Annotated in this window: 46 protein-coding genes; 20 read left to right on the plus strand and 26 right to left on the minus strand. The window is 54.1% G+C overall.

The genetic code is table 11. The annotated features are described in order from the left end of the window. Positions 1-257: 257 nt before the first annotated feature. Positions 258-512 carry a helix-turn-helix transcriptional regulator gene (locus G7Y44_RS08235; protein ID WP_165248985.1) on the minus strand — a complete coding sequence of 85 codons (255 nt, stop codon included), beginning with the start codon at positions 510-512 and terminating at the stop codon, positions 258-260. A gap of 125 nt (positions 513-637) precedes the next feature. Between G7Y44_RS08235 and G7Y44_RS08240 the strand changes: the two genes are divergently transcribed. From G7Y44_RS08240 to G7Y44_RS08265, 6 genes are all read left to right on the plus strand, one after another. Then, positions 638-856 (plus strand): helix-turn-helix domain-containing protein, encoded by a 219-nt coding sequence (locus tag G7Y44_RS08240; protein WP_165248986.1) that lies wholly within the window; start codon positions 638-640, stop codon positions 854-856. A gap of 79 nt (positions 857-935) precedes the next feature. Then, on the plus strand, positions 936-1,820 hold the full coding sequence (locus tag G7Y44_RS08245; protein ID WP_165248987.1) for a DUF6591 domain-containing protein: 885 nt from the start codon (positions 936-938) through the stop codon (positions 1,818-1,820). A gap of 552 nt (positions 1,821-2,372) precedes the next feature. Next, entirely contained in the window at positions 2,373-2,552 is a 180-nt protein-coding gene (locus G7Y44_RS08250) for a hypothetical protein (protein ID WP_165248988.1), read from the plus strand. After that, positions 2,549-3,142 carry a DUF4230 domain-containing protein gene (locus G7Y44_RS08255; RefSeq protein WP_165248990.1) on the plus strand — a complete coding sequence of 198 codons (594 nt, stop codon included), beginning with the start codon at positions 2,549-2,551 and terminating at the stop codon, positions 3,140-3,142. The genes G7Y44_RS08250 and G7Y44_RS08255 overlap by 4 nt, the downstream gene beginning before the upstream one ends. Further along, positions 3,129-3,710, plus strand: coding sequence for a DUF4230 domain-containing protein (locus G7Y44_RS08260; protein WP_165248992.1), 582 nt, complete (start codon positions 3,129-3,131; stop codon positions 3,708-3,710). The genes G7Y44_RS08255 and G7Y44_RS08260 overlap by 14 nt, the downstream gene beginning before the upstream one ends. Positions 3,711-3,766: 56 nt before the next feature. Next, positions 3,767-4,981, plus strand: coding sequence for a hypothetical protein (locus G7Y44_RS08265; RefSeq protein WP_165248994.1), 1,215 nt, complete (start codon positions 3,767-3,769; stop codon positions 4,979-4,981). An 11-nt stretch (positions 4,982-4,992) separates the two neighbouring features. Here G7Y44_RS08265 and G7Y44_RS08270 read toward each other — a convergent pair whose 3' ends face one another. The 4 genes from G7Y44_RS08270 to G7Y44_RS08285 form a co-directional block, all read right to left on the minus strand. Next, the gene (locus tag G7Y44_RS08270) at positions 4,993-5,535 is read right to left on the minus strand and encodes a DUF1016 N-terminal domain-containing protein (protein WP_256367740.1); all 543 of its coding nucleotides are present in this window, start codon (positions 5,533-5,535) and stop codon (positions 4,993-4,995) included. Positions 5,536-5,752: 217 nt separating this feature from the next. Then, positions 5,753-6,415: a DNA-3-methyladenine glycosylase family protein gene (locus G7Y44_RS08275; RefSeq protein WP_165248998.1), complete on the minus strand. Its 663-nt coding sequence runs from the start codon at positions 6,413-6,415 to the stop codon at positions 5,753-5,755. Positions 6,416-6,644: 229 nt separating this feature from the next. Next, on the minus strand, positions 6,645-7,769 hold the full coding sequence (locus G7Y44_RS08280; RefSeq protein ID WP_165249000.1) for an aldo/keto reductase: 1,125 nt from the start codon (positions 7,767-7,769) through the stop codon (positions 6,645-6,647). Positions 7,770-7,933: 164 nt separating this feature from the next. Continuing rightward, positions 7,934-8,812 carry a LysR family transcriptional regulator gene (locus G7Y44_RS08285; RefSeq protein ID WP_165042903.1) on the minus strand — a complete coding sequence of 293 codons (879 nt, stop codon included), beginning with the start codon at positions 8,810-8,812 and terminating at the stop codon, positions 7,934-7,936. A 151-nt stretch (positions 8,813-8,963) separates the two neighbouring features. Between G7Y44_RS08285 and G7Y44_RS10515 the strand changes: the two genes are divergently transcribed. The 6 genes from G7Y44_RS10515 (at position 8,964) to G7Y44_RS08315 (ending at position 15,260) form a co-directional block, all read left to right on the plus strand. Further along, positions 8,964-9,530: a DapH/DapD/GlmU-related protein gene (locus G7Y44_RS10515; RefSeq protein WP_165249002.1), complete on the plus strand. Its 567-nt coding sequence runs from the start codon at positions 8,964-8,966 to the stop codon at positions 9,528-9,530. Positions 9,531-9,632: 102 nt separating this feature from the next. Next, positions 9,633-10,385: a carboxymuconolactone decarboxylase family protein gene (locus G7Y44_RS08295; protein WP_165249004.1), complete on the plus strand. Its 753-nt coding sequence runs from the start codon at positions 9,633-9,635 to the stop codon at positions 10,383-10,385. Between the two features lie 376 nt (positions 10,386-10,761). Then, positions 10,762-11,547: a ParA family protein gene (locus tag G7Y44_RS08300; protein ID WP_165249006.1), complete on the plus strand. Its 786-nt coding sequence runs from the start codon at positions 10,762-10,764 to the stop codon at positions 11,545-11,547. Next, positions 11,540-12,499, plus strand: a complete 960-nt coding sequence (locus G7Y44_RS08305; RefSeq protein ID WP_165249008.1) for a ParB/RepB/Spo0J family partition protein — start codon at positions 11,540-11,542, stop codon at positions 12,497-12,499. Before G7Y44_RS08300 ends, G7Y44_RS08305 begins: the two co-directional genes overlap by 8 nt. Continuing rightward, positions 12,489-13,682: a helix-turn-helix domain-containing protein gene (locus G7Y44_RS08310; RefSeq protein ID WP_165249010.1), complete on the plus strand. Its 1,194-nt coding sequence runs from the start codon at positions 12,489-12,491 to the stop codon at positions 13,680-13,682. Before G7Y44_RS08305 ends, G7Y44_RS08310 begins: the two co-directional genes overlap by 11 nt. Positions 13,683-14,102: 420 nt before the next feature. Beyond that, on the plus strand, positions 14,103-15,260 hold the full coding sequence (locus G7Y44_RS08315; protein ID WP_165249012.1) for a Fic family protein: 1,158 nt from the start codon (positions 14,103-14,105) through the stop codon (positions 15,258-15,260). Positions 15,261-15,635: 375 nt separating this feature from the next. Here the strand turns inward: G7Y44_RS08315 and G7Y44_RS08320 are convergent, their stop codons facing one another. After that, positions 15,636-16,256 (minus strand): ATP-binding protein, encoded by a 621-nt coding sequence (locus G7Y44_RS08320; protein ID WP_165249014.1) that lies wholly within the window; start codon positions 16,254-16,256, stop codon positions 15,636-15,638. Positions 16,257-16,686: 430 nt separating this feature from the next. Here G7Y44_RS08320 and G7Y44_RS08325 point away from each other — a divergent pair, with 430 nt between their 5' ends. After that, positions 16,687-17,394, plus strand: coding sequence for a hypothetical protein (locus G7Y44_RS08325; protein WP_165047545.1), 708 nt, complete (start codon positions 16,687-16,689; stop codon positions 17,392-17,394). A 268-nt stretch (positions 17,395-17,662) separates the two neighbouring features. On the opposite strand, the gene G7Y44_RS08330 is transcribed toward G7Y44_RS08325, so the two are convergent. Then, positions 17,663-18,079: a helix-turn-helix domain-containing protein gene (locus tag G7Y44_RS08330; RefSeq protein ID WP_165249016.1), complete on the minus strand. Its 417-nt coding sequence runs from the start codon at positions 18,077-18,079 to the stop codon at positions 17,663-17,665. Positions 18,080-18,501: 422 nt separating this feature from the next. Between G7Y44_RS08330 and G7Y44_RS08335 the strand changes: the two genes are divergently transcribed. From G7Y44_RS08335 to G7Y44_RS08365, 7 genes are all read left to right on the plus strand, one after another. Continuing rightward, positions 18,502-19,161, plus strand: coding sequence for a hypothetical protein (locus G7Y44_RS08335; RefSeq protein WP_165249018.1), 660 nt, complete (start codon positions 18,502-18,504; stop codon positions 19,159-19,161). A gap of 408 nt (positions 19,162-19,569) precedes the next feature. Then, positions 19,570-19,938, plus strand: coding sequence for a YraN family protein (locus G7Y44_RS08340; protein WP_165249020.1), 369 nt, complete (start codon positions 19,570-19,572; stop codon positions 19,936-19,938). Positions 19,939-20,512: 574 nt separating this feature from the next. Further along, the gene (locus G7Y44_RS08345) at positions 20,513-20,932 is read left to right on the plus strand and encodes a plasmid mobilization protein (protein WP_165249022.1); all 420 of its coding nucleotides are present in this window, start codon (positions 20,513-20,515) and stop codon (positions 20,930-20,932) included. Between the two features lie 2 nt (positions 20,933-20,934). Continuing rightward, positions 20,935-22,170 (plus strand): relaxase/mobilization nuclease domain-containing protein, encoded by a 1,236-nt coding sequence (locus G7Y44_RS08350; protein WP_165249024.1) that lies wholly within the window; start codon positions 20,935-20,937, stop codon positions 22,168-22,170. Next, positions 22,167-22,736, plus strand: coding sequence for a hypothetical protein (locus G7Y44_RS08355; RefSeq protein ID WP_165249026.1), 570 nt, complete (start codon positions 22,167-22,169; stop codon positions 22,734-22,736). Before G7Y44_RS08350 ends, G7Y44_RS08355 begins: the two co-directional genes overlap by 4 nt. Positions 22,737-22,812: 76 nt before the next feature. Further along, positions 22,813-23,481, plus strand: a complete 669-nt coding sequence (locus G7Y44_RS08360) for a hypothetical protein (RefSeq protein WP_165249028.1) — start codon at positions 22,813-22,815, stop codon at positions 23,479-23,481. Between the two features lie 116 nt (positions 23,482-23,597). After that, a complete protein-coding gene (locus tag G7Y44_RS08365) occupies positions 23,598-24,512 on the plus strand; it encodes an ORF6N domain-containing protein (protein ID WP_206214442.1) in 915 nt (304 codons plus the stop codon). Positions 24,513-24,691: 179 nt separating this feature from the next. Here the strand turns inward: G7Y44_RS08365 and G7Y44_RS08370 are convergent, their stop codons facing one another. The 19 genes from G7Y44_RS08370 to G7Y44_RS08460 all read right to left on the minus strand — a co-directional run. After that, complete coding sequence (locus G7Y44_RS08370; protein ID WP_165249030.1) at positions 24,692-25,435, minus strand: ATP-binding protein; 744 nt, start codon at positions 25,433-25,435, stop codon at positions 24,692-24,694. 2 nt (positions 25,436-25,437) lie between these two features. Next, positions 25,438-26,994, minus strand: a complete 1,557-nt coding sequence (istA, locus tag G7Y44_RS08375; RefSeq protein WP_165249032.1) for an IS21 family transposase — start codon at positions 26,992-26,994, stop codon at positions 25,438-25,440. A gap of 488 nt (positions 26,995-27,482) precedes the next feature. Further along, the gene (wecB, locus tag G7Y44_RS08380; protein WP_206214443.1) at positions 27,483-28,589 is read right to left on the minus strand and encodes a non-hydrolyzing UDP-N-acetylglucosamine 2-epimerase; all 1,107 of its coding nucleotides are present in this window, start codon (positions 28,587-28,589) and stop codon (positions 27,483-27,485) included. 18 nt (positions 28,590-28,607) lie between these two features. Continuing rightward, complete coding sequence (locus G7Y44_RS08385; protein WP_165249034.1) at positions 28,608-29,633, minus strand: hypothetical protein; 1,026 nt, start codon at positions 29,631-29,633, stop codon at positions 28,608-28,610. After that, on the minus strand, positions 29,612-30,418 hold the full coding sequence (locus G7Y44_RS08390) for an SDR family NAD(P)-dependent oxidoreductase (protein ID WP_165249036.1): 807 nt from the start codon (positions 30,416-30,418) through the stop codon (positions 29,612-29,614). The genes G7Y44_RS08385 and G7Y44_RS08390 overlap by 22 nt, the downstream gene beginning before the upstream one ends. Beyond that, the gene (locus G7Y44_RS08395; RefSeq protein WP_165249038.1) at positions 30,415-31,872 is read right to left on the minus strand and encodes an oligosaccharide flippase family protein; all 1,458 of its coding nucleotides are present in this window, start codon (positions 31,870-31,872) and stop codon (positions 30,415-30,417) included. The genes G7Y44_RS08390 and G7Y44_RS08395 overlap by 4 nt, the downstream gene beginning before the upstream one ends. Positions 31,873-31,876: 4 nt before the next feature. Beyond that, complete coding sequence (locus G7Y44_RS08400) at positions 31,877-33,061, minus strand: Coenzyme F420 hydrogenase/dehydrogenase, beta subunit C-terminal domain (RefSeq protein ID WP_165249040.1); 1,185 nt, start codon at positions 33,059-33,061, stop codon at positions 31,877-31,879. Next, a complete protein-coding gene (locus G7Y44_RS08405) occupies positions 33,052-33,684 on the minus strand; it encodes an acyltransferase (protein WP_206214444.1) in 633 nt (210 codons plus the stop codon). Before G7Y44_RS08405 ends, G7Y44_RS08400 begins: the two co-directional genes overlap by 10 nt. A 19-nt stretch (positions 33,685-33,703) precedes the next feature. Continuing rightward, a complete protein-coding gene (locus G7Y44_RS08410; RefSeq protein WP_165249042.1) occupies positions 33,704-34,966 on the minus strand; it encodes a polysaccharide pyruvyl transferase family protein in 1,263 nt (420 codons plus the stop codon). Positions 34,967-34,968: 2 nt separating this feature from the next. After that, a complete protein-coding gene (locus tag G7Y44_RS08415; RefSeq protein ID WP_165249044.1) occupies positions 34,969-35,415 on the minus strand; it encodes a glycosyltransferase family 4 protein in 447 nt (148 codons plus the stop codon). Between the two features lie 703 nt (positions 35,416-36,118). Then, positions 36,119-37,447, minus strand: coding sequence for a hypothetical protein (locus tag G7Y44_RS08420; RefSeq protein WP_165249046.1), 1,329 nt, complete (start codon positions 37,445-37,447; stop codon positions 36,119-36,121). After that, positions 37,440-38,543, minus strand: coding sequence for a glycosyltransferase family 2 protein (locus G7Y44_RS08425; protein ID WP_165249048.1), 1,104 nt, complete (start codon positions 38,541-38,543; stop codon positions 37,440-37,442). Before G7Y44_RS08425 ends, G7Y44_RS08420 begins: the two co-directional genes overlap by 8 nt. Further along, positions 38,540-39,310 carry a WecB/TagA/CpsF family glycosyltransferase gene (locus G7Y44_RS08430; protein ID WP_165249050.1) on the minus strand — a complete coding sequence of 257 codons (771 nt, stop codon included), beginning with the start codon at positions 39,308-39,310 and terminating at the stop codon, positions 38,540-38,542. The genes G7Y44_RS08425 and G7Y44_RS08430 overlap by 4 nt, the downstream gene beginning before the upstream one ends. Further along, positions 39,311-40,141: a sugar transferase gene (locus tag G7Y44_RS08435; RefSeq protein WP_241159232.1), complete on the minus strand. Its 831-nt coding sequence runs from the start codon at positions 40,139-40,141 to the stop codon at positions 39,311-39,313. It lies immediately after the preceding gene. 68 nt (positions 40,142-40,209) lie between these two features. Beyond that, positions 40,210-40,737 carry a transcription termination/antitermination protein NusG gene (gene nusG, locus G7Y44_RS08440; protein WP_165249052.1) on the minus strand — a complete coding sequence of 176 codons (528 nt, stop codon included), beginning with the start codon at positions 40,735-40,737 and terminating at the stop codon, positions 40,210-40,212. Positions 40,738-40,746: 9 nt separating this feature from the next. Beyond that, entirely contained in the window at positions 40,747-41,322 is a 576-nt protein-coding gene (locus G7Y44_RS08445) for a hypothetical protein (RefSeq protein WP_165249054.1), read from the minus strand. A 326-nt stretch (positions 41,323-41,648) separates the two neighbouring features. After that, positions 41,649-42,266: a recombinase family protein gene (locus tag G7Y44_RS08450; RefSeq protein ID WP_165249056.1), complete on the minus strand. Its 618-nt coding sequence runs from the start codon at positions 42,264-42,266 to the stop codon at positions 41,649-41,651. Between the two features lie 109 nt (positions 42,267-42,375). Continuing rightward, positions 42,376-43,137, minus strand: coding sequence for a class B sortase (locus tag G7Y44_RS08455; RefSeq protein WP_165249058.1), 762 nt, complete (start codon positions 43,135-43,137; stop codon positions 42,376-42,378). After that, positions 43,127-44,653: VaFE repeat-containing surface-anchored protein (locus tag G7Y44_RS08460; protein WP_165249060.1), on the minus strand; the 1,527-nt coding region annotated here is incomplete at its 5' end. The genes G7Y44_RS08460 and G7Y44_RS08455, both read right to left, overlap by 11 nt.

Raw genomic sequence — 44,653 nt, forward strand, 5'->3', positions numbered from 1 at the left:
TGCGATCTGGACCATCGCAGGCCCATCATAGGACAGGAAAGCCTTTTTCTGATTCTCATGTCAGCGGTACGGTTTAACCGTCTACCGCACCACAGGCATAGCCTGTGGGTTTCTCACATGGCGCTAAACGCACTCCTGGGGGATACGCTTACCCCCGCATACAATCTCGCGAAAATTACAACGCCCATAATGAGACAACGCAGCTGCCGATGCAGTGACACATCAGCATACTCTTCGGGTGTGCTTGGCAACCCTTCTCAGTGAAGATGCGATGGCCTATTCCTCTGTGTGAACGCGAAATCATCAGAAAGGCCCAGCAGAAAGTCTGACGAGCAATGGAGCGTCTTTGATAAGGCTACGACGTCGTTGGCGCTTGGTACGTAGCGCGCTGTCTCCCAGTTGGAAATGGTCTGACCAGAAACGCCGATTTCCCGGCCGAGCTCAGCCTGATTGAGCTGCGCTGCCTTGCGAGCAAATGCAATACGCGACCCGATGAGCCGTCTTTCATCCATGTCAACCCTTTCCAACGTGTCTAGAGAAAATCCTACTAGAAAGGAGAAAAAAGCAGCTTACTGCAAAGTGTATTTATAAGATTGTTTATAATCATCCTAAGAAAATACAGAAAGTGAGTTTGAGTATGGCTTCGGAAGGCTTTAAGCGCTGTCGTCAGCGAGCGAACATGTCTCTCCACGAGGCAGCAGAGAAGCTTGAGGTATCACCGTGTGACCTCGCTCGGTTTGAGGAAGGGGAAAAAGAACCTGATGCGCTTGTTGTCAGACAGATGGCGCTCGTATACAGCTGCACCTGCGACGAGCTGCTAGGGATCGAAAGCACACGGCATCAACCGGTCGAGTAGCTGAAGATCCGAATAAGAACGTAAGCATGCCATCGCTACGGAAAAAGGCGATGGTATGCGAAAAGAAAGGAGAATTGTCATGAGAACAAAAACTAGACAGCGTTTGATCGTCGTAAGCCTGTTTTTCGCGGCGTTGGTATCGCTTGCACTTGTTGGTTGTGGGGGCGACGGAAATACCACACCCTCTCAAAGCGATGACAAGACGGGAGACTCAACTCCTAGCAAGGATGCCATAAAAATAGATGACATACTCTGGTCCGTTGACGGCATAATCGAGGATGGCTACAGGCGCGTTGCCATGCAGTACGTTAACAATACCGACTATGTTATAGCCAATGTCCAAATGGAGTTCAGAGTCAAACCCGATGCTTCCGATGAGCAACTTGAGAGCGCATTTGCGAGCATGAAAGACGAGACATGGTGCCCAGACCCTGTTGGAGATGTGAAACAGGATGGTATGTGGTGTGAGTGCCCTATTCCTGTTGAGCCTGGCGGTAGCTCTGCTCCAGGTACATTGGAGGTTGGAATCACCTACATAAACGATATTGCTCAATATGAGTTGATGGATCTTGACATGATTCGAATTCAGTACATTAGCGAAGGGAAAATGTACGAGGAATACTACGATTTCAAATCGGACTCATACAGCTTGTCACAAACCGTTATCGACGTGAATCAATGGTCGGATAGCGAAATGAGCGCTCTAGTTCCGAGATTCAGCTCGGGTTACGTCGTGGACATCAACGACTTTACTGATCAATTTAGCTTTGATGCAATAGGCGTGACGCAGGAGGAATTCGAGGCGTACGTCGAGGAGTGTAAAGGAATGGGATTCACCACCGATCCCACCTTCACTGACTCGACGTATTATGCAGAGGATAGCGAGGGACTGTATGATTTCAGCTTGTTCTACTCTGCTGATCACCAGAAGATGAACCTGATCCTTAATCGCAACAACCAGTAAACCAAGCTCAAACCGCTAATGAAAAAGTAGCTTGGCTATCTGGCATGGATCTACCGATGAGCTGAAGCTCTGTTTTCTTTGACAAGAGAACCTTTGATAACGAGCGTTCCTAATGCTTCAAAACCCGCGCAATTAATTCACGGTGATAAGCAAGCGGATTCTCATAGTATTGAAAATGAGGTAGACCTGCCGCTTGATAAAGAAGCATACTGCGATCGTGCTGGAAATTGTTGACCCAGCTGACTTTGATGGTCAGCTGGGTTGCGTTATGAAGAGATTCGATCAAGCGATAGTTATACGGTAGGTTCGACCGCCGTAAGGCTGTCCGGAGACAAACGACCTTATAGCAGACGTATCGCTAGAGTCGAATATCGATGATGTCTAAAGAACTAGCTAGCAACACTACGACGATGATGGCGATTGCTATGCCAATAACTACAGGTAGAGCCTTCTTCATGAGAACCCCTTTAAGCCCAATTGATTATCGATAGCAATATAATATTGCGGATAGCTATTATTGCAATATGAATAGCTAGTTGTAAGGAGGCGAACTTGGAAGCCAACGACCGAAGGCAAAGAGAATTACCCGATACCGCAACGGAACAGCAGATCTACCTCGAAGAGGCGCATAAGGCCAGGATTGAAGCCGAAACTAAGCGCGATAAACAAATCGAAAGAAGAGCTTCGAGGAAGAGAGTTCGCAGTGCCATAAAAAGATACCCGCAAAAATGAAGCTTGTAATCATCTTGGTTTTTTTGATGGCAGTGCTTTTGTTTCTCGGATTCGCTCTGCCAGCCTTACTGGACGACGACGAGACCCTATACCTCTCTGAAACAACGCTGAAAGAAGCGGTGAACGTAGAAGACCTGACTGTAATCAAATACACGTATAAAGGCATTGCCGAAAAGGAGAGCGAGTTTCTTTGGCTTGAGACAGTGGATTATCGCGTAAAGTATGAAGCTCAGGTTCCCGTGAGCTACGATATGTCAGCCATAGGATTCTCTACAGACGAAGACAATAAAACCGTCACCGCTTATCTTCCAGATGCCGAGATAGGAACTCCCGTGCTCGACGAGACGAAGCTCGGGTATCTCCCAGAGAATCCTGACGCAAACATAGGTGATGTTTTGGCTCTCTGCAAAGAAGATGCCACCAATGAAATCAATCAAAAGGCGGATGCGATACGAAAAGAAGCGCTCAAGAGTCTGCAGAGTACCGTAGAGGCTCTTACAATGCCCCTCTTAAACGAAGAATACCAGCTGGAATTCAAGAGCTTGTCTGAGTATAACGAATCCGAAGGAGGATCAAATGAAGCTGAATAAGGTCATTTGCGTTTTGCTAATCGCTCTTGTCACTTCCTTTAGCTTGTCCTCCTGCGTCGAAGAGAAGAAACCAAATTTTTCCGGATGCAAGAAGGTTGCTGAATTGGCCACTTTAGAATGTACGTTTCATAACGTTGCTGAGATTTTCAATGATGGAACTGATATGCTCTTCGGCATCAACGTTGGCTACAAAAAAGCTTGGTTTGAGTATGACGGCAAGATTACTATCGGTATTGATGCATCGAAGGTGAGTATCGAGGCCCCCGATGCTAACGGGCTCGTGATCATCCATATCCCCAATGCGCAGGTTCTTGGACTTCCGGATGCAGATGAAACGACTTTTTCAGACATATACAGCGAAAAGGGATTACTCACTAAAATCGAAATGGTAGATCAAGAAAAAGCATACGAAGCTGCACAAGCGGAAATGAAACAGTCTGCCGAAAATAACCCAGACCTAATGTGGCAAGCGCGAAGCCATGCTGAAACGATTCTCGAGCAATATGTCATTAAAGTTGGTGAATCGCTTGGCCAAAGCTATAAGGTAGAGTTCGCAGACGCGGTGTAGTACGAGATTCGGTACTCAGTGGTGTCTGCACGCAGAACAAGAAGCTGGTGCGAAGAATGAGAGAAGTAGACAGCGGGAAGCAATCTGAGATCATCAAAGCCGTGGCTGAAATAACGCCCTTTTCAAAAAGATCGGAAATTGACATTAAGTCGAGCCGCATGACCGAGATTCCTCTTGCCCAAATTGCGATGGGAGTCGGGGCAGTGGCAAGTTTATCGGACGCATTCAGGATCGTTACCACAACGGTCGATGCAAGCGTTCTGGGTGCTGGTGGGCCTGGAATCTACAAACTGTCGTTTCCGAATGGCGTGACAGGCGCTCTTGCTCAATTCCGTGACGGATCAGGGTTTCTTGGCAGCATCATGGATAGGGGCGTTGTTGGCCAGGCACGACTCAACCCCATTGACAACTTACCTATGACGACGACGGTGCCTATAGACCCGATGATGATTGCTGTTGCGATTGCTGTTGCGAGCATCGACAAGAAACTCGATAAGATCATAGAGCTTCAGGATAAAATAATCGATTTCTTAGAACGGGATAAAAAAGCAGAACTCGAAGCGAGCCTCCATGCGCTCAACGACATTCGCTATTCGTATCAGCATAACTGGAACGACGAATCTTTCACTCGTGCCAGTCTTGTTCGGATCATGGATGAGAAGAAGTGCGCGAAAAGAAATGTTGTGTTCTATTCTGGTCGCGTGAAGGATCGGGCGGCCAAAAAGGATCTGATTCATTTCGACTTCAGCACGGATTCCAAACTCAAAGAGATGCAAGATGATTTCGATCAGTATCGCTTGGCTCTCTATTTGTACTCATATGCTTCATTTCTAGAGGTCATACTGCTTAGGCAGTTCTCTGAAGGATATATAAGCTCGGTGACCACTGACATCGAAGAGCACGTTCTTCAGTATCGGCTCGTCTATACCGATTGCTACAACTTGCTCGAGGCGTATTCAAAGCGTTCGGTGGAGACCTTCGCAAAGGGTGCCGCTGGTTTTGCCCTCAAAGGGCTGGGAAATGCTGTCAAGAGGATTCCCGTTATCGAAAAAGGTTCTGTCGATGAAGCCCTCTTGTCTGCGGGTGAAGCGGTTTCTAGCGCAAAGGAGTCACATGCTGAAAAGGCCTTGGGGCTTTTTGTGGAGAACAAGAATTGTGGAGCTCAACCATTTGTAGACACAGTGAAAACCATCGGTCGGTTGTGCAACGATCCTATTGAGTTTCTTATAGATGGCGACGAAATGTATCTTCTCGAAGAAACGAACGGCTGATCAAGCTTGGATCAAAAGCGACATTCCGAATGCAGATGATTACTGGGTTGGCTGTAAAGAGACGCTTTCCAATCGGGCGATGAGCTCCTGCTTTGCATGGATGTCGACTTTACAATTAATACTGCGGTGTGGGTGCGAGCAGTGGAATTGGATATACAAAGCTGATCCTCGACAACCGTAAGACTTTGGCCGCGAGCTAGCAACCGCAGCACATAGGGGTTGCGGACGGCGTCTTTGGGCTCCTGGTAGACCACGCCCTCATTGGCGAGCGCCAGGATGTCGGCGCTCCGCGCGTCGTCGCGCGCGTTGAGCGTCCTCTCAAACAGCATGCTGTTCATCGGGCGACGGAGCTCCCGCACGCTCCACCCGGAATTGGCCGCCTCGCGCTCGTAGAAGGAGCGTTTGAGGTCGTCGTCCACACCCAGTAGCTCACAGTAATGCGACCATGTCAATTTAACAGACAGCGTCTGTTGTTTCTGGTGAGTGAGATAGAAGCGACGCATGTACTGGAGGTTCATCACCGAAAAGCCCTTACCGAGTCGATCGGTGAGCAGCTAGGAGAGTCGCCGGAGCGTACCCTCTCCATATTCCGCCCTGCCACATTGGCTAGTCGCCGGGGGTGCGAGGGGTTATTACTCACCACATCCTCCCTACAATTACCGAGAACAAAGCGTGCGAATAATCAGCAGAAGCCAACCGCCTGGCTGGTAACTCACTTTGGTACCAACAGCCACTAAAATGTCCAATCTCCCCTTTGCCACTTCCCAATCGCTAGTGCTTCGAAGCGTAGTCGTGGTCGTATCCAGGAACGTCCATGTGTGATATCTGCCAGAAGTACAGGCTTGCAACGGTGCAATAGGGGGTAAAACGTCGGCGATACTTCTCGAACAATTCCCTACTTACGACCCTATGATGATATACCATGCGGATTCCGCGATGTATACCAACATCGTCGAAGGCGAACACGTTCATCCTGTTCATGCTGAAGATTAGAATCATTTCCGCAGTCCATCTTCCAACGCCCCTTAGCGATGTGAGGGCCTTGATAGCCGCTTCGTCATCCATGCCCTCCAGCTCGCCTATATCGAACTCACCCGATAGGACCGCATTGGCAAAGGACTTGATGTAGCCCGCCTTGCGAAACGTCATACCGCAACCCTGAAGGTCGTCGATGCTCAGGGCGCCAACAGCTTCGGGTGTTATGGGGTCACCAGTTTTTTCTGTAAGACGACCGAGAACGGTTTTGAGCGCCGATGTTGAAATCTGTTGGCCGACGATGCTCTTCACAACCGAGGTGAACACGTCCCCATCCATGGGACGGCGAATGCTGCCAACAGTCTCGATGACACGTGCCAGCTTTTTGTCCTTCGACATCAGATATTCGATTGCTTCGGCGTCGTATTGGAAGAAGCCAGGCTCGTTGCAGCTGTACATCACGTGCCTTTCGCTCGGGTCATCCACCAATTGTGTCATTAGACGTGACCCAATGTCGCCCAATCTCACCCAAAATAGGCAATATCACTACAACAAAATCTAACTACATAGGGGCCGTATCCGCTGGTCATTAGCGAATATAGCCTCTTACAACTGTCAAACTTGAATGAACACTGATTGATTGAACAACAAAGCCACAGCACGTGGCCTTGTTGTTCAGCCTTATAAGTTATTCGTACAGCGCAACGGCGCGCTCGAGCTGGTTTATGATGTCGATTTGCTGGGGACACATGGCCTCGCACTTGCCACATTTGATGCAGGCACTCGCTGTACCCTCGGCTGCTTGCCAGCTGTACAGGTCCTTAACGAAATCGTGATCACCCGTCATAGCCTCGAGGTTCAATAGCTCCATGATCTGGGGGATCTGGACATGCGACGGACAACCCTTCATGCAGTAATTGCATGCGGTGCAGGGAACGCCCGCAAGTGAACGCAACACACCAATCGCTTCGTTCAAAGCCGTCTCTTCAGCAGACGTAAACGGCACGTTTGCCGTGTAGCTCGCGACGTTTTCCCTCATCTGCTCAACCGTAGACATGCCCGAAAGCACGGCCAGCACGTTCGGCAAATTCCAGCAGAATCGGTAGGCCCACTCCGCTTGCGAGGCGCTCGGGTTATAAGCAGTCAGAACATCAGCGGCGGCCTGAGGCAGCTTGCACAGCCGCCCACCACGTGCGGGTTCCATAATGATGACGGGCTTGTCGTGACGCGCGGCCACCTCCATGAGTCGGCGTGCTTCGTTGTGTGGGTCATTCCAATCCAGATAGTTCACCTGCAACTGCACGAAGTCCATTTCCGGATGCGCCGCGAGCAGCTTTTCTAAACATGCAGCGTCGTCATGCATGGAAAAGCCAACAAAACGAATCTTGCCTGCCGCTTTCTGCTCTTGCGCCCATTCCCACATGCCATATTCGTCGAACTTCGCGGTGCGCTTGCCACCAACGTTGTGCAGCAAATAGTAATCAACGTAGTCGGTGCCCATACGTTCGAGAGACACGTCCAGGCAATTCTTCGCCGATTCTGCGTCGGGCATTGCCCACGCGAGGCACTTGGTAGCAAGCGTGAACGATTCGCGCGGATAGCGCGCAACAAGCACTTCTCCGATTGCAGTTTCAGACGCACCGTCATGGTAAACGAACGCAGTGTCGAAATAGGTGTTGCCTGCTTCCATGAAAACGTCCACCATCTGCTTGAACTGCTCAATGTTGATGCTTGTTTGATCGCCTTCGTCAAGCAGCGGTAACCTCATGCAGCCAAAGCCCATCTTTGATTCGGGAATAATCTGATTGCCCATGAACCGCCCTTTCTCGCTTTCTCGTTCAACAGTAGACTATCGTTCACCGTGTCGGAAGTAAAATACTCATGCGGCATACCAACCTATGCTTATGTGATATGAAAAGGGTAACCCATACCTACTACATTGTGTCCGGAAGAGTTGAGTTTTCAACCTTACACGAGCTACACAAGCGAGGTCACCCCATCTAGAAATGCCTTCGTTGCGCGAGATAGGCGCTGCTCGCGCTTCCACACCAGAAACAAGTCGGCTTCAAGACGCGGGACAAGAGGACGAAACGCCAGCCCACTTCCTGCGGTCGCATCCACAATACCTCCTAAGACGATTGCATACCCAAAGCCTTCCCGGGTGAATCGAGAAACATTGTAGGCTAGGTCGTAGGTCGCGACGATATCAAGCTTGTCCCTTTCCGAACCGAACCATGACATGAGATCGCTTCCCATGGCAGCACGGTACGGAAGAAGCAGTGGCCGCCCGACCAAATCCGTGCGATCAATACGCTCTTTGCAGGCGAGATCGTCATCTTCCCTCATCAACACGCCCCAGGTGTCTTTGGCGGGAATGCGCAGAAAGTTGAACTTCCCGCTATCAACGCTCGACACGACAAGAAGACCTAAGTCAGCAGCATTGTTCTCCAATTTTTCCAGAACGAAATCGCCGTCTCCACTGAGCAGGCGATACGTAACGGAAGGATGCACACGATGAATCCGCTCAGCGGCACGCGCGAGAAACGAAACTGCATCTGTCTCGCCGCATGCGATGCGCACCTCGCCCGTAACAGCCTCCGAGCCAGTAGCCATATCACAACGTATGGACTCCACGAGGTCCACCACCTCCTGAGCTCGCTCGCGAAATACGCGCCCGTCTTCGGTAAGCGCGACACGCTTGCCACTACGATCGAACAGCGCAACTCCCAACTCGGTCTCGAGCTCGATCATCTGGCGTGAGAGTGGAGGCTGGGTCATATGGAGCGATTCGGCTGCCTTCGTGATGCTCCCCTCGCGGGCGACAGCTAAGAAGTATTGCATCGTGCGTATATCCATACAGGGCTCCTTGGAATCCGATAGGCTGGAATCCCAACTGCATGTAGTATATCAACTCAGTATGGGAGTTTATATAAAATGCAACATTGATATATGTAAGCCCTCCGACTAATCTGTTCGGAACAACAGTTACACAAAAGGAGGCTAAAACGTGGAGCGTACCGAATACCTGAAGCGCCTTCTAGCAGGTGAGACGGTAGAAGCCGGCAGCGAGATGCATCTCATGATGCACGATATGAGTCAAGACGCTATCCGCATCTGCATGGACATCAACGGCACCTACCATGCACCCGGCGAGCTCGCGGCACTCATGTCGGAGTTAACCGGCAGGCCCGTTCCTGAGGGCTTCGCCCTGTTCCCGCCGTTCAACGCAGACTGCGGCAAGAATATCTTCCTCGGGAAAAACGTGTTTATCAACAGCGGCTGCAAGTTCCAGGACCAGGGCGGCATCTACCTGAGCGACGGCTGCCTCATAGGACACAACGTCGTACTGGCCACACTCAACCACCATCTGGATCCCGCGCAGCGCGGCAGCATGGTACCCAAGTCCATAAGGTTGGGCAGCGACGTTTGGGTAGGGTCGGGAGCCATTATCTTGCCCGGCATCACCATCGGAGACGGCGCGGTCGTTGCTGCAGGCGCGGTAGTCACGAAAGATGTGGCAGCGCGCACCGTCGTTGCAGGTAACCCGGCGCGTGTCATCAAGCGGATCGAATAAGACAAGTGGGAACAAGTTTCCGAAAAACGCAGCAGCGCGAGAACGAACCGCGCGCAAAATCGAACTACTGAGCAACAGAGAGTCTTACCATAGGAGGAACGTATGACAAAGGTAGTGCAAACAGCAGGACGCGACCAGCTGGGGGACTTTGCCCCGAAGTTCGCAGAACTCAACGATGACGTGCTATTTGGGAAGGTGTGGAGCGACGATGCGCTGTCGCTCAAGATGCGTTCGGTCCTTACAATTTCGACACTGGTGGCGAAGGGACTCGTGGATACGTCGTTCGAGTACCACCTTGCCACGGCCAAGCAAAACGGCATAACGGCGTCCGAGCTGGCGGCGATACTTACCCACGTCGCCTTCTATGCCGGTTGGCCGAACGCTTGGGCAGCGTTCCGCGTTGCCGTGAAGGTATACGCCGATGACCCGCAGGGGCTTGAGGAACCCAAGGCTCACGGTGGCGTGTTCGGCCTCGGGGCACCCAACGATGCCTACGCGCAGTACTTCACGGGAAGGTCGTACCTAAACCCCCTAACCGACCCGGCCAACACGCAGTTTATTGCCAACGTCACCTTCGAACCGGGATGCCGCAACCACTGGCACATTCACCATGCCAATGAGGGCGGCGGGCAGATTCTGCTAGTGACCGACGGACGCGGCTGGTACCAGGAGTGGGGAAAGGAAGCCCGTGCACTGCACCCCGGCGACTGCATCACCATACCTGCAAACGTGAAGCACTGGCATGGCGCCGCCAAAGACAGCTGGATGAGCCACGTGGCCTTCGAGGCAAGCGGCACGAACATGAGCAACGAATGGTGCGAGCCCGTAAGCGACGAGGACTACCTCACGCTTTAGCTTGTACGCGCTGGTACGCCGGTACGCGCTGGTACGCGCTCGTGATAATTTGCTGAAATGATCGACGAAACGAAGGAGCTCAGAGTATAATGCCTTCTACTGCGGGCGTCGCCAAGTGGTAAGGCCCAAGCTTCCCAAGCTGTTAGCGAGGTGGGCATCCGCGAAACACGCGAAATGTGCATTCGCTAAATCCCCAGTTCAGAGCATATTATTTTGAAACCTCTGAGCATCTTCGATTTCCTTCTCGATTTCTGCAACCCCGAATTTTCCAGTACGTTTCCAGTATTTTGTGAAACGTGCGGCCCATTCGCACATTTTTCGAATGGGCTGTCTGACCTCCACGATGTGGCTCATGCCACAGAAATGGAGGCGCACCATGACGTGCAAAACAATAGCAGTAGCGAATCAAAAAGGAGGGACGGGAAAGACTGCCACAACGCTCAGTCTTGGCATTGCTTTGTCCAAGCGCGATAAGCGCGTATTGCTGGTGGATACGGATCCTCAAGGCGATCTAACCAAATCGCTCGGCTGGTTCAACCCCGATTCTTTAGAGATCACCGTCGCCAATCATATCCAAGCAGTGATTGACGGCATAGACATGCAAGCTGATGAGGGAATCCTTAGCCACAAAGAAGGCGTCGATCTCATGCCTGCGAACATCGACCTTGCAAGCATGGAGATGAGCATCTTCATGGCGATGTCGCGTGAGCAGATTCTTAACTCCTGGCTTTCTGGCATCAAGAAAAACTACGATTATGTCCTTATTGATTGCGCGCCAACGCTGGGCATCTTGCCCGTGAACGCATTCGTCGCATCGGACAGTGTCCTTGTTCCCGTTTCTGCGGAATTCTTACCAGCATCTGCGATGACCGAACTCCTGAAGACCATCAATAGGGTTAAGCGACAGATCAATCCTGCTCTTGAGGTTGAGGGGATATTGATCACGCTCTTCGACACCAGAAACAACCTTGCTCGTGAGGTGGAACAGACTATTCGCAGCCAATACGGAAAGACCTATCGCGTATTCGATTCCATTATCCCTCGGGCTGTATCAGCTGCAGAAACACCTGCCGCAGGGATAAGCATTTTCGCCTATGACAAACGAGGTAAAGTTGCGTCCGCTTTTACCAGCCTCGCAGATGAGGTGATCTGCAATGGCTAAGAAGAAAGTGAACATAAGCCTTCCGTCGGTAGATGAGCTCTTCACTTCACAGGTTGAGCGAGACTCGAAGGGAAGCAGCGTCATCCAATTGCTACCGTTAGCTTCGATCGTCCCGTTTCCCAAACATCCCTTTGGTGTGCGTGACGATCAAGATATGGAGCAGCTCGTCGAGAGCATCCAAGAGCATGGCATCCTGTCACCCCTAGCCGTACGAACTGCAAACGATGGCGTATTCGAGCTCATAAGCGGCCATAGAAGAAAGCACGCAGCTGAGGTGGTAGGGCTGACCGATGTGCCATGCATCGTTAAAGACCTCACCGATGATGAAGCTGTTATCGCAATGGTGGATTCGAATCTTCAGAGGGAGACCATCCTGCCGAGCGAACGGGCATTCGCTTATTCGATGCGCCTTGAAGCTATGAAGCGACAAGGTTTCCGCAGCGACCTTGCTTGTGCGCAATTTGAGCACAAGTCGCGCGGCAGGAAGTCGAGAGATATCTTGGCTGAAGAGTTGGGTGTTAGCAAGGATATGATCCGACGCTATATTCGCCTTACGAATCTCATTCCGGAATTGCTGACTCTCGTGGATACAGGGCGCATGAAGATGCAGCCAGCGATAGCGATCAGCTATCTCGAAGAAGATGAGCAGCGATGGCTTCTCGAAGCGATTGGCTCTCAAGCCTGCACGCCGTCCCATGCCCAAGCGGTGAAGATGCGCCGCTACTCGGAAGAGGGTACGTTAACAGCGGCCCTTGTCAGTTCGATCATGGAAGAGAAAAAACCCAATCAGATCGAGCAATTCAAGATTCCTAAGAAGAACATCTCGCGCTTCTTCAAAGCGGGCATGAGCAATGAAGAGATGGGTGCGCGCATCATCAAAGCCTTGGAACTGCTTGAAGCAGCTGAGGCAAAACGCGACTGGCTGGCGAAGGAAGAGGTGCATGATGGGTAACATGATGCACCGTGGAAAAGGGTCGTTTACCCACGTCGAAAACACGGTCTTCTTCGATCACAGCTTAAGCCTTAAAGCAAAGGGAATCTACTGTCAGATTCGCTCGCTTGAAAACAACCCCGATTGGGTGTTCACCATCCGTGGCTTCGCAAAGCTTGTTAAAGATGGGGTGGATGCCGTGACAGCTGGGCTCAAGGAGCTAGAGAGCGCTGGGTACATAATCAGAGCGAGAAGGCGAAGCGAGAACGGGCGTTTCCTTAAAGCCGAAGAAGCCACGTGGGTCACGCTCGATGACCCAGCGATGTACGCGAGCGTTGCAGCCGAATTGAAGGAGGAGGGGTATGCGATTCTCTCCGAATTCAAGCGCGACCCTACCAGCAACGTTGAGTTCGATCTGAAGAGCGATATTCCCGCTACGGGAAAAGGTTGCCCTAAGAATGCCCAGGTCAGCACCAGAACGGGAAAATCCGTATCTGGAAATCCCGTATCTGGAAAAACCATATCTGGAAAACAAGACCCAATAAATTACTTATCTGATAAACGTACTAATGAAGATAAACTCCTCTCTTGTCTCCCCGAAACAGAACCAAAGGCAGACCGCAGAGAGGAGAAGGGCGATTTTGCAGCTTTCAGAAAAGGCGAGTTCACAGAGTCTTTCGAGAAGCTATGCGAGATGTCTATCAAGCCGGTCTCCTCGCTCAAGTTCAAACGCGATTGCTTCAAGGCATGGAAGCGAAAGGTCGCAGACGGATACACGCCAGAGCAGATAATCCATGCTTACGATGCCTATGCGAAGGCCTATTGGGTGAGAAACGCTGATGACAAGAAGCTCGCGAAGAACCTCATTCGCTGGCTTGAGGGAGAAGGCGGCCTTGAGACGTTCGCAGACGAGCCCATACCTCCGAACCTTCTTGAACATGACGGCAAGCCACTCACCATGGAGGAGCTGGCCGATGCTGATCCAGATTTCGCACCTCTTTGGAACAAGCTCAGGAGCGCTCGCTGCGTCGTGCTCTCGCTTATGATCGACAACACGGAAGAGCGACCTTCGCAAGAGGAGTTGGATAAGGCGTGCGACGAGGACAGACAATTCCAGCGATGCCTGGCAAGATGCAAGGAACGATACGACAGATACTTGAAGCTTTTCGAGCTATTCAACGGGGAGGGTGTGGATAGTGATTAGTTGACACTTTGGGCTTATATGCGAGCAACCCCGTCCCAGGTTCTCATTATTTGTATGGACTGCTCTTAACTGCTCTTAACTGCTCTTAACCAAGCAGCCTTTCGGATAATTCATAATACTGAGTGGGATCGGTTTTATTTCGTCCTCGCCAAGCCAAAACCTCAATGTCAGCCAAATGCTTACTTGAGAAGCTAATTTATCTGACGTTAACAGCCATCCGGCAAGACGCTTTGCGAGCTTGGTGCGAAAAGGCAGATGATATCTTCGATGCCGAAGACTATAGGAAGGGGCGTCGATACCGACTTTCGCTGATTGGTGGCACCAAAACAGGCATCAAAACCTCTTTATTTCAATTTTTTATAACATTTTGAAATAAAGAGGGTATACTGAGATTCATGTTTCAAAAAGAGGGAGGCAGGCATGGGGCGTTCGGGCGAATATGTGAGCAATTTATATGGCGAGATAGCATACCGTTCTTTTAGGCCGGCGCCGCTTCCTCCAGAACCTCAAATTTCATTGGATGGTGACGACCTCCGGCTTCTTCTTGCCGCTTCTCGTCGTTTGCAAGAGTTAGACACGATGGCTCAGTTCATTCCGAACGCGCAACTTTTCGTATCGCAGTATGTGCGCAAAGAGGCGCTTGTTTCGTCTCAGATCGAAGGTACTCAGTGTACGCTCGACGACCTGCTCGATCCTGAGGTCGAGAGCAACGCCGACTTGGATGTTGATGATGTAGTCTGCTACACGAAAAGCCTCTGGCATGCGATCGATCGTCTCGATGAGATGCCTCTTTGTAACCGTTTGCTCCGCGAGGCTCATGCTCAATTGCTCGGTAGCGGGCGGGGTTCCGAGCGCAATCCGGGTGAGTTTCGCCGCTCGCAGAATTGGATCGGTCCGTCGGGATGCACGCTGAAAGATGCACGTTACATCCCGCCTAATGTCGACGACATGATTGACGCGCTTGCCGACCTGGAGCGCTACATCAACGCTGATCCTGAAATCGATCCGCTTATTCGTGCGGCTCTTATACACTATCAGTTCGAGACGATCCACCCTTTCCTTGACGGCAACGGCAGGATCGGACGCATGCTCATCTTGCTTTACCTCATCGATCAGGGAATGTTGCACAGCCCGGTGCTCTACGTATCCTATTTTCTCAAGCGCAACCAAATTGAGTACTACGACCGCATGGGCGAAGTGCGGCGATCGGGCAACTACGAGCAATGGATTCGCTTCTTCCTAGAGGCCGTGAAGGCGGCCGCTCAAGATGCCCTTGAGTCGGCGCGTGCCCTTGATCATCTGCACCGGAAGAGCTGGGAGATCGTGGCAGCACAGCGTGCGGCAAAATCGCTTTCCAGTGTGCTCGAGTACGTGGAGAAGCGCCCCATCATGAGCATCGGGCGTTGCGCGGAGGAATTATCCTTGAGCTACAACACGGTTGCTTCGGCGGTACGCAAGCTGTGCGACCTTGGGATCTTAAGGGAAACCACTAACGCTTCGCGCAACCGTGTGTTCGCCTACGAGAGTTACCTAGCTGTTCTTCGACGGGGAACCGAGCCGCTCGGTGGTGGCCGATAATGAAGGTATGGCCCCGACCAAAGAGCTCGTCAACGTTGTGACCTATTCGTTGGAGAGGCCGGAAGGCACGGCGTTGCTCTTGACAACGCTCGAAGACAAGGCCGACATCAGCGGACGGCAGCCGATCTGGCTGCCGTCCGCTGCATCGTGGAAACCTGCGCCAGCGACCTTGATGCGGTCTTGGAACATGCCCAGATATAAATAGAGCCAGTCCCAGTAGGACCGGCCCTCGCAAAGCCTCGAAGGCTTTTTTACGTGCGATTATGTTCACACATGCCACCCATCGAGTCAACCGTCTTTCTGTGCTCTTGACGTGCGACAATCCACAGCCTACTCCGAAATTACTCCGAAAATCTTTCCGTAGTAGCGCCGCTATCAGTTCTTAGCTATTATCCAGCGTCCGCGAGTGCCACCCTCGCGGACCAAAACGCCTTCTTTGCGAAGACCCGCTATCACTCTCTCGATATGCCGCTTGCTCATTCCTAGGTTATCTGCGATGCTCTGTGTGCGTATTACGTTTTTTCCGGTGTGGTGTTCCACGGCCCCACTACCGACATCATTACCGACATTACCGACATCATTGCCGACAGGATCAACAGCAAGTGGCAGAAAGATGCTCGACCGCTCGGGATTCACCTGCTCGCTGAGCACCGGTCTCCCAAAACCCGCGTAAGTCCACTTCTTTACCATGTCTGGGACACCGCCCCCAGCACGCTCGCCGATGTTGATGAGCGTGAACATCTTCATCATCGTCTCGTTGCGCGGGTCAGAATTGCCGCCGATGTAGACGTCCTCTATACCAATGCGGAAGCCGCCGGGGTTCGAGAAGCGAAGACCGTCCTCTCTCCAGAGAAAGACTACACCACGACGTTCGTGATAATCCGCGTTCGTAAGGCAGTTCGCAATGGCTTCGCGCAGGGCATCGTGCGCCTCGGTCTCGTCTACGCGCTGACTGTTCTCGTCGAGCTTAAAGGGTACGTTGATGGCCTGCTTCATGTTGTTGAAGACGCGCCGATAGAAATCGAAGACGTTGCCCGACCTCCTTAGTGCGTCCCCGCCCCAGCGGCCTTATGCGCCTGCATGTTCAGCCGCGAATCCATCGAATCAGGTGAATTAGACCTCCGCTGCATCCATCTGTCAGCCCGTTACCGTTAGGCGCTGTCCGTGAGCGCCACATATCTCATACGACCTCCGCCGTGAGCGTCTCCTCCTCTGCGTGCCCCGTCCTGGGAGCCAAGCTGCCCGTGGGCACACGCGGCGGCAAGGGCCGCGAAAAACCTTTCGCTGAATACCCAACGAAAGCGACCGAAAGCTCAGGCCTACGGTTTTCGCTTCCTCCCTTGTCTCCGCGTGCGCCCACGGGCGGCCGCTTCTCCCAAGGAGGCGCATTCGAGGAAGGATGCGCCACGAACACTAGGAGGTCATCATGGGAAACAGAGCCGTCATCACAACGCCCGAGCGCAAGGTCGGGCTCTTCCTGCACTGGAACGGCGGGCGTGACACCGTGGAGCCGCTACTCAAATACTGCGAGCTCCAGGGATACCGCCCTCCGAGCCAAGACGAGTACGGATGGGCGCGCATGTGCCAGGTCATGGGCAACTTCTTCGGGGGTTCTCTATCCCTCGGCATCGGCGAATACACCACCGATCGCCAGATGGACCCCGGCGACAACGGCATCTACGTCATCGAGGGATGGCGGATAGCCGACCACCTGCGAACAGAGTACGACGAGGACTGGAACGCCGTCGGGATGCGCTCGTTCGACCCTTCCGAGGAGCACGACTGGCACGAGTTCGACGACATGCTGCGGGCATTCGACGCTACCATGCCGGAGGGCCTGCGTCTCGGCGAGGTGCTCGATTCGGTTGAGGTACCGGTATCCGAGGTGAGGCTCGGCGACGAGGTGTGGCTCTACGACAACGTCTGCGACAAGTGGAAGTCGTTTTCCGTCGTGGGCTTCGGACAGCCGAGCAGCAACCGCATCGCGGTCGAGATCGAAGCGCCGAACGGCAGGCGCAAGGTCACCTATCCCAACCTGCCCTACGTCGCCCAGTACGGCCATGACGGCGACTTCTCGTGGAACTGCAACAACTACGTCCACGGCGACCTCGTCCGCATCAAGCCGCGAGAGTAGGCATCCGAGACAGAACACCATACTCCCAGCCCGTCGGCCCTGTAGTCGGCGGGCCCTCTTCGCCTCTCTTCTGTTCACGCCAGCGCCCCGATACTTCGCGAGCCGCATGAGAAGGTTGCGACCGTCTCTTGACGCGCCCAAGAGCCTCATCCTGCCTTTAACCGGAAAGCTCGCCGAGAACCGTGCGTACGCACAAGGGCCGCGAAAACTTATCAGGTGCTTTCCAGGAAGTTTAAGCATCAGCCCAAACCAGCTGATTGACCTCCTCTTAAAACTTACTCTTCCAGTCTTCGTATTCCTCTTGTGTTATCTCGCCTGTGATAAGACGGTAACGCACCGCACCCCAGGCCTTGAGCGCGACATCTGTCTTTTGGGCGTTCTTTGCCTTCTGGTCGATCTTGAGACCGCCGTCGCACATGTCGGGAACGAGCCCGAACTCGTCTTCAAGCTGGAGCAAGGCTCCTACTAAATCCCTTGCGCTCTCGATCTTGTGGTCTTCAAGCATCCCACGCGACACGCCGAGAGCTTGTGCGATTTTCTCCAGCTGCTCTTCTCCAGGCGTGCGTATCCCGCTCTCGTAGTGCCGGATCGCTCCCTCGGTCATGCCGACCTTTTCCGCGAGTCCCACGATACTCAGCCCCTGCGCCTTCCGATGTTTCTTGATATTCTCGCCGACAGCCGCCATACGCGCCCGCTTTCTTCAAGTCTTGCTATATCCGTCATTATCGTACAAACCCGTACCACGTGGTTGCAGCAAAAGGCAGCTCGTTCCCGGCGCTCACGGAAATGTCGCAACAGCTGCAAGTCTTTCCTCGGTCTCTGAGAGCACCGCCTCCCACGCCTCCTTGCCTTTGATGATCGCCCCGCCCCGCCTCTCATCCAGGAACTCTTGCACGAAACCCGCCTCATGCGCCGCAAGGCGCGTCCTTCCTGCGCAAAACTCGCACAAGCAGATTTCCCTCGACACGCCTCTCGTGCAGGTTGCGGCCTTGACGGCCTTTGCGAAGAAGCCCGCTTTATTCCTTGCGCCGCAGGCGGAGCCCGTGCACGGCCCCGGATCACAAGGCGGTGGCACAGGGCGACCGCCAAAAGAACAAGGAGGTCATCATGGGAAATCGGGCAGTCATCACAACGCCGAAGAAGGACCTGGCGCTCTACCTGCACTGGAACGGCGGACGCGACACGGTGGAGCCGCTGCTCAAGTACTGCGAGCTTCAAGGGTACCGCCCGCCGAGCCGCGACAGCTACGGATGGGCGCGGATGGCGCAGGTCATGGGCAACTTCTTCGGAGGTGCCTTAAGCGTGGGCATCAACCGATTCGACCGGCTCGGCGACCAGGGCGACAACGGCGTCTACATCATCGACGGCTGGAAGATCGTCGGCCGCATCGAGGAGGAGCTCGATGGCGACTACAACGTCACGGGCTGGCATGAGTTCCCGGAGTCCCGCGAGCAGCACGAGCACGACTTCGACGACATGCTGCGAAGCTTCGATAAGGCCATGCCCCCCAAGCTTCGGCTCGGCTCCTTCCTCGATTCCGTCGAGGTGCCCGTCTCCGACATCCGCGTTGGCGATCTCGTGTTCATGCGCGATTTCGAGTCCGCGTGGAAGGTCTACCCCGTCGTCGGCTTCGGCGAGGGCGTGCACAACGGATCCGACGTGACCGGCGTCCCCTACGTCGCGCGCTACGACCACGACGGCGACTACTCCTGGAACTGCAACAACTACGTGCAGGGAGACGTCGCTTACATTATGCCGCGCAAGTAAGTCTCCATGGGAGCTGCCGGCCCCACGCGGGCTGACAGCTCCTTCCCCGAAAACAACTCCGACAGGCCATCGAAATCGTGTGACCGGATTGCCGAAGGGGCTCACCTGACCCGACCGACGTTCTCCCCCGATACCCTCCTGCGCGCCTCACCCTTTCCTGCCTTATCACACGCACGCTCGCACGGAACCGCTCGGGCTTTGACAAGGGCCGCGATACTTTTCCCATTTCTTTTCATGGAAGAAGCGCCTTCGCAATCCCCCTGAAAACAAATGAAAAAACTAGCGCGGCAGGAACCAACCTTCCATGTGCCGCTTCGCTTTCCCCTTTGCAAAGCGCGCGAACCCGTGCGCCCTCCCGTGTCACAAGGCAAGGCAAAGGGTCGAGCCTAAAACAGCCAGGAGGTCATCATGAAAGAAATCATCAAGAAGTCTAATCAGGCAATAGCAGCGTACCTCAATCGCCGGGGATACGAGATCGTTGAGCAGCCCTGGGAAGCCGACATCGACTCGCGCGTGAGCATCGTGGCGAAAGACAAAGACGCCCTCGTTTTCACAACCGTCACAGCCTGCAAGGACTCCGATTCGTTCCCAGCAGAGCACCTGAACCAAGAGGAGCTCGAAGGCTTCGCCATCAAGTGGCTAAAGGACAACCGCAGCCACGCCGATTGCGCCGTTCGCTTCGACCGCATCGGACTGCTTATCATGAGTCCGGACAGGGCGTTCATCAAGCACCACATCAACGTGATGTCTTGCAGCAATATCCCAGGGGAGGAATAACAGACCTCCTTTCCTCCTCTTGAGGAGTCCCGCAAGCGTCGCCGGGTCGATGGGACTCGGCGGCCTTCGGGGAACAATCGTCGCTCGGAATCACGTGCCAGCACCCAAATTCCAAAACCGTACAATTTTGTACGGTTTTGGTGTACAATGAAAATGTAATACAGACCAGACGGCATCTCATTCCACCATCCGGAGATGCGGCGAAGACGCAAGGAACGAGGCGACTCCATGCTCGCATATGAATCTCAACACTCTCCCTCCAACACGGCGGCTAAGCGCCCAGAACGCAATTCTTGGGATAAGTACCCAACTTGGATGCCATAGGCGCTCAGACGCGAAACCCAGCAAGTAGCCCATGGCGTATTACATTTTCATTCCATCGCCATGGCACTTGTTCCCCGCAGGCGTTCGAACCGTTATGTCGCCGAGCAATTTTGGAGGCTCGGCTCCGGGGAGCGCGGGGAATGCGGGTGATGAGCCTCGAATCTCGCAGGCGAAATCCGAGGCTCATCACCCGGCGGGGGAGTCCCCGCGCCCCTGATTGAGAACATTCGGTGGTTAGGAGAGAAATACCATGGCAGCCAACAACAAGACCCACACCTTGAGCTTTCGCCTCGCGGAGGACGATTACCAAAGACTCGCAAAGCGTTGCCGCGAGGCGCAGCTCTCCCAGTCGAAATACCTTCGCTATCTCATCCGCATACCGATAGTCACCGAAGGCGAGCAGGCCGATGTCGTGCCGTGCATCGTCCTCGACAAAAAGTCGTTGCGCAGGATCTCAAAGGAGCTCACGCGCTGGGGGTATCACTACAACCAGGCCGTGCACGCGATGAACTCCATCAACTACTACATCGCGCACGGAAAGGCCACCTCTGACATCCTTGACGGCAAGGCTGAGAGCATCGAGTGTACGCTTTTGGATGTGAACAACAACGCTCAGCGAATCGTCTACGAGATCGCCGAGCTTCAGGCCAAGCAGCTCGTCGAGGACTGACCATGCCCATCTTGAAGGTCATATCCGGGCATGGCGGAACAGGCGGCATCCGCAACTACCTTGAGAAGGGCGGCCGTGCCCTGGGACGCGATTTCTTGAACCTGCCCTTCGAGGAATGGACGGTCGAGGATCGCGGTGGCAAGGCGCTTGATGTTGAGTGGGACGCCGAGATGGACGCGACAAGAAGGGCATATGGAACAGACGAGCCGTGGAGAGGGATGCGAGCCAGAACCTTCAAGCACTTCGTCATATCGCCCGACCCCGATGACAGCATCGATATGCCAGAGCTTCGCGAGCTTTCGCAAGCCTGGGCGAAGAAGCACTTCGGCAACCACGAGATAGCCATCGTCTACCACGACGACAACGAGGGCCGCATACCGCATGCGCACATCGTCGTGAACAACGTGGACCTCGTGACGGAGCGAAGGCTTCATACCGACCACCCCGAAGACCTCAACCGCGACCTGCAGGACATGGCGCGCAAGCGAGGGCTAACAGGTCTCTCGAACGTGATGCCCAAGCGCGGTGAGCGAGACCATGGCGAGGCGCACCCTCGAAGCCGCCAGGCCGTGTACTTCGGCCGAGCCGAGCGCGAGCTTATGCGCGAGGGCAGCTACTCGTGGGTCGGTGACATCCGCGCGCGGGTGGCCCTTGCCAAGAACACGTCGCGAAGCGAGGCTGACTTCATGGAGGCGCTCGGGCGTCTTGGCATCGAGGTCTCCGACAACTCGCGAAGCGCCAGGCGCGACGATTGGATATTCGCGTTAGCCGACCAGCCGACGAGAAGGGTGTCGGGCGAGAGGCTCGGCTACACCTTCGGAAAGCAGATGCTGAAAAGCCGCTTCGAGCGACAGGTTTCGTACCAGCCTGAGCCAAGGACGGGCAGGGAGATCAGGCACAGGGCTGTTGAGGCGGTTGAGCTCAACGACCTGCAGGACTTAAGCCGCCTTTCGGCTGTGCTCGAAACCTGTGCCAAGTTCGACGTCCGATACCTGGAGGACTTCGACCGCAGGCTTGCGACTCTGGCCCGGCGCGGGCACGAGGGTACCGAAGGGTTCAGGAGGCTCACGGAAGCGCGGGCTTACGTGACGGACAACGGCCTCATGACGAGGCGTGACCGTTGCGACCCAGCCGAGCCCGTGTCCACCCGAAGGCGCGGCAACCAGGGCAACGCACAGCAGCGCCAACGCACCCAGGAAGCGGAGCGTGTGCGCTACAGGGAGAGGGGCGAGAGATGATCGTGAAGATAACCTACGACGACAAGCGCCTCGACGTCTTCGACACGTCCACGTTCACGTCAGCGCTTCCCTTGGGAAAGCAGAACATGCTCACCAACTTCGAGGTGCGATTCGACGACATGGGATTCGACGGACTCTGGCTCACCGCACACAGCTACCGCACAGACGAAACCTTTAAGAAGGATGCCGCCGAAGACGACGTTCCCGTTGCCAGACGTACCAAAGGCTGGCGCTTCTTGCTTGCATCGGCCGCAGAGCTTGAGCATGTCGAACTTGTCGTGGTCGATGGCGAGGCGGTCGTGAAGCGTGTGCTCGGAGAGCTCATCGACCTTCAGAGCTTCGACGAGAAGGCCTACGAGTGCATCGGCTCGTCATCGAAGGGCTTACACGAGCGAATCTGCGAGCTGTACTCGTATCTGCGAAAGCTCACCGACGAGGCCGAGCCCTGCGTCCCTGGAGTGCCGAGGAGCGTTGTGTCGAAGCTCGTGGCGGCGAAGCTTGCGAGTGAAGCGGAAGAAGACGACGAGGAAGAGAAATGGGGTGATCTCGATGAGGTTGGCTGGTAGCTTTGTTCGCTGGCTCATCAAGGCAGTGTTTCGGTTCATGTAGGGAGTGATGGAGATGAAGAGAGTTTTCGATTCGATGAAGAGCAGGAAGGTGCGCGGTGTTTGCATCGGTGTTGCTGTTGTTGTCGTTGTGGTCGTGGCCTTTTTGGCCGCGCTCTCAGCATGCTCAACTGGAACAGCTGCAAGCGATACCGACTCGAACGAGGTTGTAGCGGCAAACCCTGTCGCGCAAGAGACCAACGAGACCGGTGATAAGGGGGTTTCGGCTGTTGATGATGGTGCTCGGGAGGAGACTCCGGATGTTGACGCGAGCGGAGAGAACGCCTCTGTGGCAGCGGCTGAACCGATCGTAGCCGAAGCACAGCCAGCTTCTCAGAGCGCAACCGCACAGGCGAAAGATGTGGCTCTGTCTCCAGGCGAGAACACTTCGGAAAGTGGGGAGTGTCCCACCCCGCCGCAGCCTCAGAGGAAGTGGGTCGAGGATACCGAGAAGGTCTGGGTTGAGGACAAGGCAGCTTGGATCGAACAGGTTCCGATTTACGGTACCAAGGAGGTCTCGATCTGCAACGTGTGCGGCGCTGATGTCACGGGCAACACATCGACGCATGGCAAGGCGCACATGCTCGCCGGAGAAGGCTCCGGGCATCACAGTGAGGTCAAGCAGATCGTCACCGGTTACAACACCGTGAACCATGCAGCAGAAGGCCATTGGGAAACCAAGGTAATCGGCGGCCATTGGGAATAGATCCGAAGAGCCCGAGAAATCGTCGATTATTCGGCAATCGTTGTTTCTGAGTCCACGGTCATAGAGGATAATGTTCCTATACTTCCTCTTTATTTCTGCTTAAGAAAGGTGCTTCCGTGTCAGAAGATGTCTTAGAAGTGCAAGTTGGAGAGAATCCAGGACGTTTTATCCACGTCTTAAGAAACCAGCAGGTAATTATCGACTCTGATCTTGCGTTTCTGTATGAAGTTGAGACGAAGTACCTCAACAGGGTTGCGAATAGACACGCTGACAGATTCCCCGAGGATTTTCGCTTCCAGTTGAAAAAAGAGGAATACGCAAGTTTGAGGTGCCAAATTGTCACCTCAAACGATACCGAGGGCGGACGTGGTGGCAGGCGCTATATACCTTATGCCTACACCGAGCAGGGAATCGCTATGCTTTCCGGGCTGCTAAACAGCCAAAAGGCGATCCAAGTAAGCGTTGGCATCATGAGAGCCTTCGTTGAGATGAGGAAGTTCATCGCGAACAACGCCACCCTTCTTGACCGTATGGCAACGATCGAACACAGGCAACTCGAATACCAGCAGAGCACCGACGAGCGGTTCGACAGGGTCTTCGGCTATCTTGATGCCCATGCTCTGCCGAGCCAGAAGGTCTTTTTCAAGGGTGAAGTGCTCGATGCTTTCATGCTGCTCACCGACTTGGTTAAAACTGCAGAGAAGAGCGTAACTGTGGTCGATGGTTACGTTGACGAGAAGACGCTGAACATACTTTCGAAGAAGAGGGATGGCGTTGAGTGCCGACTGGTAACTTATCCGTCTGCGATCCTCGCCGCGTCGGATGTGAACGTATTCGAATCCCAATACGGGACGTTGCAAGTTTGTAGGACCAGCGACTTTCATGACAGGTTTCTGATCATCGACGACGAGACCGTCTATCATGTCGGTGCTTCTCTCAAGGATGCCGGAAAAAAGACTTTTGCTCTTGCACTTCTTAATGACGATGAAATAAAAGGAACTCTTTTGAGTAAGCTTGAAGAGGAGTTCTGATCTGGTGTAGCGCATCGAAAGCGTAAATCCCCTGCGTATTACGTTTTTTCCGGTGTGGTGTTCCATGGTTCGTCGGTGCGCCGTTCCACGGCGCGTCGGTGCGCGCTTGCGCGCAAAATCGGTGCGGGCGAGCCGCATGACCACACCCACACCTGTGATTCCGTTATCTTGGCTTGCAGTTAGCCAATATTGCTCATACGCTTGCGCATTGATTCGTCGCCCTCGATATGGATGACATAGGAGTTGTGAACAATGCGATCTACTATCGCCTCGGCGATGGCATCACCTCCAAGCTTCTTTGCCCAGCCGCCTGCTCCAAACTGGGAGCATAGCATTATGGATCCCCGCATGTTGCGCGCCTCGACGATCTCGAGCACCTCGCGGGCCTCGCCTTCCTTGAGAGGCTCCAACATCCAATCATCGATTATCAATAAATCACACTTCACGTATTTCTTTTTCACCTTGATCCATTCTTCGTCCTTTTTGACGCAAAGATCGTCAAGCATCTCGGGCAAGCGTACATATCGCACGCTGTAAAATGCATTGCATGCAGCAACGCCAAGGGCACACCCGACCCAAGTTTTTCCAGCACCGGTCGCTCCTGTCACCACGACGTTGCGGGCATCCCGCACCCAGCCGCACCCCGCCAGTTCAACGATGCGGTCGCGGTCGAGCTTGCGGTCGGGGTCGTAGCGGATGTTTGCGACGTTGGCGTCAGGCGCGGAGAACGCAGCCTGCCGCAGAAGACGCATGCGTCTGTTGACGCGACGCGCATCCCACTCGGCATCGACGATCATCGCAAGGCGCTCGTCGAAGTCCATCTCCGTTGTGCCCGGCGCATCCCCGAGGTCGCGGTAGGTCCTTGCCATCGTTGTCATCCTCATCTCGAACAGCTTGTCTATCGTCGATTGCATCGCCACCATGACTATTCCTCCTTGCTATCTTCGTTTTCCGTCTTTTGGGTGGTGTCGGTACTGTCGTAGTAGTCGCTACCGCGCAGGTAGGCATGAACATCCGATTCATCGGTGTTTTCGGCTGCGAGCTTTGACGCTATGGTCTTTACCGTCTTGTAGCTGGGGTTGCGCGAGTACTCGAGCGCCTTTGCGCACGCTTCCTCTAGAATCCCATCCCCATGGCGTCGTCCTAAGTCGAGCAAAGCCCGGCAGGTACGATAGGCCTGCTGCTCAACTGTCCTTGAGCGCAGCATCGCGTCGACGACAGCGGCAACTGAAGGTCCTTTCTCTGCAGCCCACCTGCGGAACCTGTCGCCATTCCACTCGGCAAAGTCACGGTGCGCATCAGGCATGTGCTCGGGGTTGGTGGAGTACTGACCCTTAGCGCCGTGGAGACGTGGATGGGTCGCCACACGCTCGCCATCGACAGCGATAACGACGGCGGTAGATGTCGCGGATATGTCAGCCTTCTTTCTCAGGCACGTAAACGGCACCGAGTAGAACATACCCTCGAAGGACACGTGATAGTTAAACTGTACGGTGGCGGACTTGTGCACGACGATTCTGTACGGGTGCGCCGGCAGTGGGATGAGTGAGTCCTTCTCCTGGCCGAGATACTCGCTTTTCCTGCTGCCATCGCGCTTCTGGAACGGGCGTGCGTTTATGGCCGCAATCTTGGCAGAAAGCGCCGTGTTAAGCTCATCGAGCGACAAAAAGACCCGATTGCGCAGAGGCGCCATCGCCTGGCGCTCGACAAGGCCGACAGCAGCTTCCACAGACCCTTTGTCGCGCGGACGCCTAGGGCGGGCAGGTACCACCGCGCATCCGTAGTGTTCGGCCATGCGGCGGTACTGCTCATTTATGATGAGCTCGTTAAGCGTGTTTTTAGTTACGCTGGTCTTGCAATTATCTGGAACCAGTATTGGCGTTGAGCCACCGAAGAATGAGAATGCGTGCACATGCGCTGTCACCCACGATTCCTCGCCCATGTTGGGGAAGGCTTCGGCGAATATGTACTGCGACCACGGCAGGCATGCGACAAATACCCACGCTTTTCTGGCCAGACCCGTGTCTGGGTCATAGTACTCCGCGCGGTCACCAGCCCAATCAACTTCTATCTTCTCACCGCATTTACAGCCAACGCGCATCGTGAAGGCGTTTTCCTCGGCCCATTTGCGTTGCCGCTGACAAAACGCCGAGTATTGGTAGGGTTCGCCACCTGAGGCGATAGCCTCCTCGCAATACTCGTTCCAGCAAAGCGTAAGCGTCATGCCCCGACGCATGAGTTCGGCGTCTACCTTCTCGTGATCGATCGGGTGCTTTGACGAGCGGGATTCGGCTTTCGGGTAGAGTCTTGTTCGTATCGCCGCATCGTCCATTTCCTCAGGCAGCGGCCACGACAACCCATTTGCGCGCGCTCGCTTCTCGACCTCCTGCACAGTCGACTGTGCACATCCGCATGAATGGGCAGTGTTGTACTGGCTCACCCCCATCGACCTTAATCGCAGGATCTCTCTGTACTTGACCATTGTGATTCCCTTTCTCTCGATGGCCTAAGAGACGCCCATTGCGTCTCTGCGATCGATTCTAGAAAGGAAAAAAGCCCGGCATCGCCGGGCTGGGAAAATGCATCGGTGTACACCGACAGATCATGGAACGGCGCACCGATGCGCCGTGGAATCACGCACCGATTGGCGCGTAATATTCATCCCCTACTTATAATCCCAGCAAGCCGTCGTGCTTGGGACATGTGGTGGTGGTATTAAATGCGGCCATTCTTTCGGTTCGACGGGAGTTCAACCGGCTTGGCAGGCGTTGCCGCGTTTCCTAACGCGGCAATTCGACATAGCGCTATATGCTGTGACAGCTTCGACCTCCCATCTTGGGTTTGTTGATAAGGTGTTTGCCACAGCAGGGCTTTGATGCCACTGTACTTGTTGATGAAAAACCTCCGAAGTTTTGTAAGAGCCGATCCACCTAACTGGGACTGGTCCTAGTTGTATATGGGGTGGCTCCTTTACAGTTCCTTTGCGAGCACATCGGCTATGCGTTCGCTTGCGTGCCCGTCGCCGTAGGGGTTGGATGCATGCGACATCGACTCGTAAGCGGTGCGATCGTCCAGCAAAAGCGAGAACTCTCGGTAGATAGTCGTCTCCTCGGTGCCGACCAGGCGCAGCGTGCCTGCCGCCACGCCCTCGGGGCGCTCGGTGTTGTCGCGCATGACGAGCACGGGCTTGCCGAGCGAGGGAGCTTCCTCCTGAATGCCGCCCGAGTCGGTGAGGATGAGGTGCGATCTCGCCATGAAGTTGTGAAAGTCCACGACTTCCAGAGGCTCAATGATGCGCAAGCGGTCGAAGCCATCCAACTCCTCGTGCGCGGCTTTGCGAACAAGCGGGTTCATGTGTATGGGATAAATCGCCTTCGTGTCGGGGTGCTCTTCCATAACACGCCGGATTGCACGGAACATACGGTGCATCGGCTCACCCAAGTTCTCGCGGCGATGAGCCGTTATAAGGAAGAGACGACTTCCAGCAGCCCAATCGAGTTCAGGGTGAGAGTAGCCGTCGCGCACCGTGGTACGCAATGCGTCGATGCCAGTATTGCCGGTAACGAAAATGTGCTCCACGGGCTTGGCCTCGTCAAGCAGGTTCTGGCGCGAGGTCTCCGTGGGCGCAAAGTACCAGCGGGACGCCACGTCCACTGCCTGCCGGTTGAACTCCTCGGGCCAGGGGCTATATAGGTCACGTGTGCGTAGGCCTGCCTCCACGTGCCCTATGGGGATTTGTAGATAGAACGCCGCGAGAGCCGCAGCGAACGAGGTCGTTGTATCCCCGTGCACAAGCACGCCATCCGGCCTCTCGCTCTCAAGCACATCCTTGATCTTCAACAGTACGTCGCAGGTCACATCGAAGAGTGTCTGCCCAGGCCTCATAATTGACAAGTCATGATCTGGCACGACATTGAAGACCCGTAACACCTGGTCGAGCATCTCACGGTGCTGACCTGTCACGCAGACGATCGTTTCAAACTCATCGGATCTACTCTTAAGCTCCTTTACGAGTGGACACATCTTTATCGCCTCTGGACGCGTCCCGAAGACGAGCATTATCTTGATTTTGCACATCCGAAACCTCTCTAACGTTCAGCAATCATTCGCATTATCAAAACCACCCTCCTTGGTGCTGTCGCTGCGCAATCCCTGCTTCGCAGATTGTTTCTGACCAGCAATCGACACAGTTTCCAGATCTTTAAGAACGATATGAGTAAACTCGCTAGATCCGGTCGCGTTCAAGAATTCGGAGTCGAAGAATAATTCGTGCCTTTCAACAAAGCGTTCGTCGCGCAAATAGTCGAGAACAGGCGCATCTACACCAGATTCGACGATGTTGTCGTACATGAAGGCCTTGAGGAACGCGTCCGAGAAGCGATCGAGCATCACATTCGTCATCGGCGGTATAACCAGAGCGGGCATGGCACCGATTGCCCTAATTTGCTCGACGATCTTTCGTAGGTTCTTCCGGTTGGCTTCGAACTCAGACGCCATTCTCGCGGCAGGAGCAGCATCTTTCAGATTCTTTAGGCCGAAGTTTCGGCACCATGCCTGTTCCATACAAATGGCTTCCTCTTCCCGCTCCTCTTCACTCATGCATTGATGAACTGGCATTGTCGTGGAAACATCCCTCACAACAGAGAACAGAGCCCTTTTCGATGACAGGACAGGCAGCATACGCTCCTGAAACGCAACCAAGGGGCTGTATTCCCTAATGTCCTCACAAGGCAGAAAGTGGTAGTACATTCGGTTGTTCTGCCCCGGGTAGTGAAGCACAGCAAACAATAGCGGGGCAATGGCAACGATCACGATGGCACCAGTCGCGAATCTGTCCGAATACCGGCGAAGTATCGCAAGATCATACGAAAGGGTCTGCGACTTGAGCGCGAAGTTGAAGCCTTTGACCCCCGCAACCTCGTAGTCGAACGCTTCGCGTGCATGCGCGGAGCCGAGATTGGCCACGGTCAGCCCCCTCGGCACCTCTTCGATATATTTCTCCAGCTGCGAGACCTTGAGCTTCCAGTGGTTCGTTCCGAGGTATCTCGCATTCGCCGCAAAGACACATGCGACGAGAGCCATCGCGACGATTAAAACGACTAGCAGCGCATCAACGAGCATGACTCGCCTCCGTCCAATGCAATGACCTGACCCGTCATATGGCGAGCTGCAGGCGAAACGAGCCACACAGAAAGATCGGCGATTTCCTCGGCAACGGCCATCCTTCCGTCAGACGCTGGTGGATACCCCAGCTCGCTTTCCGAGGATCTCCCATTGAGGGGAGTGGCAACAGGTCCTGGCGCTATAGCGTTCACAGTGATGCCCTCCTTGAGAAGTTCTTTGCCAAGGCCCTGCGTCAAGCCGCAAATGCCATGCTTGGAGACCGCATAGCACGACCACGCCCCCATAAGCCCCGTGTTCGAAGCAATGTTGATGACGGTGCCTTCACACCCTCGCTTCATAACTCGCCTACAAAACTCCTGAGCTACGAAGAAAGTTCCTTTGAGGTTCGAGTCCACCACCTCATCCCACACCGCTTCCGAGCAATCAAGAAACGAGGGACATCTATACACTCCAGCATTGTTGACCAAGATATCAGGAGTATCCTGAGAGAACACGTCCTCCATAACACGCGCAATGGCCGCTCGATCTCGAACGTCTAGCTGATGTGCGACAAATCCCCTCTCGCCCAACTCTGCGAGCTTCGAGGCGTTTCTTCCCGTCACATGCACGACCGCTCCCTCGTCGCTGAGTCTTTCGGCAATCGCCAGGCCAATTCCGCTCGTCGCGCCGGTTACAAGTGCAGACCGCCCTTGCAGCCTCGCGTCTGCTGAGAGAACGTTGACGTTTGCGTAGACAGGCTGCCTTGCCAACACGTCTTTAACCTTTTTCAGTATTTCAATCATAGAGTCCTCCTGTCCAGTATCGCCGATAGCAGCTTCCTCGCCAGCCTGACCAAATCAAAAGCCTTAACGACGCCGATCAGTAAAACGGAACTCGCAAGGAGCTTCAGCGCCACCGAGTCGGCCAGAAATGACAGCGCCATCCAGGCGACGAGAAGCACCCACACAGAACCGACCCGCACGTTGAAGAGCATGCCCATATCGAACGCGCCTTGATAATAGAGCACAGCGAGCATGAACGTGAGCATGATGGCATAGCCCGCAAGAACAGCGCATGCCAAGCCGACAGCGCCGAGACTCAAGAACGCAACCGTGCAAAAGATCGTCGCTATCGCCCAGATCAGATTGCCCACGAAGGCTGTCCACATCTTCTGCCTTTGGATCACTTTTCGATTGACCCCATTGAGATATGATCCGACCACGCACGAAGCCATAAGCGCTGTCATGCAGTCGGAGAAGCTCTTTGCGTCATATGTTTCGCCGTACAGAACAGTCAGCACACCAGAAAACGGAACAATGAGCGCAGATATTACTATTGCAACGATCCACTCAGTTAACATGCTGAGCCTCTCGATGCTTTCATCCGAATCCTTGGCGGCAATAAGAATAGGAAGCATCGCGTTTCCGAATGCTCCAAGAACGGTGGTGACCATCGTTCTCCACTGGAAGGCGGCAGAGTAGAGGCCGTACTCGGCATAACCTGCAGGCAAGTTGATAAGAAGGACGCCGCAGACCCAGTTCACCGGACCGACTAGAACGCCCGCAAGCATCGTCGGCAGAGCGAAGGAGCCCAGCAGTCGCAGCTCGCTTTTCGCACCTTTAAGGTCGAACCTTAAACTAAAGCGCCTCAGTCCCCTCCTAACAGAAACCCAGTACGCCAGGTTGGTGACCACGGCAACAACAGCAAGTGCCACGATGTAGCCGTCCACTCCCCAAAGAATAGCCGCAACGGGACAAAATATAATGTTCGCCATCCCTGAAACGATGTCAACCGTCATCACCTGCCGAAAGCGCTCCAAGCCAACGAGTGTTCCCCTCTGGATTCCGTTGTACGTGGAAAACGCGAGCGTTACCGCAGCTACTCTTAAGTAGGGAGCCATCGACGAGGATCCGAGCTGGGATTGCGCGATCGCATCCGCCGCCGCGAAAAGAACGCCGGCAAAGGACACGGACGAAACAAGCCCTACAGCAGCCGACATGCCGAGTATTCGATTGAGGCGATCTTTGTCGCTGTCTCTTAGCTCAGCAGCAAAGCGGGTCGTCAGAACCCCCAGTCCCAAAGCAGCCATGGTTGCAAACACCGCTGTGGTATTGACCACTATGCTTGCCTGGCCATAAAGTGTTGCGCCCAAGATGCGGGAGGCAAGCACCTGGGCTATGAAAACAGCTCCTTTGCTCGCGCAAAGCCCGGCTATATTGTATCCGAGCGCAGAGCCTACTCGCGCAATGCCCCCCATTAAGCTAAACGCCCCCTCTGCTTAAGATCTTGCGAATCAGTCTCTTCGCCCTCAAAAGGAATGGATCAGAGGCGTTTCTTCGAATGGCGTAGTCGAAACCATGAGCCACGAGATCGGCGTAGAATCGCTCGGAGCGTGAGTCTAGCTTCACGCAGCGAGTCAAAGCATTCATGTTGGCGCGTGTCAGCGTTTGCTCAAAGGGCACCTCATTCCAGACGAGACGAGAGGCGACACCCTCGAACAGTCCAACTCCTCGCGCCGTGTTAGCGAACACAACGGAGACTCCATGTGAGGTATCAATGTCAGGAAGGATCCTCTCGACGCCCCAGAAATCACCCAGGGTCACGTCGCTGCCATGAGGCGTGCCCTTGAAGTGACAGTGTTCGCAGCATTCGCGTACGTAGAGAGGATGGACGATGTATCCCCGCATGAACCCGTCGGTGTCTCTATCCTCGCGATAAACGCTTCCGTTGTCGAAGTCGACCCTCGTCGAGAATTGATTCCAGCTAATCTCCTTGTTCTTGAACCAAACCTTCGCCACACGGCTACCAGCGCGTCTCTCCAATGATTCGAGGTACTTGCGATAAACAAGGGGCGAGTTGCACCCTAGACAAAGGAAATCAACAGTAAAGAGGTTCGCTGGATCGCCAACCAATGTCTTCAACGCGGCTATCTCACACGGAGCTGCAGCGTACAAAACCTTGCGACCGGCATCAAGAAGGCGCCTTGCTTCGAGATAGGTGCCCTTTTTGTTGCTTTGGGCATACTTCGACTGCCGAAGCCGCGGAAGATCACCTATATCCTCGACAAGCATATGGGCTATCTGGTTGTCCTTGTCGTACGCCGCACCGAATACCGCTCCTCCTTCGAGAAGCACTACGGTTGCAAGCTCGGTGAACAAACCCCCCGAAGTGCTTAGGTAACGAGTATCTTCATTTCTTGAATATGCAGCGTATGCATGCATAACCGGCGTCAGGACCGAGTCTGGCGATGATGACATGACGGGGCATGACTGCACGCACTTTCCACACGAGACGCACGCGTTCTCATCAACACAAGGACAGAGGAAGCCTTTCTTATCCGGTTGCATGGAAACCGCATTCGCCGGACAGATGCTGTGGCAGGCCGCGCATCCTGTGCAATCCGTCGCATTTACCGTCTTTCCCACATGCGGTCTTCTCAATCCCACCAGACTCCCTCCTTGATTACCTTTGCGGGGACGCCTGCGACCAGCGAGTTGGGCGGTATGTCTTTGGTGACAAGCGCCCCCGCCGCGACTATCGATCCTTCACCGACGGTAACGCCCTTGAGAATAGTCGATCGGGTTCCAATCCATACGTGATCGCCGATTACAACCGGTCTTGCAGCGACCGGTTGGCCGCAAATCGAATGATGGTCGGAGTCCATAATCGTCACGTCATGTGAGATGGCGACCTCTTTCCCTATGTTTATCGATTTGGCGCAACGAATCTTGCAGTTTGAGTTGATGTAACCGCTTCCGAGGGTGAGCTCGCCTCCCGGAAACACAACGACATCGGCATCATAGAAGAATGAGAAGCTGCCAAGCGCTCTCACCCTCGCTCCTTTGTCCAATCTGATAGTGGACTTCCTCTCACCTCGACTGACGCAATTGGTATTGATGAATAGCTTCGCTCCTTCGTTAACTTGGATCTCTGATCCTCGCGCCATGCGAATTCGAGACCCCGCAAAAGGTATGACAACACCTTTTGCGGCCGGGTTCATGCATAAGCACAGAAAGCTTAAGTACGCGATGCGCAGCGCCATATGAACTTTTCTATTGAAATCTTTCATTATATCTAATCCCAGCTTTCTACTGCCGAGCAGAATTTGTCTTTTGACTCAGAAGAACATGTTCCAGCTGCATAAAACCGCTAGTCGTTTTCAGCGTCGATCTTATTTGCGATATCCGAGAAACAAGACTCTCGTGAACCTTGATCGATTCCCCCTGAAGCTCAACGAGTTTGCCGGGCAGCTTCTCATCAGCTCCAATCAGCGGGAGAACCCAGCGATCCGATCCGTAAACGAACTCGCACATCCCCTGCGCCTTCTGGCTGTAGGAGAGCAAGATGGTCGGCACGCCCTCACACATGGCGTTCACGGCGCAGTGCATGCGCGCTGCCACCACGAGGCGACAGCATCGGAGCATGCGTTTTGCATCGAGAAATCCCTTTGGCTCCACTATCTCGGCGCGAGCACAATGCGCGTTATCCATGGCGTTGTATATTCGTCGCAAAAAAAGCAAGTCATTGTCTTCCTTGCAAGGCGAAACAACATGAGGAATTAAAAGAGCGGGTAGTTTTGTCTGATCCATGAGAGAGGCAACAAGCGAGGCTAGTCGCGCCACATCCAAATCTGAGACGCCTCCGTATAATTCGTGCAACGAGAGCGGGCTGAGATTTATCCCCAAGTATTTGGCGCTATCCCAATAGTGGAGACCCTCGCTCCCGTCGGTTACGAAGAATGCCGGATCGGGCATCAGGCAAACATTCTCACTCACTCCGATGGATTCGAGATACTTCACACTGCGTCTTTCGCGACAACAGACAAGGTCAATGTTTCGCAGATGATCGGCGTAGTAGTCCACGGCGGGCTTGTAGTCGCCGAAAGGACCGACGGATGCCCCGATGACGACTTCCGTGATACCGCGCTGCCGTGCGACCTCGCCTGCCCGGACGAGCGAGTTGAAGTACGGATACCTACCATGTTCACGCAGGTGGACCGGGATGGTGTAGATGTCACCGCCGATAGAGACGAGAGCGTCTGCGCCTTCGAGAATGGAATCGTAGTCTACTCTCGTCGAGTCAAAGGGGATGCACACAGCCCGTGCGATCTTGTTAACGACTTTTAAGGGTATGCCGCGCTTGCCGGTTCGAAGTTGTGCGACCTCGACATCTGTGTCTGTTATACGGCGCGCATCGTCCTCTGGGAGAGGAGTGATATATCGGATTTGTGCACCTGGCACAGCGTGCCGCAGAATGATCGCCGTTCCGCGCACGATAGCCTCGCAGCCGTAGTTATAGAGACCTCCAACTCCATACAGAGAAAGAATGGGGGCGCTATTGGTGTCCAACATATCTAATCCCCCTTCAATATTTTGCGAACAATCTCGACGATGTTCACGGAATCGAAATATGCTCTACTGCGCTTGGAATAGCCACCATAGTCAGCCTCGATTTGACGCACCGCCTCGACGATGGAGCCCGGATCATTGATGTTACAAGTTACGCCCAAGCCCACCTGCGTAAAAACCGAAGTAAGACCAGGAACATCAGAACCAATCATAGGAAGACCGAAACGCGAGTATTCCCATATCTTGTTTGGAGCACAGTAAAGCGCATTGAGCGGCGACTGTCTGCCAGCGAAAGCAGGCTGATAAGGAAGAAGGCCAATGTGGGCATGTTTGGTAAAGACGAGGTGTTGGGGAGCCGGCACAAACTCAACGAGAACAATACTGTTACTACCTACGATCTTCTCGCGAAGTGCCCTTCCGCTCTCGTCATCCCTCAGTCCCATCAGGTACAAGACGTAGTCCTTGCCCAACATCTCAACTGCGTCGATACATCCTGAGAAATCCCTGTCTGGGGAAATAACACCCTGATAGAGTAAAACACGTCTGCGCTCCTTACAAAGTCGAGAGAGCGAGTCGGCGTACTCCCTTGTTAATGACGTTTCGTCGCCTTGGAGGAAAGGCTTGTTAGGTAGGACCGCAGGTCTTCTAGAAAGGCGCCACCAAGCCTGCTGTATAAAAGATCTGTTGTACTCGGGAACAACAACACGGTAAGCTTGGCGGGCAAGTTCCAAAACGTAGTCAGCTTTAAGAGGAAAGGCGTCATTATGACCGAGTCGCGGTGGTGCAGAGGTTGAAAGCTCCAACAGCTGCATAACATGCCTGAACTCAAATAGATCACACCCGCAGTCTCTCGCTGAACATTCGGTCACTGTCCACACAACGTCGAACTTCTGTCTACCGCGCAGGATACGCTGCAACTTCCTTTGGGTATCAGAATCGCTCTTCATGCGGCTGATCTTGGAGTCTCCTCTAGGCCCAAGCTCGAAAGAAGAGAATTCACTGCAGCTAGATAGTTCGGCTGGAATCCCAGCAACATTGCGACAAGCCAAGACAACACAATGACCCAAGTTAAGCAGAGCTCCGCAGACAGTAATTGCTGGAGGTAAGGTTTCGATGTTTCCGTCAGTTGCAACGACAAAGATAGTACTCATCTTGTTAATCCTTCAACAGTTTTATGGCTGGCCTAATGTCTCCTCTAAGTCTCCGTTCATCTATGGAGGCATCCAGTTCCTGCAGCGAGACTCCGAGATGACCACGTGCTACAAGAACAAGGCAAAAAGCTAGGTACACAGCATAAGAAGAGAAGAAAGAAGGCTCGGACGTACTTGTAACAAGAAGATAAATTGGTATAGCCATAGCTGCCCAGAAAAAGCACTTTGAACGTCTGGCATCAGAAGCCACTCCCTTTACAAAAACTATGACCATAACAAGATAAGTGGCGAAGCCGATCCAACCAAATTGTGCAATAACCGTAGGCCAAAACATATCGGCTAAATAAGCGGGATCGGAAGGAGTAAGTCCATAAATTAGATTCAATCCGAACAAGTAATATAGCGATGTGTAGGCAGTCTTGCTAACCTCACAACCGTATGTCCCAAAGCCGGAACCAAGGGGAAATAACCAGTTGGCAATACTCATAGATCTGTCAAGAAGGGCTGCTCTAGCAGTTTCATTGCCGGAGAAGTAGTACGTAGTAATTTGATCGGCAGCAAGCACGACAGCGCAGATCAGAGCAAGAAAAACGAAGCTAACAGTTATTCTGTTGGTCCTGCTGAATACAAACAAGGTAACAAGTATGATTCCAGCAAAGGCAATTGCCTTGTAACGAGTCGTAAAAAAAAGAAGGATGAAACAGCAGACAATATAGAATCGATTACTGCGTCTATCCATCATCAATAAGGCAAGCAGGCCGACAATTGAGGCGGAGAAGTTGCTGGGGTGAGCGAAAAAGAATACGAAATTTCTGATTCCAAATCGAGTTTCGGTTGTCATGCCAATGCCGACTACCTGGTCCGCCACCAGACAAATCATCATGACGATGATATAGGCCTTACCAATTCCGACACAAAGAGATAAAAGTGTATGCGAGACGCCATGGTCATTCAGAATCTTCAGAGAAAGAAAGGCGATGAAAAACTTCAAGCAGGTAAAGAAATCTATGGCAACCGCGCTCCAAACACTCTGAAAAGAACTGACAACATTCCCAAGAAACCCAATGCCCATAAGAAAAAAGCAGCCAGCAATAAGCAACTTGTCTTCAAGTGACAACCAAAGAGAGCTATGTCCACCAACTATCTTCCTTAGCGCAAGAAAAGCAAAGATGAGAGCAGAAAGCTCATCTATGTAGGCTGCAGGTCCCCAGACTTTGCTCTGAAGGCAGTTTTCGACAAGAAGTAGAGCGAACAGTAAAGCACCTGCTAGATCAACGATCCTGAGATCCCCCACGACACCGACCCCACGTCGCGTGGTAATCTTTCTAGTCATCCGTCCTCCTTCTTAGCATAGAGGAACGAAGAACTTTTGTTTTTTGGAATAAGCGAAATGCGATCCGTCCAAGAAAGGGCGAGTATCTAGTAAGGGTTATTGAGATCCAGTCCACAATTGAGAGATCAAAAGAGTTCGAAAAGCAACTGCTACTACGTAGCCTTCTGATAACGTCGAGATATATTTCCTTGCTCGTATCGTCACGCTCTTCAACAGAACGATAAATTCGTGCCATGCGAGCACACTCAACCTGTTCTCTAGCTAAACAGGCATCCCTCACTTTTGAGGACGCATGCTCAGAAAAACGTTTCTCGTTACGTAGTAAAGCATCGTGGTAGTCGCGGTACTGCCTGACTGAAATATGGCGTTCTCTCGTGATGGAGCCACTTCGCATGAGTTGCCCATACAGGGGAGCCTGTATTTTAGCTACCTTGGAAGCTGAAGCAAAAATATCGGGCATCAGGAAAAGGTCTTCGTAGACTTTTCCAGTCGGAAAGGGATGAGCCGACCATAGTATCGTCGGTGCGAGCTTGCCACAGGCGGAGACACTAAATACCCTCCCGAGAAGCATCTCAACGAGTGCTTCCTCGGTATAATAGGTCAAATAAGTAGATCTGGAATGATTTGAGAAATCATAATAATCTGCACTACTTATTTCTATTGAGTCGCATGCGGACAGATCGCAGCCGCCTTCAAAGATCGGTTTAGCGAGTTCATCGATATAGTATCGGGAGACAAAATCATCTCCATCGACGAATGCGACGTAGTCACCGTGCACAACAGAAAGCCCAGCGTTTCGGGCATCAGAGAGCCCTCCGTTAACCTTATGCACAACGCGCACGCGCGGATCTTGTAGGGCAAATCGATCACACATATCGCCCGATGAATCTGTTGAACCATCATCTACAAGTACGATATCAAGATTCGCATATGACTGGGAAATAATGCTACGTACGCAATCGTTGAGATAGCCTTCAACATTATAGATAGCCACTACAATGGAAATGAGAGGGAGATCATCCGCATCCCTGCGAACAACAGACGCAACTTCAGAGGTTGTTTGTGAAGAGGCTGCAGCGCCCGAAACCAAGTTCATAGACCCCTCCTAGCCCGCTTCTCCTCCGCGCGTAAGATACGGAAGAAGCGGGCATTACCCACCACATACCTTTTCACGAGCCTTCGTGGTTCCTGAAACATACGGAAAAGCCATTCGAGTCGCGCCTTCTGCATCCATACTGGTGCGCGCGGGATATTGCCCGACACTACATCAAAAGCTCCCCCTACACCCACGTAAGCCCCAGAAACCCCAAGCTCGCGGAAGCCTTCTATTAATTGTTCTTTCTTAGGACTCGTAATACCTACGAACACAATCGCCGGACGCAAGGCAGACACCTCGTCATACACTGAATCTAACTCGTCTTCTTTGAAGTAGCCATCACGGAGGCCGCAAACATTAAGTTTCGGGTACTTCTCCCGCAATACGTCAACCGCCTTAGCCACAATCTCAGACTTGGCCCCCAGGAGATAAATGGGATACCCCGCCTTCTCAGCGAGAGCGCACAGCTCCCACATTAGATCAACTCCAGCTACACGCTCCGGTACGTCAACTCCAAGTCTTTCGGCAGCCATTACCATAGATGCACCGTCTGCGTTCACTACCTCACAGCGACGTACGCAGGCATCCATCCAAGGGTCGTCACGCATCTGTAATAGTTTGTCTGCGTTTACTCCCATAAGGTGCGCAAAGCATCCCTCACGCACTATACGATCACAAGCTTCAACGGTCTGAGCCATGGACCAAGGATCTATCGGCACACCAAGTACCTTGACTCGCTGCGGGAGATCGGAGTAAAGACCTGCCATCTATGCCGCCCCCTCTCCGGTGAGCATTGCGCGAATGGTACTGAAAATAAGATCCAAATCATGTCGCGTAGAACGTTTATCTATGTATCTAAGATCGAGTGTGACCATGTCATCAAAGCCAACATCGGAACGGCCCTTAACCTGCCAAGCACCTCCGCAACCGGGCTTCACGGTTAAGCGCTGTTTGGCTCGTACGTTGTATTGGACAACTTCATTGGGCAGCCCCGGGCGAGGACCGATGAGACTCATATCGCCCAAAAAGACGTTGACCAGTTGAGGGAGCTCGTCGAGGGAGTGTTTACGAATGAAGTGCCCAATGTTAGGGATGATACGGGGGTCATCCTTTATCTTAAACAGCGGGCCATCGGCCTCGTTCTTGTCTTGAAGATCGTCGAGCATCTGATCAGCGTTGGGCACCATGCTCCTGAACTTCCACATACGGAAGAGCTTGTAAGTGCCGTCTTTCCGCAGGCGCCCCACACGCAGTTGACTATAAAAAGGACTCGCACCGGGCGACTTAATACAGATGACGGCGCACATCACGAGACCCGGCACCAACAGCACCAAAATGGCCGCGCCCGACGCCGCGATATCGAAGGCACGTTTGACGGCGCGATAACCGTAACGCGACAGGTCGGGGCGGATACCGGAGTTCGTTGTCGCGAGTACAGAGGCAGCCTCAGCGTCAGTCATGTTGGCAGAGCATTCAACAGATACAGAAAGGGCGTCGGCCCGAAACAAACGCTCGGCCGATTCCTCGGCTGCTGCAAAACCCTCTGCAGGTTCCATGCAGAGAGCATCTGCTACTCCGTTGACCATGCTGCTTGCCAACCCTGCTTCCTTTCCTTCATCCTGAGCGCCCTCTTGAGCGCGCAATAATCCCGGTTCGTTTCCCTACGTCATTGCCGCTTGGTAGTGCTCCGCTGGCAGGTGACGCGCAGACCCACTTGAGCCTCCACCTCTTGTCCGGCCACGCTCATGCGCACGTAGGCGCGCTTGCCTCGGTTCCTTACGCGGCGGATCAGGTTTTCGCGGCCGCAAAGCGGCCCGCTCGTCACCGTGATCGCACCGCCCGTGCCGACGTGTCCCTCCGAGAAACCGACGGTGCGGTGTCCTGGGCGCGTGAGTTCACCTAGAAGCGCGACCTCACCCGGCTTCATCTCCGCAGCGCTGGGGCCGTCTTGCAGCAGCTCGTCGATGCCGCGCGCGTGGCGCAGGGCCGCGCGTACCTCGCGCCTTCCAGGTGCCACGGCCACGAGCAATCCCGGAGCTAAGGGTTCCTGCGGCGGATCCGAGCCTTCGCGCGGCAAGCCCACTTCGGCTCGCGGCACGAACAGCTCCTCAAGGCCGTCGGAAAGCGCACGCTTCTGCAAAAGGGTGAGCGCTTGCTCCTCACAGCCTGGTTTCACGTTGATCGCAAACCACATGAGCGCCCCCTAGCTCTTGAACGGCACGTCCATGGGCACACACTCGGCAAACCCTCCGTCCACATCTACGAAGCAGAAGCGCTTGTGGCGGTTCACCTTGACCACACGATCCTCCTGGCCGACAAGCGGGCCCGATTGCACATGCAGCACGCCGTCCTCAATGACGGCGGTGCTCGTGCGGATGACACGCTCTGTGTCGAGAACGCCCTCGTACCACTCCTGCGCGGCTGCGGAGAGCGGCGCGAAGTGCTTACCGGCGTCGGCCTTCGCTATGCGCGCAGGGAAGGAGAGCTTGGCAAGCTCCTTGTCTAAGGTGAGCACGTCCTTCGTCACGACGAAGAAGTACTCGTGATACATCGGAACCGGGTAGAGGCTCCATGTACCGTGGTATTTGCGCCAGCGCTCTTTGCGCATCACGAATGCGTCCTCCAGCAGGTCAGGAGGCATGAGCTTGCGCACCTTCTCGCAGGTGGCCTGCTCGCACCCAGGGGCGTGGACCACATACCAGCGTCTGGTGCCGCGAGGCGTGCGTCTGCCAACCGGCATTCCTCCGAGAGTCAGCGTTTCCGCAGGTTGTTTGGTCATATCCACCCCCCTTGCCTACTTTTGGTCAAGACAAGACGCGACCGCGGCCTGTTAAAGGCGGCGATCTGCGCCTCTTGCCGGTGAGGGTGTTGGAAAAGTACACTTAAAAATTAGGGGTACCAGTAAACGAAAAACGGTAATGAAAACCGTGTGAACAGGGTAAACATTTCAAGAGACGTGTATAATCCGCCAAAAGACGTGTATAATTCACGACATTGTCGGTGAGTGAAAAGGTGTACTTTTTCAGACGTTGAAAACGTGGTCTGAACAGGTCTTATTCAATTGTTTCTAAGGATTTGTTTTTCAGCGGCGGTTGTCATGTGCCGCTAGCTTTCGGCCTTATCCTTGCGCTCTTCGCGCAGCCACTTGTCAAACGTGCTCAGGCTCACCTTCAGTCTCCCGGCCGCCTCAGCACGTGTGATGTGCCCCTCCAAGTATGCCTGCCTTGTCGCCTTATAGCTCGTAGGCTTCTTCTTGCTCGGACGCCCGAACCGCACGCCGCGCGCCTTCGCCGAAGCAATTCCTTCAGCCTGGCGCTGGCGAATGTTTTCGCGCTCCATCTGCGCGACGTAGCTCAAAAGCTGTAGCACGATATCAGCGATGAACACGCCCGTGACGTTTTCCTTGGACTCCCGGGTGTCAAGCAGTGGCATGTCGAGCACCACGATCGCGCATCCCATGTGCTTTGTGATGTTTCTCCACTCATCTATGATCTCGTCGTAGTTGCGCCCCAACCGGTCGATGCTTTTGACGACCATCACGTCACCCGGCTCCATCACATCCATGAGACGCTTATACTCTGGCCGCTCGAAGTCCTTGCCGCTTGCCTTGTCTGCGAACACGTTTGACTTATCAATCGGGAAGGCCAGAAGAGCATCGAGCTGCCTGTCTAGGTTTTGGTCTTTGGAGGATACGCGGGCGTACCCGTAGGTTGCGTTTGACATGGATGCCTCCTTCATATGTCGCATCGCGATCGCAGAAAGCGATACTCAGCACCACATGGGGCGCACGGGGTGCTTGGCTCGCCTCGTGCGGTGCTGTCGTATCTCTTAATTAAGCAGGTTGAGATGTGGATGCGTACACGACGGTGCGATAATTTCCCGTCTGATCGCTGCAGGTCGCAAAGGCCCAGACCACATCACTTGTGCTCACACCCCCGTCGAGCACCAGATCGCTTCGGGTTATGGCACCTTCGACGTATGCGACGCGATCCTCATCTGTGGCGAAGCTCGTGCGCAGCATCTCTTGGCGTGCGTCGACCACGTCAACTGCCCTGACCTTGAGCTCATAGCATCCGCCATCTGTGCGTGTGTGCACGTAGATGACCTCGTGCTGCCGCGCGTATGTCTCGTCGATAAAGTTTGCGAAGTCGGCAAAGACCGTGCCGTCGCTTAAGTTGTGACCGTAGACCATGGCGAATGGGGAGTCCACCGTGCACTCGCAGTCGATATACGGGGTGCCGTATGCACCCTGCCCTAATGCGTCCTCGTAGAGGTATCTGTTCGGGCAGTCCGGTGTCGCCTGCGCTATGGGCTCATCGATGGTTGTCCCAGGCACCTCCACCCATGCGACGATTGACTCTGGAAGCGCATCCCAGTCGATTGGGCAGGGCTGCTCGCCCCCAGGTTCGGTTCCTGCTTCTACGTCGGGCTGCCTTGCGGGCGCGGGACTGGCGTCAGGTGGGAGCGTTTGCCAGAGTGCGAAGGCGAGAAGACACGCCACCGCGACACTCAAGAAAAAGCGCGCGACGATGCCGTGGAGGCGGGAAAAACACCCGCCTCCACACTTAGCGCTGCGTGTGCGCCTACTTCTCATCGGAGGGTTCCGCTTCGCTGCGCTCACGTCGCCTTAGGAACGCGCTTGTGCCCCCTGCTAAGCTAAACGCAACAAGTGCGCATGCGCTTGCCCCGACGGCGCACGCTGTGACGACGGCGCCGGTCTTGGGATATCCCTTGCCGGAAGCCTCAGGCTCAGGCGTTTGCCCAGGTACGGGTTCTGGCTCAGGCGTGGGCTCATCGGACACGATGTTTACCGTCTGGGCCTCATCATTAATATCTGCATGGGTTGCAACCTCAATGCCATCCTTTACGAGCGTTTCGAATACAACGGCGGTCTTTTCCTCAAGTCCCGTGGCGTCGAACTCGAAAGTGACCTCGACTTCGCCGTCGGGCTGCTCGGGCGTGAACACGGAAGACGCTGTGATTTCTTTGCCCTGGGCGTCCTTTAGCGGCTCGCCTGTGGCCTTGTCCATAAGGGTGCCGGTTACGACGTACTCCTTGCCGACGGCGAGGTTTTCGTAAGACACTGTGTCTACGATTTTGGCCTTGTCATTGGCGATCACGTTCTTGTCGCCGTCAGCGCCGTCTGCTGCTGTCGTGTGGATGGACGGAAAGCTCACTGTCTGACCTTCGTCGTTGATGTCTTCGTGTGTGGCGATGATGCTCTCATCCTTGTCGGTGAGCTTCTCGAAGAAGACAACCGACGTGCCCGCAAGCTTGGTCGTGTCGATGTCGACCGTGACGTCCACGGTTCCGTCAGGAGTATTCGGTGTGAACACGGTAGTACCCACCTTCGGAAGCCCGTCATCGCCTGTAAGAGCAGTGTTTGTAGACTTGTCCATGAGGGTGGTAAAGATGCGGTACTCATGTCCGGGGGTAAGGCCTGTATAGGCAACAGTGTCGATGAGCTTGCCGTCTTTCGTGGCGGCTCCTTCGCTTGTATTCGTGATGCCGTCACGTGCCTGGGTAGCGATGTCAACGATGGCGACCGTCTGGTCAACGTCGTCAATGTCGGCGTGCACCATATACTCGGCGTCTTCGAAGAGCATGGTCTCAAACGCCACGAGCGACTTACCCGCAAGGCTTGTGCCTGCGAACGTGAAGGTCACCTCGACCGTTCCGCAGGATTCTTCTGCGGTGAAGGTGGTAGAAGCGGTGATCTCGTTGCCCTCATCGTCAAGTGCGGGCGCACCGGTGGCCTTGTCCATGAGTGTGCCTGATGCCGTGTAGACGTTACCCGGAATAAGACCGGTGTATTCGATTGTGTCTACAATGGCAAGCTCATCCCGCGCTTGGCCCTCGTGGGTACCCGACTCTGCATCTGTTGCCGTGGTCTTCATGGTCTTTGGTGTGTTCTCAAGCTCAAACACATGGGTCTGAGCCATAGACTCTGTCTCATCCCACTCGATCATGCCTTGGTCGTTTACCGTAAAGTCGATGACACGAGCGCTTCCTTCCTCGTCAAGGTCGGTGATGGCATAACCTTCGGGTGCCTCAACCTCTTGGATGTGATAGCTTCCGTGCTTGGCATAGGCAAGCGATATCATGCCCTC

It is taken from the genome of Adlercreutzia sp. ZJ141 (assembly GCF_011038965.1).
Taxonomy (GTDB): Bacteria; Actinomycetota; Coriobacteriia; order Coriobacteriales; family Eggerthellaceae; genus ZJ141.

Excerpts from the sequence above, each read along its gene's own strand:
- G7Y44_RS08310 (WP_165249010.1), top strand. The coding sequence starts at position 12,489 with ATGATGGGTAACATGATGCACCGTGGAAAAGGGTCGTTTACCCACGTC.
- G7Y44_RS08275 (WP_165248998.1), bottom strand. The coding sequence starts at position 6,415 with ATGTACAGCTGCAACGAGCCTGGCTTCTTCCAATACGACGCCGAAGCA.
- G7Y44_RS08355 (WP_165249026.1), top strand. The coding sequence starts at position 22,167 with ATGATCGTGAAGATAACCTACGACGACAAGCGCCTCGACGTCTTCGAC.
- G7Y44_RS08405 (WP_206214444.1), bottom strand. The coding sequence starts at position 33,684 with ATGAAAGATTTCAATAGAAAAGTTCATATGGCGCTGCGCATCGCGTAC.
- G7Y44_RS08345 (WP_165249022.1), top strand. The coding sequence starts at position 20,513 with ATGGCAGCCAACAACAAGACCCACACCTTGAGCTTTCGCCTCGCGGAG.
- G7Y44_RS08320 (WP_165249014.1), bottom strand. The coding sequence starts at position 16,256 with ATGAAGCAGGCCATCAACGTACCCTTTAAGCTCGACGAGAACAGTCAG.
- G7Y44_RS08335 (WP_165249018.1), top strand. The coding sequence starts at position 18,502 with ATGGGAAATCGGGCAGTCATCACAACGCCGAAGAAGGACCTGGCGCTC.
- G7Y44_RS08425 (WP_165249048.1), bottom strand. The coding sequence starts at position 38,543 with ATGAACTTGGTTTCGGGCGCTGCAGCCTCTTCACAAACAACCTCTGAA.
- G7Y44_RS08350 (WP_165249024.1), top strand. The coding sequence starts at position 20,935 with ATGCCCATCTTGAAGGTCATATCCGGGCATGGCGGAACAGGCGGCATC.
- G7Y44_RS08420 (WP_165249046.1), bottom strand. The coding sequence starts at position 37,447 with ATGACTAGAAAGATTACCACGCGACGTGGGGTCGGTGTCGTGGGGGAT.
- G7Y44_RS08315 (WP_165249012.1), top strand. The coding sequence starts at position 14,103 with ATGGGGCGTTCGGGCGAATATGTGAGCAATTTATATGGCGAGATAGCA.
- G7Y44_RS08430 (WP_165249050.1), bottom strand. The coding sequence starts at position 39,310 with ATGGCAGGTCTTTACTCCGATCTCCCGCAGCGAGTCAAGGTACTTGGT.
- G7Y44_RS08240 (WP_165248986.1), top strand. The coding sequence starts at position 638 with ATGGCTTCGGAAGGCTTTAAGCGCTGTCGTCAGCGAGCGAACATGTCT.
- G7Y44_RS08260 (WP_165248992.1), top strand. The coding sequence starts at position 3,129 with ATGAAGCTGAATAAGGTCATTTGCGTTTTGCTAATCGCTCTTGTCACT.
- G7Y44_RS08330 (WP_165249016.1), bottom strand. The coding sequence starts at position 18,079 with ATGGCGGCTGTCGGCGAGAATATCAAGAAACATCGGAAGGCGCAGGGG.
- G7Y44_RS08410 (WP_165249042.1), bottom strand. The coding sequence starts at position 34,966 with ATGTTGGACACCAATAGCGCCCCCATTCTTTCTCTGTATGGAGTTGGA.
- G7Y44_RS08390 (WP_165249036.1), bottom strand. The coding sequence starts at position 30,418 with ATGATTGAAATACTGAAAAAGGTTAAAGACGTGTTGGCAAGGCAGCCT.
- G7Y44_RS08295 (WP_165249004.1), top strand. The coding sequence starts at position 9,633 with ATGACAAAGGTAGTGCAAACAGCAGGACGCGACCAGCTGGGGGACTTT.
- istA (WP_165249032.1), bottom strand. The coding sequence starts at position 26,994 with ATGGTCAAGTACAGAGAGATCCTGCGATTAAGGTCGATGGGGGTGAGC.
- G7Y44_RS08445 (WP_165249054.1), bottom strand. The coding sequence starts at position 41,322 with ATGACCAAACAACCTGCGGAAACGCTGACTCTCGGAGGAATGCCGGTT.
- G7Y44_RS08370 (WP_165249030.1), bottom strand. The coding sequence starts at position 25,435 with ATGGTGGCGATGCAATCGACGATAGACAAGCTGTTCGAGATGAGGATG.
- G7Y44_RS08360 (WP_165249028.1), top strand. The coding sequence starts at position 22,813 with ATGAAGAGCAGGAAGGTGCGCGGTGTTTGCATCGGTGTTGCTGTTGTT.
- G7Y44_RS08395 (WP_165249038.1), bottom strand. The coding sequence starts at position 31,872 with ATGGGGGGCATTGCGCGAGTAGGCTCTGCGCTCGGATACAATATAGCC.
- G7Y44_RS08300 (WP_165249006.1), top strand. The coding sequence starts at position 10,762 with ATGACGTGCAAAACAATAGCAGTAGCGAATCAAAAAGGAGGGACGGGA.
- G7Y44_RS08265 (WP_165248994.1), top strand. The coding sequence starts at position 3,767 with ATGAGAGAAGTAGACAGCGGGAAGCAATCTGAGATCATCAAAGCCGTG.
- G7Y44_RS08245 (WP_165248987.1), top strand. The coding sequence starts at position 936 with ATGAGAACAAAAACTAGACAGCGTTTGATCGTCGTAAGCCTGTTTTTC.
- G7Y44_RS08450 (WP_165249056.1), bottom strand. The coding sequence starts at position 42,266 with ATGTCAAACGCAACCTACGGGTACGCCCGCGTATCCTCCAAAGACCAA.
- G7Y44_RS08305 (WP_165249008.1), top strand. The coding sequence starts at position 11,540 with ATGGCTAAGAAGAAAGTGAACATAAGCCTTCCGTCGGTAGATGAGCTC.
- G7Y44_RS08385 (WP_165249034.1), bottom strand. The coding sequence starts at position 29,633 with ATGCTCGTTGATGCGCTGCTAGTCGTTTTAATCGTCGCGATGGCTCTC.
- G7Y44_RS08340 (WP_165249020.1), top strand. The coding sequence starts at position 19,570 with ATGAAAGAAATCATCAAGAAGTCTAATCAGGCAATAGCAGCGTACCTC.
- G7Y44_RS08285 (WP_165042903.1), bottom strand. The coding sequence starts at position 8,812 with ATGGATATACGCACGATGCAATACTTCTTAGCTGTCGCCCGCGAGGGG.
- G7Y44_RS08455 (WP_165249058.1), bottom strand. The coding sequence starts at position 43,137 with ATGAGAAGTAGGCGCACACGCAGCGCTAAGTGTGGAGGCGGGTGTTTT.
- G7Y44_RS08280 (WP_165249000.1), bottom strand. The coding sequence starts at position 7,769 with ATGGGCAATCAGATTATTCCCGAATCAAAGATGGGCTTTGGCTGCATG.
- nusG (WP_165249052.1), bottom strand. The coding sequence starts at position 40,737 with ATGTGGTTTGCGATCAACGTGAAACCAGGCTGTGAGGAGCAAGCGCTC.
- G7Y44_RS08325 (WP_165047545.1), top strand. The coding sequence starts at position 16,687 with ATGGGAAACAGAGCCGTCATCACAACGCCCGAGCGCAAGGTCGGGCTC.
- G7Y44_RS08255 (WP_165248990.1), top strand. The coding sequence starts at position 2,549 with ATGAAGCTTGTAATCATCTTGGTTTTTTTGATGGCAGTGCTTTTGTTT.
- G7Y44_RS08235 (WP_165248985.1), bottom strand. The coding sequence starts at position 512 with ATGGATGAAAGACGGCTCATCGGGTCGCGTATTGCATTTGCTCGCAAG.
- wecB (WP_206214443.1), bottom strand. The coding sequence starts at position 28,589 with ATGTGCAAAATCAAGATAATGCTCGTCTTCGGGACGCGTCCAGAGGCG.